Origin of the sequence: Mucilaginibacter sp. P25, from assembly GCF_050859465.1 — a bacterium.
GTDB lineage: Bacteria > Bacteroidota > Bacteroidia > Sphingobacteriales > Sphingobacteriaceae > Mucilaginibacter > Mucilaginibacter gossypii.
This window is the reverse complement of the sequence record NZ_CP193937.1, coordinates 3,678,662-3,736,332: the sequence shown is the minus strand read 5'-3', so window position 1 is coordinate 3,736,332 and position 57,671 is coordinate 3,678,662. Positions and strand designations below refer to the sequence as shown.

The 57,671-nt window shown below is 43.4% G+C and carries 53 protein-coding genes and 1 pseudogene (2 of these 54 running past the window's edge); 27 read left to right on the top strand and 27 right to left on the bottom strand.

Annotated elements, in window-relative coordinates:
- The 3 genes from ACRQ5D_RS18880 to ACRQ5D_RS18870 form a co-directional block, all read right to left on the bottom strand.
- A protein-coding gene (locus ACRQ5D_RS18880) for a PQQ-dependent sugar dehydrogenase (protein ID WP_431200186.1) crosses the window boundary here: on the bottom strand, positions 1-1,466 show its 5' portion. It extends 1,426 nt beyond the left edge of the window; 1,466 of the gene's 2,892 nt are visible here — the first part of the coding sequence; the start codon lies at positions 1,464-1,466; its stop codon lies beyond the left edge, outside the window.
- Between the two features lie 10 nt (positions 1,467-1,476).
- A complete protein-coding gene (locus tag ACRQ5D_RS18875) occupies positions 1,477-2,016 on the bottom strand; it encodes a ThuA domain-containing protein (protein WP_431200185.1) in 540 nt (179 codons plus the stop codon).
- A 378-nt stretch (positions 2,017-2,394) separates the two neighbouring features.
- Positions 2,395-3,270, bottom strand: coding sequence for an AraC family transcriptional regulator (locus ACRQ5D_RS18870; RefSeq protein ID WP_091171146.1), 876 nt, complete (start codon positions 3,268-3,270; stop codon positions 2,395-2,397).
- 219 nt (positions 3,271-3,489) lie between these two features.
- On the opposite strand from ACRQ5D_RS18870, the gene ACRQ5D_RS18865 reads away from it, so the two are divergent.
- The 15 genes from ACRQ5D_RS18865 (at position 3,490) to ACRQ5D_RS18795 (ending at position 23,191) form a co-directional block, all read left to right on the top strand.
- Positions 3,490-4,431 carry an enolase C-terminal domain-like protein gene (locus ACRQ5D_RS18865; protein ID WP_432326222.1) on the top strand — a complete coding sequence of 314 codons (942 nt, stop codon included), beginning with the start codon at positions 3,490-3,492 and terminating at the stop codon, positions 4,429-4,431.
- A 106-nt stretch (positions 4,432-4,537) separates the two neighbouring features.
- Positions 4,538-4,717: a hypothetical protein gene (locus ACRQ5D_RS18860; protein WP_431200183.1), complete on the top strand. Its 180-nt coding sequence runs from the start codon at positions 4,538-4,540 to the stop codon at positions 4,715-4,717.
- A gap of 9 nt (positions 4,718-4,726) precedes the next feature.
- Positions 4,727-5,491: an SDR family NAD(P)-dependent oxidoreductase gene (locus ACRQ5D_RS18855; RefSeq protein WP_431200182.1), complete on the top strand. Its 765-nt coding sequence runs from the start codon at positions 4,727-4,729 to the stop codon at positions 5,489-5,491.
- A gap of 15 nt (positions 5,492-5,506) precedes the next feature.
- Positions 5,507-6,805, top strand: coding sequence for an L-fucose:H+ symporter permease (gene fucP, locus ACRQ5D_RS18850; protein ID WP_091171138.1), 1,299 nt, complete (start codon positions 5,507-5,509; stop codon positions 6,803-6,805).
- Positions 6,806-7,206: 401 nt separating this feature from the next.
- Positions 7,207-8,451 (top strand): SGNH/GDSL hydrolase family protein, encoded by a 1,245-nt coding sequence (locus tag ACRQ5D_RS18845; RefSeq protein ID WP_431200181.1) that lies wholly within the window; start codon positions 7,207-7,209, stop codon positions 8,449-8,451.
- A gap of 11 nt (positions 8,452-8,462) precedes the next feature.
- The gene (locus ACRQ5D_RS18840) at positions 8,463-9,077 is read left to right on the top strand and encodes a hypothetical protein (RefSeq protein ID WP_431200180.1); all 615 of its coding nucleotides are present in this window, start codon (positions 8,463-8,465) and stop codon (positions 9,075-9,077) included.
- Positions 9,078-9,387: 310 nt separating this feature from the next.
- Entirely contained in the window at positions 9,388-12,705 is a 3,318-nt protein-coding gene (locus tag ACRQ5D_RS18835) for a SusC/RagA family TonB-linked outer membrane protein (protein ID WP_091171132.1), read from the top strand.
- 26 nt (positions 12,706-12,731) lie between these two features.
- The gene (locus tag ACRQ5D_RS18830; protein WP_431200179.1) at positions 12,732-13,859 is read left to right on the top strand and encodes a RagB/SusD family nutrient uptake outer membrane protein; all 1,128 of its coding nucleotides are present in this window, start codon (positions 12,732-12,734) and stop codon (positions 13,857-13,859) included.
- The gene (locus tag ACRQ5D_RS18825; protein WP_431200820.1) at positions 13,802-14,641 is read left to right on the top strand and encodes a RagB/SusD family nutrient uptake outer membrane protein; all 840 of its coding nucleotides are present in this window, start codon (positions 13,802-13,804) and stop codon (positions 14,639-14,641) included. Before ACRQ5D_RS18830 ends, ACRQ5D_RS18825 begins: the two co-directional genes overlap by 58 nt.
- Before the next feature lie 47 nt (positions 14,642-14,688).
- Positions 14,689-15,927 carry a DUF5000 domain-containing lipoprotein gene (locus ACRQ5D_RS18820; RefSeq protein WP_091171126.1) on the top strand — a complete coding sequence of 413 codons (1,239 nt, stop codon included), beginning with the start codon at positions 14,689-14,691 and terminating at the stop codon, positions 15,925-15,927.
- 27 nt (positions 15,928-15,954) lie between these two features.
- Positions 15,955-17,184 carry a DUF4998 domain-containing protein gene (locus ACRQ5D_RS18815; protein WP_091171098.1) on the top strand — a complete coding sequence of 410 codons (1,230 nt, stop codon included), beginning with the start codon at positions 15,955-15,957 and terminating at the stop codon, positions 17,182-17,184.
- 95 nt (positions 17,185-17,279) lie between these two features.
- Positions 17,280-18,587 (top strand): alpha-L-fucosidase, encoded by a 1,308-nt coding sequence (locus ACRQ5D_RS18810; RefSeq protein ID WP_091171095.1) that lies wholly within the window; start codon positions 17,280-17,282, stop codon positions 18,585-18,587.
- Positions 18,588-18,618: 31 nt separating this feature from the next.
- On the top strand, positions 18,619-20,958 hold the full coding sequence (locus ACRQ5D_RS18805; protein WP_091171578.1) for a glycoside hydrolase family 95 protein: 2,340 nt from the start codon (positions 18,619-18,621) through the stop codon (positions 20,956-20,958).
- A gap of 161 nt (positions 20,959-21,119) precedes the next feature.
- A complete protein-coding gene (locus tag ACRQ5D_RS18800) occupies positions 21,120-22,571 on the top strand; it encodes a hypothetical protein (RefSeq protein ID WP_432326217.1) in 1,452 nt (483 codons plus the stop codon).
- Complete coding sequence (locus ACRQ5D_RS18795) at positions 22,559-23,191, top strand: hypothetical protein (RefSeq protein WP_432326215.1); 633 nt, start codon at positions 22,559-22,561, stop codon at positions 23,189-23,191. The genes ACRQ5D_RS18800 and ACRQ5D_RS18795 overlap by 13 nt, the downstream gene beginning before the upstream one ends.
- A gap of 80 nt (positions 23,192-23,271) precedes the next feature.
- On the opposite strand, the gene ACRQ5D_RS18790 is transcribed toward ACRQ5D_RS18795, so the two are convergent.
- The 8 genes from ACRQ5D_RS18790 to ACRQ5D_RS18755 all read right to left on the bottom strand — a co-directional run bounded on the left by ACRQ5D_RS18790 (position 23,272) and on the right by ACRQ5D_RS18755 (position 29,533).
- On the bottom strand, positions 23,272-23,445 hold the full coding sequence (locus ACRQ5D_RS18790) for a hypothetical protein (protein ID WP_176844513.1): 174 nt from the start codon (positions 23,443-23,445) through the stop codon (positions 23,272-23,274).
- A 388-nt stretch (positions 23,446-23,833) separates the two neighbouring features.
- The gene (locus ACRQ5D_RS18785; RefSeq protein ID WP_091171085.1) at positions 23,834-24,700 is read right to left on the bottom strand and encodes a helix-turn-helix transcriptional regulator; all 867 of its coding nucleotides are present in this window, start codon (positions 24,698-24,700) and stop codon (positions 23,834-23,836) included.
- A gap of 12 nt (positions 24,701-24,712) precedes the next feature.
- Positions 24,713-25,078, bottom strand: a complete 366-nt coding sequence (locus tag ACRQ5D_RS18780) for a VOC family protein (RefSeq protein ID WP_091171082.1) — start codon at positions 25,076-25,078, stop codon at positions 24,713-24,715.
- 276 nt (positions 25,079-25,354) lie between these two features.
- Positions 25,355-25,981, bottom strand: a complete 627-nt coding sequence (locus tag ACRQ5D_RS18775) for a response regulator transcription factor (RefSeq protein WP_090524105.1) — start codon at positions 25,979-25,981, stop codon at positions 25,355-25,357.
- Positions 25,982-25,983: 2 nt separating this feature from the next.
- Positions 25,984-27,558, bottom strand: coding sequence for a triple tyrosine motif-containing protein (locus tag ACRQ5D_RS18770; RefSeq protein ID WP_432326212.1), 1,575 nt, complete (start codon positions 27,556-27,558; stop codon positions 25,984-25,986).
- On the bottom strand, positions 27,551-28,636 hold the full coding sequence (locus tag ACRQ5D_RS18765; protein WP_432326211.1) for a ligand-binding sensor domain-containing protein: 1,086 nt from the start codon (positions 28,634-28,636) through the stop codon (positions 27,551-27,553). The genes ACRQ5D_RS18770 and ACRQ5D_RS18765 overlap by 8 nt, the downstream gene beginning before the upstream one ends.
- Positions 28,633-28,944 (bottom strand): two-component regulator propeller domain-containing protein, encoded by a 312-nt coding sequence (locus ACRQ5D_RS18760; RefSeq protein WP_432326209.1) that lies wholly within the window; start codon positions 28,942-28,944, stop codon positions 28,633-28,635. The genes ACRQ5D_RS18765 and ACRQ5D_RS18760 overlap by 4 nt, the downstream gene beginning before the upstream one ends.
- 121 nt (positions 28,945-29,065) lie before the next feature.
- Complete coding sequence (locus tag ACRQ5D_RS18755) at positions 29,066-29,533, bottom strand: hypothetical protein (RefSeq protein ID WP_143020820.1); 468 nt, start codon at positions 29,531-29,533, stop codon at positions 29,066-29,068.
- Between the two features lie 286 nt (positions 29,534-29,819).
- Here ACRQ5D_RS18755 and ACRQ5D_RS18750 point away from each other — a divergent pair, with 286 nt between their 5' ends.
- The 5 genes from ACRQ5D_RS18750 (at position 29,820) to ACRQ5D_RS18730 (ending at position 34,730) form a co-directional block, all read left to right on the top strand.
- Positions 29,820-30,752, top strand: coding sequence for a PAS domain-containing protein (locus ACRQ5D_RS18750; RefSeq protein ID WP_432326207.1), 933 nt, complete (start codon positions 29,820-29,822; stop codon positions 30,750-30,752).
- The gene (locus ACRQ5D_RS18745; protein WP_432326205.1) at positions 30,749-31,636 is read left to right on the top strand and encodes an ATP-binding protein; all 888 of its coding nucleotides are present in this window, start codon (positions 30,749-30,751) and stop codon (positions 31,634-31,636) included. The genes ACRQ5D_RS18750 and ACRQ5D_RS18745 overlap by 4 nt, the downstream gene beginning before the upstream one ends.
- The gene (locus ACRQ5D_RS18740) at positions 31,633-32,478 is read left to right on the top strand and encodes a hypothetical protein (RefSeq protein ID WP_432326203.1); all 846 of its coding nucleotides are present in this window, start codon (positions 31,633-31,635) and stop codon (positions 32,476-32,478) included. Before ACRQ5D_RS18745 ends, ACRQ5D_RS18740 begins: the two co-directional genes overlap by 4 nt.
- A 311-nt stretch (positions 32,479-32,789) precedes the next feature.
- Positions 32,790-32,963, top strand: a complete 174-nt coding sequence (locus ACRQ5D_RS18735; RefSeq protein ID WP_176844512.1) for a hypothetical protein — start codon at positions 32,790-32,792, stop codon at positions 32,961-32,963.
- A gap of 93 nt (positions 32,964-33,056) precedes the next feature.
- Positions 33,057-34,730, top strand: a complete 1,674-nt coding sequence (locus ACRQ5D_RS18730; protein ID WP_091171069.1) for a patatin-like phospholipase family protein — start codon at positions 33,057-33,059, stop codon at positions 34,728-34,730.
- Positions 34,731-34,789: 59 nt separating this feature from the next.
- On the opposite strand, the gene fabF is transcribed toward ACRQ5D_RS18730, so the two are convergent.
- Complete coding sequence (gene fabF, locus ACRQ5D_RS18725) at positions 34,790-36,034, bottom strand: beta-ketoacyl-ACP synthase II (protein WP_091171066.1); 1,245 nt, start codon at positions 36,032-36,034, stop codon at positions 34,790-34,792.
- Between the two features lie 165 nt (positions 36,035-36,199).
- Positions 36,200-37,042: an isocitrate lyase/PEP mutase family protein gene (locus tag ACRQ5D_RS18720; protein WP_091171062.1), complete on the bottom strand. Its 843-nt coding sequence runs from the start codon at positions 37,040-37,042 to the stop codon at positions 36,200-36,202.
- A 143-nt stretch (positions 37,043-37,185) separates the two neighbouring features.
- Between ACRQ5D_RS18720 and ACRQ5D_RS18715 the strand changes: the two genes are divergently transcribed.
- Positions 37,186-37,812 (top strand): CatA-like O-acetyltransferase, encoded by a 627-nt coding sequence (locus tag ACRQ5D_RS18715; protein WP_091171060.1) that lies wholly within the window; start codon positions 37,186-37,188, stop codon positions 37,810-37,812.
- A gap of 107 nt (positions 37,813-37,919) precedes the next feature.
- Here the strand turns inward: ACRQ5D_RS18715 and ACRQ5D_RS18710 are convergent, their stop codons facing one another.
- From ACRQ5D_RS18710 to ACRQ5D_RS18660, 11 genes are all read right to left on the bottom strand, one after another.
- On the bottom strand, positions 37,920-38,921 hold the full coding sequence (locus ACRQ5D_RS18710) for a DUF885 domain-containing protein (RefSeq protein WP_432329808.1): 1,002 nt from the start codon (positions 38,919-38,921) through the stop codon (positions 37,920-37,922).
- A 44-nt stretch (positions 38,922-38,965) separates the two neighbouring features.
- Positions 38,966-39,205: a hypothetical protein gene (locus ACRQ5D_RS18705; protein ID WP_432326200.1), complete on the bottom strand. Its 240-nt coding sequence runs from the start codon at positions 39,203-39,205 to the stop codon at positions 38,966-38,968.
- Between the two features lie 120 nt (positions 39,206-39,325).
- Positions 39,326-39,514 (bottom strand): CBS domain-containing protein, encoded by a 189-nt coding sequence (locus tag ACRQ5D_RS18700; protein ID WP_432329807.1) that lies wholly within the window; start codon positions 39,512-39,514, stop codon positions 39,326-39,328.
- Complete coding sequence (locus ACRQ5D_RS18695; protein WP_432326198.1) at positions 39,492-39,761, bottom strand: CBS domain-containing protein; 270 nt, start codon at positions 39,759-39,761, stop codon at positions 39,492-39,494. Before ACRQ5D_RS18695 ends, ACRQ5D_RS18700 begins: the two co-directional genes overlap by 23 nt.
- Positions 39,762-40,298: 537 nt before the next feature.
- Complete coding sequence (locus ACRQ5D_RS18690) at positions 40,299-41,786, bottom strand: arabinan endo-1,5-alpha-L-arabinosidase (RefSeq protein ID WP_091171048.1); 1,488 nt, start codon at positions 41,784-41,786, stop codon at positions 40,299-40,301.
- A gap of 190 nt (positions 41,787-41,976) precedes the next feature.
- Entirely contained in the window at positions 41,977-43,533 is a 1,557-nt protein-coding gene (locus tag ACRQ5D_RS18685) for a RagB/SusD family nutrient uptake outer membrane protein (protein WP_091171045.1), read from the bottom strand.
- Positions 43,534-43,563: 30 nt separating this feature from the next.
- Entirely contained in the window at positions 43,564-46,695 is a 3,132-nt protein-coding gene (locus ACRQ5D_RS18680; RefSeq protein ID WP_431200169.1) for a TonB-dependent receptor, read from the bottom strand.
- 371 nt (positions 46,696-47,066) lie between these two features.
- On the bottom strand, positions 47,067-47,567 hold the full coding sequence (locus tag ACRQ5D_RS18675; RefSeq protein ID WP_432329805.1) for a FecR family protein: 501 nt from the start codon (positions 47,565-47,567) through the stop codon (positions 47,067-47,069).
- A 20-nt stretch (positions 47,568-47,587) separates the two neighbouring features.
- Positions 47,588-47,824 carry a FecR domain-containing protein gene (locus tag ACRQ5D_RS18670; RefSeq protein WP_431200167.1) on the bottom strand — a complete coding sequence of 79 codons (237 nt, stop codon included), beginning with the start codon at positions 47,822-47,824 and terminating at the stop codon, positions 47,588-47,590.
- A 31-nt stretch (positions 47,825-47,855) separates the two neighbouring features.
- Positions 47,856-48,146 carry a hypothetical protein gene (locus ACRQ5D_RS18665; RefSeq protein ID WP_431200166.1) on the bottom strand — a complete coding sequence of 97 codons (291 nt, stop codon included), beginning with the start codon at positions 48,144-48,146 and terminating at the stop codon, positions 47,856-47,858.
- A gap of 56 nt (positions 48,147-48,202) precedes the next feature.
- A complete protein-coding gene (locus ACRQ5D_RS18660) occupies positions 48,203-48,796 on the bottom strand; it encodes an RNA polymerase sigma-70 factor (RefSeq protein WP_432326195.1) in 594 nt (197 codons plus the stop codon).
- Between the two features lie 439 nt (positions 48,797-49,235).
- Here ACRQ5D_RS18660 and ACRQ5D_RS18655 point away from each other — a divergent pair, with 439 nt between their 5' ends.
- From ACRQ5D_RS18655 to ACRQ5D_RS18630, 6 genes are all read left to right on the top strand, one after another.
- Positions 49,236-49,589 (top strand): S-adenosylmethionine decarboxylase family protein, encoded by a 354-nt coding sequence (locus ACRQ5D_RS18655; RefSeq protein ID WP_091171030.1) that lies wholly within the window; start codon positions 49,236-49,238, stop codon positions 49,587-49,589.
- A gap of 1 nt (position 49,590) precedes the next feature.
- The gene (locus ACRQ5D_RS18650) at positions 49,591-50,067 is read left to right on the top strand and encodes a hypothetical protein (protein WP_432326193.1); all 477 of its coding nucleotides are present in this window, start codon (positions 49,591-49,593) and stop codon (positions 50,065-50,067) included.
- A gap of 21 nt (positions 50,068-50,088) precedes the next feature.
- Positions 50,089-51,252, top strand: a complete 1,164-nt coding sequence (locus ACRQ5D_RS18645; RefSeq protein WP_432326191.1) for a hypothetical protein — start codon at positions 50,089-50,091, stop codon at positions 51,250-51,252.
- A gap of 5 nt (positions 51,253-51,257) precedes the next feature.
- Positions 51,258-52,766: a polyamine aminopropyltransferase gene (locus ACRQ5D_RS18640; RefSeq protein ID WP_432326189.1), complete on the top strand. Its 1,509-nt coding sequence runs from the start codon at positions 51,258-51,260 to the stop codon at positions 52,764-52,766.
- A 189-nt stretch (positions 52,767-52,955) separates the two neighbouring features.
- Positions 52,956-54,428: an FAD-dependent oxidoreductase gene (locus ACRQ5D_RS18635; RefSeq protein ID WP_431200165.1), complete on the top strand. Its 1,473-nt coding sequence runs from the start codon at positions 52,956-52,958 to the stop codon at positions 54,426-54,428.
- On the top strand, positions 54,415-55,494 hold the full coding sequence (locus tag ACRQ5D_RS18630) for a hypothetical protein (RefSeq protein WP_091171012.1): 1,080 nt from the start codon (positions 54,415-54,417) through the stop codon (positions 55,492-55,494). Before ACRQ5D_RS18635 ends, ACRQ5D_RS18630 begins: the two co-directional genes overlap by 14 nt.
- A 50-nt stretch (positions 55,495-55,544) precedes the next feature.
- Here the strand turns inward: ACRQ5D_RS18630 and ACRQ5D_RS18625 are convergent, their stop codons facing one another.
- The 3 genes and pseudogenes from ACRQ5D_RS18625 to mgrA form a co-directional block, all read right to left on the bottom strand.
- Positions 55,545-56,675: an AAA family ATPase gene (locus ACRQ5D_RS18625; protein WP_256337485.1), complete on the bottom strand. Its 1,131-nt coding sequence runs from the start codon at positions 56,673-56,675 to the stop codon at positions 55,545-55,547.
- Positions 56,644-57,354 (bottom strand): RNA ligase family protein, encoded by a 711-nt coding sequence (locus ACRQ5D_RS18620; RefSeq protein ID WP_091171006.1) that lies wholly within the window; start codon positions 57,352-57,354, stop codon positions 56,644-56,646. Before ACRQ5D_RS18620 ends, ACRQ5D_RS18625 begins: the two co-directional genes overlap by 32 nt.
- A gap of 225 nt (positions 57,355-57,579) precedes the next feature.
- Positions 57,580-57,671 (bottom strand): annotated as a pseudogene (mgrA, locus tag ACRQ5D_RS18615) (L-glyceraldehyde 3-phosphate reductase); it runs 903 nt beyond the window's last position.

Below are 57,671 nucleotides of genomic sequence, written 5' to 3'. Positions count from 1 at the left end.
TCCGGGCCAAACTCCATATCAATTGGTCGGCGGAAATCGCCGTTGGCAGGCATAAAGGCTTCGTTGCGTAAATAGTTCTCATCTTTATCAAACCTCAGGTCTATCACCCAGTTGCGCATCCAGTCGGCCACAAACAAGGCGCCGTCATAATATTCAGGGAATTTGTTCGGGTTTTTAATATGCTTATCGAACTCATAAAAATCGCCGCCGATGGCGCAACGGCCTCCCATACCCAACTCCGGAAACTCGTCGGAAGCGGCGTAAGGATACCAGATCATGGCCGGGGTAGCAGGAGGTAGTATATTTAAGCCGGTGTTATTCGGCGAATTATTTACCGGTGCTTTAGGATCAAAATTTGGCCCTGGCCTGGCATTCACAAAATCCCAGTGCGAGTAAGCAAAGTTGTTGCCCACAAAATATGGCCAGCCAAAGTTTCCTGCTTTGCGCGCCTGGTTAAACTCATCGTACCCGCGTGGCCCGCGCGGTGAATCTTTACCTGCATCCGGCCCAATCTCGCCCCAGTATAAAACCGATGTTTTAGGATTTACCGCAATCCGGTATGGATTACGGCAGCCCATAACATAAATTTCGGGCTTGGTTTTAGCCATCCCTTTCGGGAAAAGGTTTCCTTCGGGGATGGTGTAAGTTCCATCAGCCTCGGGGTGGATCCGCAGGATCTTGCCTTTAAAATCGTTGGTATTGCCGGCGCTCCGCTGCGCGTCAAGGCTGTAATGTTCCGTTCCGGGGCGCTCATCCAGCGGTGCATAACCATCAGAAGGAAAGGGGCTTGAGCTATCACCCGTTGACAAGTACAGGTTTTTATTCTTATCCCAGGCCAGCGAACCACCATGGTGAGCACCGCTCACCTTTTGTACCGGTACTTTAAGCAGGATTTTCTCCGATTTAAGGTCGAGCACATCCGCCGGACTTAACTTGAAGCGCGAAAGCTGGAAGTTAAGCGGTTCAATGGTTTGCCCGGCGGGCATATAGTAGATATAAACAAATTGGTTCCTGTCAAAATCAGGGTCGAGCGTGAGGCCGATAACACCCGTGCCGCCTTCATAGGTGATCGGGAATTTATGGATTAATTTAAACTTATTGGTTTTTGTATTATAAACGGAAAAATTGCCCAATAACTGGGTGAAAAACACACGACCATCCTTTGCTGCCGACAGTTCCATAGGCGAAGCAATGTTACTTACCAGCACCGTTTTAATAAACCTGGTTTGATCGGGCGCTACTTTAGAATATGATTTACCATAATCAAGCGGTTTGCCACTGCCCATAGCGTATTTGATCCCGCCGAGCATTTGCCCCAAAAACAGGGGATCGCTGTAGCTTTCGTCGGTATGGCCGCAGCCTGTATAAAATGCCCGGCCGCCATCAAACTCATGATACCAGGTTATGGGATGATTAGCGCCGTTGGTGCCACCGTCGTAAGTATTTTCATCGAGGCTTGCCAGCACATGGATGCCACTATATATAGATTTGTAATTGTACCATCTCGTCAGTACGCTCCCACCTTGTGGGCAAGTTGGCGGTGGCCGGCTGGCTTTTATCGGTTACATCAATAGTAGCCTTCCGGATATTAGAGTTGTTAGGATGGCTTGAAAAATAAGCCCCAACCAGCTTGCCGTACCATGGCCAGTCGTACTCGGTATCAGCCGCAGAGTGTACACCCATAAAACCACCGCCTGCCTGTATATAACGTTCAAAAGCTGCCTGCTCAACCGCATTAAGCACATTGCCTGTAGTGCAGTTAAATATTACTGCCCGGTATTTCTTCAGATTATCGTCGTTAAAATTAGCAGAGTTGGTGGTGGTATCCACATCAAAGCCATTCTCGTTACCTAATTTTTGAATGGCCGCTATCCCAAACGGGATACATGAATGGTGCCAGCCTAAAGTTTTTGAAAACACCAGCACCCGCGGCTTATCAGATGGTTTTTTAAAGGAATAGAGCAGGAAAGTTAATCCTGTCAAAAAAACGAAGGTGAGTTTTGTTTTTAATGACATGTTTGAGGTTATTATTGGTTTACATTTTTAATGAATAGCCATAAAAGCAGCATTAATCCCATCGCCTTGCTAAAAGGATTTATAAACAAGGCAAAAAATATGAAATGCAGTATCGCTAAAAAGGCTGTTCAACAATTGGCTAACACAATATTACTATTTAAAAAACTCACTGTGTATTAATTACACTTTTATTTTTAGCAGGAATGGATTTGTAATTGAATTGTTACTACCATCAATACAAGATGAGATCTGCCGGATGCAGAAGTGCATAACCGAGCCTCCGCCGGCTTCATTCTGAAGGTAAGGTGAGGGACATTTTTAAGGAAGTAAGTCACCTTGCAGCGAAAGCTCACTTCGCCGGTAAGTAACTATCATATACTAAGACAAAATCTGGTTCCGGTACTGGCGCGGGCTTACCTTTTTAATCACTTTAAAAAAGCGGTTAAAGTTTGATACATTATTAAAGCCGCATTCATAGGCTATATCTGTAATACTGTAATCTTTATTACTTAGCAGTTTGCAGGCATAACCAATTCTTGTTTCATTTACAAACTGAGTAAACGACTTTTGGGTACGCGCCTTAAAAAACCGGCAAAAGGCAAAAGTGTTCATGTTAGCCACATCGGCAATGGTATTTAGTGAAATATCCTCTCTGAAATTATCAAAGATATACTTAAATACCTGGTCCATGCGCTTACTATCATGATATTGATAATAGTTGATATAGTTGATACTGGCCAGCAGGTTATGCTCCGGGTCTGCACTCATGATATTGAGGATCTCGAGCAGGGTGATGATCCTTTGCAACCCTTCCTGCTGTACTATCTGGTACATCAGTTTTATTACCATATCACGGCTTTTACCCTTTAGCTCCATCCCTCTTTGCGCCTTACTTAAAAACAACTCCACTTTGCGTATGTTACCAAATGCCGAAAGATTCATGAGCAATTTTGACGGATTGAAGTGAATAGATAGTGAATGCGCATAATGTTCAGGGTCATCCTCATTGGGTTGTTCCTGGGTATTATGCCAAACATGCGGAATATTTGAACCAAGAAAAATAAGCTCGCCGCTTTCAAAATAATCAACCAGATCGCCGATGATGCGCTTACCCGAGCCTTTTACAATGTGCACCAACTGGCATTCTTCATGAAAATGGAACTCACTTGAGAAAAAAGGAAGTTTCACCTCCCGTGCAACAAATAGGTCATCCGACTGTACCCCGTCAGACAATACGGCTAAAATTGGTTTCATTTTAACAAAACATGAAGAGAAAAGCTAAATATAAGCAAAAATACTATCGAAAGTTGCCAATTAAAGTGAAAGTAAAAAATCAAACGGCACTAATTTTACAGCACCATACCTTATCCGGAAAGGTATAATAAACCGATTTATAAACACAAGGAACAAAATTTCATTAGGGCTTTTCGACATAGAACGGCCTGAAACTATTTGCAAAATATATTTACCTACATGTATATCAATAAAATTGAAGTTACCGACAAGCGTTTTAATTTAGGCAATGGCGCCGGCTCTGATGCAGTAAACGATTCAACCCAGTATGCTTATGCCATTTGCGAACTGCATACCGATAGTAGCGTAAAAGGCATTGGCCTGGCCTTTACCCTTGGTGCCGGTAATGACCTGGTATGCAAAGCCATCCAATACCTTTCCGAAACATTACAGGGGCGAGAAATTGAGGAACTTATGGCCGATTTTGGTTCGGTTTACCGTTCGATACTGGATTCGCCCACCTACCGCTGGCTGGGTCCGCACAAAGGCGTTATGCAATTAGCCCTTGCAGCTATAGTAAATGCATGCTTCGATCTTTGGGCCAAGAGTCGCCAGGTACCGCTCTGGAAACTTTTGCTTGATTTAAGCCCGAAAGAACTGGTGGCAACGCTCGACCTCAACTACCTTGAAGATGTATTGACTGTTGAAGAAGCAGAAAATATTTTAAAGGGCAATTTTACAGGCCGCACATTACGCAACGGCGTTTTGCAAACAGGTTATAAGGCGTATGATACATCAGTGGGCTGGTTTAATTATTCGGATGAGAAGATCAAAGAGAACGTAGCACGCGCCATTGACCGGGGATTTACCGCCATGAAGTTAAAAGTTGGCTCAGATGATCCGCAACGTGATATCCGCAGGGCAAAGCTGGTTAGGGCCGAAGCCGGCAACAAAACAACCATTATGCTTGATGCCAACCAAAAATGGAACCTGCCTCAGGCTATTTCTATTTGTAAAGAATTGAGCAGCATAAACCCTTACTGGATAGAGGAACCCACGCACCCTGATGATGTTTTGGCGCATCAAACATTAGCTAAAGATATTGCGCCCCTTAAAATCGCTGCGGGCGAGCATATCCCTAATAAAATCATATTTAAAAACTTTTTCAGGCCGGCGCCATAGATTTTTGCCAGGTTGATTGCGTGCGTGTTGGCGGTGTATCCGAGTTTTTGACGATAAGCCTGCTGGCAAAAAATTCAACATACCGGTAGTTCCGCACGTTGGCGACATGGGGCAGATCCATCAACACTTAGTGCTGTTCAACCATGTGGCTATTGGACACGAAAACTTATTTTTGGAACATATACCGCATTTGGCCAAGTATTTTAAAAATCCGGCCAATATTAGCGGGGGCTATTACGCCGTACCTGCCGAAGCAGGCAACAGCAGCGACCTTGTAACCAGCTAAAAACCAAAGATGAACCAATTATTAAACAAAGTAATATTTATTACCGGAGGGGCATCGGGCATTGGTTTGGCCTGTGCCGAAGCTTATATCCGTGAGGGAGCAACCGTTTTTATAATGGATGTAAATGAGCGCGCCCTGTATAAAACCCTCGACCGTTTTGGTGGCAACCATGAAGGTATTCCTGGTGATGTATCAAAGGCGGCTGATGTAAAGGCTGCTTTCGATGCCATACGGAAACACTACGGCAGGCTTGATGCTATTCATAACAATGCCGCTATAGCCCATCCCTCAAAACCGGTTGATGAAACCGAAGAAGACGAATGGGACGCACTTATGAGCATTAACCTCAAAAGCCTGTTCTGGACAACCAAATATGGTATTGATCTGCTCAAAGTTTCAAAAGGCTGCATTTTAAACACCAGCAGTATGGCCGGGGATATAGGTCAAAGCCTGCATGCTGCTTATACAGCAGCTAAAGGCGGCATCAATGCCCTAACCAAATCAATGGCGCTTGATTATGCACAATATGGTATCAGGGTAAATGCTGTTTCGCCTGCCGGCGTATGGACACCATTGCTTAAACAATGGGCTGCCGAACAACCCGATCCAGGATCGATAGAAAAATACTTAAACGATATCCATGCATTAGGTTACTGCCCTGAGGGCGATGTAGTAGCAGATGCCGCAGTTTTCCTGCTTTCGGACGCGGCCCGGTTTGTAACCGGCTGCATTATGCCCGTAAGCGGTGGCGCCGAACTTGGATACAGACGATAAAACAAGATATTAACCATGAACAAAATCAATGGTAATGCATCAAAATATCTGGCTCCGCTGTTGATAGTAATGAGCCTGATGTTTTTCTGGAACCTGAGCCGCAATATCAATGATGTGCTTATTCCACACCTCAAGCGTGCCTGCCAGCTAACCGACCTGCAATCGTCACTAATCCAGTCGGCATTTTTTGGGGCTTATTTTTTGATGGCCTTGCCTGCAGGGCGTTTCATTGAAAACATGGGTTACAGGGCCGGGATGCTTACCGGGCTTATATTAGCTGCTATTGGAGCTGCCATATTTTATCCGGCAGCAACCACCAGGTATTATCCTGTGTTCCTGCTGGCATTGTTTACCATGGCATCGGGTTTTGCCATACTGGAGGTTACGGCTACTCCCTATATTTCAAAACTTGGCGATCCGGATCATGCGTCGAGCCGGCTAAGCTTAGCTGCGGCCGTTGGTTCAATGGGCGCCACTATAGGGCCATTCATCGGTTCTAAATTTTTATTGCACGAAAAGGATATCCCTGCAAAGCTTATCCAATCCTTTAGCCCCGAACAACTAAAGGCGTTTTTAAACAACGAGGCGCATTTGGTTATCCCACCCTATCTGACACTGGCTGCGCTATTTATTGCCCTTTGCGTGGTACTTTATTTTTTGAAATTGCCGGTTATCCATGAGGGTAACAACCGTCAAAAACTATCGGGAGTATTTAAATTCAGGCATACTATGCTGGGCGTATTAGCAGTTTTTGCCTATTTGGGTGCCGAAGTTGGCGTGGTGAGTTTTATCATTCGCTATACAAAATCATTGAATATTACTGGTATTACCGAGCAAAAATCGGCCCTGTTTATTACACTTTACATGGCGCTGGTTTTAACCGGGCGCTTGCTGGGTGCGTTTTTGCTTAAGCAGGTTAAACCCAATAAAGTGCTTACCCTATGCAGTATCGGAGCATTTACGCTGATATTGATATCGGTACTTACCGGCGGTTACTTATCCATAATTTCACTGTCAATAGTAGGACTGTTTACCTCGGTGATGTATCCTATCATTTTTACGCTTAGCATCAAAAGCATAGGGGACTATACCAAGGTAGCTTCATCACTGCTCATCATGGGAGTTGTAGGCGGAGCCATTATTCCGCCAATAATGGGCTTGATATCAGATCATTCAGGCATTAAGATGGCATTCATTGCACCACTGGTTTGCTATGTGTACGTACTATATTACGGAATTAAAGGCTATATGGTAAAAAACAAAACTTATTCGAATGAATCCGAAGAACCACAGTTGACAGCAATAGGACACTAACCTACTTATTAAGCTTACGAAGTTTTAAATACCTCGCAAGTTTCTGAGCGTTCGCTGCACCTGATGCTGCCGTGAACCATCAACAATGAACCATTAACTAAAAGTAGCCAATACCATATTGCGCAACTTTTTGCGTTTCAATATTATTTTGTTGTGAAAACTACACTTAATACAACTAAATTGTTTCAGTAAGTCATTTTTTACTCAAAATCAAAAAACCGATGTCAAAATAGTATCGAAACAAATCAATTTAAGTACAATTTATTGCCAATACCCTCCATATTTTTACCCTTGATTATAAACGCCAGCTACTAAAAGTTTACAAAACATTTTTTAATCAAAAACCAGAATCCAAAAAAAGGACGAAGTTTTTGAAGTGGAATTTTTATATCCAAAATTGAATGATTAAAACTTTACTAATTACGCTATTATTTGGGTTCACGGCCGGTATTGCCTCAGCACAAGATCATGAAAATGTAAGTGCGGGCAATACCCACGCCGTATATACTATTCAAAATGCACCTAACGATACCTGGAAGGGATTTGAACGTGTTAATATTACCATAGGCCCCCACAAAGCTTATTATGTAAAACCTAAAAAGGCGCTCGAAGGTAATCCATGGGTTTGGCGGGCTTCATTTCCGGATTGGCATACCGATATTGATAGTATCCTGTTAGCCAAAGGCTTTCATGTAGCTTTCGTAAATGTTGATGATCAATATGGCAGCCCCTATGCATTGCAGGTTTGGGATGCTTTTTATCAGTATTTAACAGCTAAACAAGCTTTCGCTGCCAAAGTTGCCCTTGAAGGCGTTAGTCGTGGCGGTTTATATGTATATGGCTGGGCCAAACGCAATCCTGATAAAATTAGTTGCATTTATAATGAAGCCCCTGTTTGCAATATTGAAAGCTGGCCGGGAGGTAAACTAAGTGCCCCGGGCGATGCCGCTCTGTGGAAACAGCTGCAACAGGTGTATCACTTTACCGAACAACAAGCGCTTGATTACAAAGACAATCCTATTGATAACCTTGACGGCCTTGCTGCTTTTAAGGTACCGGTTATGCATATCATAGGTATCAATGATAAACTGGTACCCAATGCCGAAAACACCAACATCCTTGCTCAACGTTATACCGCATTAGGCGGGCCGATGATGATATATCCGGTAACTGCCGGTCCGCAGGAATTGAACGGGCACCACTTCCCTATCGAAAATCCCGGGCACTGGGCTGATATGATCATAAGCTACTGCTATCCTGTAAAAAAAGTGCTGCCATATACCGATTACTTTATAACCCGTAACGGCTTGGCCAACAGTCTTAGTGTATTCAGTGCAGGCAAGAAAGCTACAGTAGCTTTTTTAGGCGGATCAATTACTTATAACCCCGGCTGGCGCGAAAAGATAAGCCGTTACCTTACCGAACGTTTTCCCGCAACCAGTTTTCATCTTATACAGGCCGGCATACCCTCGTTAGGTAGTGTACCGCATGCATTCCGTTTACAGCGGGATGTGCTTGATTCGGGCAAGGTTGATTTGATGTTTGTTGAAGCCGCGGTAAACGATAACGTGAACGGACTGGACAGCCTTACCGAGGTACAGGCCCTCGAAGGAATTGTAAGGCATGCAAAAAAGCCAATCCGCTGATTGACATCGTCATGATGTCATTTGTTGATCCGGATAAGATCAAAGATTACAACAATGGCAAAATCCCGATGCAAATCAAAAATCACGAATTAATTGCAGAACATTATGGCTTGCCATCCATTAACCTGGCCAAAGAGGTTACGGATAAACTTAATAACCATGAGTTTTCATGGCAATATGATTTTAAAGACTTGCACCCAGCGATTTACGGACAGGAACTTTACTTCGCCACCATAAAAAGCCTGCTCAATTCATGTTTTAACAAACAGCCGGCTGCTGCTACTAAAGCAAATCCCTTGCCCAAACCGCTTAACGCGCTTAACCTCAATAATGGCCGCTATTACAGTATTCAAAACGCAAAAAATTTGAACGGATGGGCCTTTAATCCCGATTGGGCACCCAACAATAACCTGAGCACCCGCGAAGGTTTTGTACACAAACCAATGCTTATTGCCACAAAACCGGGCTCATCATTAACATTGCCATTTACCGGCACCGCTATAGGCATGGCCATTGTATCCGGGCCTGATGCAGGAATCATCAGCTACAATATCGATGGTGGCATTGAAAAAAGATGGACCTGTACACAGAGTTCAGCTCATGGATTTATCTGCCCTGGTATGTAACCTTTAGTACCGACCTCAAAAAAGGCCCGCATACGCTCAGCCTGAAAATTGAAACCGATAGCAACAAAAACAGCAAGGGGAACACGTGCCAGGTACTCTATTTTTTAACCAATTGATTTTTTTAAAAAACAGCAATACGCTGTAAACGCAGCTCAAAACTTTTAATTGTCAACTTAACATATTTTAAAAATGATCAATCCTTTTACCATTGGAAAAACCTTTTACCATTTGCGCATTTAAACGGTGCCTGAAACCAATAAACCCATCAACCAAATCTCAAAAATAAAGAACCATTATCAAACCATTTTTTATGAAAGAATTTTACCAACGGATCAAAAACCGGCGGGAGCCTAGACAGTTTCACAGGCCTGCACCGGGTTTTTATTGCTTTGTATTATTACTACTGAGTTTTATCTGCTCAGCGCAATTTACACACGCGCAAAGTAAGGTAACCATTACCGGCCTCGTGACCGACACACTGGGCGGCAAAATTGCAGGTGCCAATATTGTGGCTGTCAACCGCAAAAACCTGGGCACTACTACCGACGTTAACGGCAAGTTTGTGATAGATGCCGAGCCCGGTACTATCCTTAAAGTATCGTACGTAACTTTTATTGATCAAACCTTCACCGTTTCGACCGGTAAGCTGGTAGTAAATATTGTGCTTAAAGAATCCAAACGCGGCCTCGATGAGGTTGTGGTATTGGCCTACGGCAAAAAAGAACGAAAAGAAGCCGTAGTAGGTTCGGTAACCACCGTTAAACCCGCCGACCTGAAAATACCCGCCAGTAACTTAACCAATGCACTTGCCGGACAGGTTGCAGGTATCATCGCCTTTCAGCCAAGCGGCCAGCCAGGGCAGGATAATTCCAGTTTCTTTATCCGCGGTGTAACCACTTTTGGTTACAAAAAAGATCCGCTTATTTTGATAGATAACGTTGAACTTTCCACAACCGACCTTGCCCGCCTGCAGGTTGATGATATCGCCAGCTTTTCGATACTGAAAGACGCAAGTGCTACTGCACTTTACGGTGCGCGTGGTGCCAACGGTGTAATTTTAGTAAGCACCAAAGAAGGTAAAATTGGCAAAGCCAAGATCAATGTACGTGTGGAAAACTCCATATCGCAATCGGCCAAAACGCTGCAGCTGGCCGATCCTATCACTTATATGAAGCTGTTTAACGAAGCTACCATAACCCGCGATCCGTTAAGCCCGCTCCCCTTCTCTCAAAATAAAATATTAAATACCGAAGCAACGCTCAGTAATGCACCCGGTAGCAATAAATATGTTTACCCTGCCGTGGACTGGCTGGATATGCTTTTCAAAAAACGCACAGCTACGCAGCGTGCAGATATGAGCGTAAGCGGTGGCGGCGACGTAGCCCGCTACTATGTGTCAGGCTCATACAATGTTGACCATGGCATTTTGAGGCAGGATATTGCCAACAATAACAACAACAACGTAAAGTTTGAAAACTACCAGCTGCGGTCAAACGTTAATATCAACTTAAGTAAAAGCACCGAGCTTATTGTAAGGCTTGCCGGTTCATTCAATGAGTATAATGGCCCTCTTACTGCCGATGCTTCATTCTCGACCGACCTTTATAACGTTGCCGTACACACCAGCCCGGTATTGTTCCCTGCTTACTTCCCCGCAGATTCGGCCAACCGCGATGTTAAGCACATCCTGTTCGGTAACGCGGCACCAGCAAACGCAGGGTCAACATCAAATGCCATCGCATATAATAACCCATATGCTGCGTTATTGCGTGGCCATAAAAATTATTCAGAATCAAGGTTATCTGCCCAGTTGGAGTTAAATCAGAAACTGGATTTTATAACCGACGGGCTTAACTTTCATGGCTTATTCCATACCAACAGGTATTCATACTTTCAGTCGCAAATGGGTTACTCTCCATTTTACTATAATGTAAATACCTACGATAAAGCCACTAATAAATATACTTTAACCTGGCTTAACCCGCAGCCAACCGGCAATAACGTAGCCACCGAGTACCTAAGCTATTACCGCGACCCAAGCACCGATAACCTAAATACCTACATCTATTTTCAGGGTGTATTGGATTATAATCACGCTTTTGGCAGCCATAACCTGAGCGCATCATTGATAGGTACGCGCCAGCAAACGGTTTATTCGGCAGCTAAAGATCCGGTACTTGACAGGCCAACCCTTCAATACTCGCTGCCTTACCGTAACCTCACCCTTGCAGGCCGCGCTACTTATTCATTTAAAAGCCGTTATTTCCTGGAATTTAACTTTGGTTATAACGGTACCGAGCGCTTTTCGTCAAGTCATAGATATGGTTTCTTCCCTACCATTGGTGGTTCATGGATCGTATCTGACGAAAAATTCTGGGGACAGGGGCTTTATGACGTTATCTCCCGCATGAAGGTGAGGGCCAGCTATGGTTTAGTAGGTAATGATGCCATCGGTTCACAACGTTTCTTCTTCCTTTCGGATGTTAATCTTAACGGCGGCAACCCTGCCTATTTTGGTACCTTTAACGGTTACAGGCGCGAGGGCGTTTACATTAACAACTACGAAAACCCTAACGTAACCTGGGAAACATCGCGCCAGCTAAATCTTGGCCTGGAGTTCACCATGTTTAAAAACCTCAATGTAGTAGCCGAGGTTTACAAATATCACCGTTATAATATTCTTCAAACACGCAGTTCGCTGCCAACAACACTGGGTCTTGAGGCACTTGACCAATATGGAAACCCAAATGTTACTGCCAATATAGGCACGGCCGATACAAAAGGTATCGACCTGCAAATGGATTATAAGGCCGCTATAAACAAAGATGTTTGGCTGCAGGGCCGCGGCAACTTTACCCTGGCCAGCAGTAAATACGGTAACTATGAAGAGCCCCAGTATAAAGAAGCTTACCGTTACCATCAAGGCCAGGAAATAAACAGGCAATACGGCTATATTGCCGAACGCTTATTCGTAGACGATAACGAAGCCAGAAACTCCCCTTCGCAGATTTTTTCAACCAACGGCATTCCTCCGGGTGGTGGCGATATTAAATACCGCGACTTAAACGGCGACGGTAAAATTGACGGCGCCGATCAAACTTTTATTGGTTATCCAACGGTGCCCGAAATTGTATATGGCTACGGCTTATCAGCCGGGATTAAAAACTTTGATATCTCCTGCTTTTTCCAGGGCCAGGCTCGTGTGTCGTTCTTTATCGATCCGAGCCGTACCAGTCCATTCATTCAAAGCCCCGATCCGTACATATATGGCAATACCCAGCTGATCAAAGCATTTGCTGATAGTCACTGGAGCGAAGAAAACCAGGATTTATATGCAACCTATCCAAGGTTAGGTGTAACCGGGAACCAGATCGAAAACAACCGTCAAAACAGTACGTGGTGGATGCGCGATGGTAGTTTCCTCAGACTTAAATCGGTGGAGATAGGTTACTCATTACCGCCATCTATTTTAAAGCGCTTAAATGTAACCAAATGCCGCATCTACTTTAACGGCCTTAACCTGTACACATGGAGCGCCTTTAAACTTTGGGACCCTGAACTTGGCGGTAATGGCTTTGCCTACCCAATACAAAAGGTGTTCAACTTAGGCATAAACGTTAACCTGTAATTTTTTACTGATCAATACTTAGTATTATGAAACAATATTATAAAATTTTATTACTGGTAGGGCTCCTGGTTTCGGGCGCATCATGTAAAAAATATCTTGATGTTACGCCAGATAATACCGGCACCCTTGAGTACGCGTTCAGGAACCGTAATGAGGCCGAAAACTACCTGTTTACCTGCTATGCAACTTTACAGCAGTTTTCAGATCCTACATCAAATATCGGCTTCACCACATCATCGGAGATCATTTATCCAAACAACCTCACCAACCACCCGCTAAATGAAAATGGCTTTAGCCTTATCCGTGGCACGCAAAACAGCGCAAGCCCCGGTGTAAATTGGTGGGATGGAGAAAATGGCGGGCAGGCGTTGTTCCGTTCTATCCGCAGGTGCAACATCATGCTTGAAAACATTGACAAGCCTGTTGATCTTTCACCATCTGAAAAAGCAAGATGGATTGCCGAGGTAAAGTTCCTTAAAGCATATTACCATTATTACCTGTGCCGCTTATACGGCCCTGTACCACTGGTAAAAACCAATATTGATATAACAGCAAGCACCGAAGAGGTTAGGGTAAAACGCTCGCCGGTTGATTCGGTATTTAACTATTGCGTGCAATTACTGGATGAGGCTATTCCAGATTTACCGCCGGTTATCACCAACCAGGCAAAAGAGCTTGGCCGCATTACCCAGCTAACCGCTTTATCAATTAAAGCCGAAATGTTAGCCACTCAGGCCAGTCCCCTTTTCAACGGCAACCCGGACTACGCCAGCATGAAAAACAAAGATGGCCAGCCTTTATTTTCAAGTACTGCCGACCCGCAAAAATGGAAACGTGCCGCCGATGCCTGTAAAGCTGCCATTGATGCCTGCGAAGCCAACGGGCTTAAACTTTACACCTTTGTCGCACCACCTACAGTTGGTTCCCTTTCAGATCAGTTGCGTAACGAGCTAACCATCCAAAACGCGGTTACCGAAAAATGGGATGTAAACCCCGAGCTGATCTGGGCATTAAACCCTACCTTCCCATGCCAGGGCTATGCAACACCAAGGTTAACGCCAAAATCAGCCGTTAATATCTTCTCAAACCCGTCAACATTCGCTGTTCCGATTTCAACGCAGGAGCTTTTTATACTGCTAACGGCGTACCGTTAACAGAGGATAAAGATTATGATTATGCCAACCGTTTCGCCCTGAAAACAGCAGGCGACGCCGATAAATACTATATAGCTCAAGGATATACAACTATCAATGAGCATTATGGCCGCGAAAGCCGCTTTTATGCTAATATCGCTTTTGATGGCAGCATCTGGTATGGTAACGGCATTTACAACCAGGACCAGGCTTACCATGTTGAAGCACGCGGTTCGGGATCACTGGCAGGCCCTAAAGACCTGAACACCCTTAACATTACCGGTTACTGGCCTAAAAAGCTGGCTAATTATCTTTCAGTTTATGATGATGGTTTTCAGCCTATTGAGTATCACCTGCCGCTAATGAGGCTCGCCGGTTTATATCTGTTATATGCCGAAACCCTGAACGAAGCAAACGGCCCAACTGCCGACGCCTACAACTATATTGATAAAGTAAGGGCAAGAGCAGGTTTAAAAGGGGTGTTGGAGTCATGGTCAACCTATTCAAAAAATCCGGGCAAGCCAACAACTAAAGAAGGACTACGGGATATCATACACCGTGAGCGACGTATCGAACTATGTTTTGAGGCACAAAGCGGATGGGACCTTCGCCGCTGGAAAGAGATTCAGGGCGTATTGAGTGTACCGCTACAGGGCTGGAATATATATGAATCCGAAGCCGGCAACTATTACAGGCTGCATACCGTGTTAACGCCGGTTTTCGGGCTAAAAAACTACTTCTGGCCTATAAAGGATAATGACCTGATCGTTAACAACAACCTGGTACAAACTACCTATTGGTAAGTGTCTCCATCAAATAAAAATGAATTAATTCAACATAGATAAGAATTATGAAACGCATTAAAAATTATTCGGTAACGGCACTGGTGCTTGCAGCAGCGTTGTTTATGGCGTGCTTAAATTCATGCAAAAAAAACGACGGGTACGTTAAAGAGGTTTCGACCGATATGAGCAAGCCTGCCGCAGTGACCAATGTTAAAGTTAAAAACTTTAACGGCGGTGCTTATATTACCTACGATTTGCCAAACTCAGATAACCTGCTATACGTGCAGGCCGAGTACCGCATCAATGATAAAACTACACGCCAAACAAAATCGAGCTATTACTCAGATACCGTTACGGTTGATGGTTTTGCCAAAAGCCAGGAATACGAGGTAACTCTTTACTCGGTGAGCCGGGCTAACGTAAAGTCAGATCCGCTTGTCGTTAAAGTACACCCTGATACGCCTTTTTACAAGCTCATCAAACCAACATTAACTATCACATCTGATTTTGGCGGCGTAAACATCAAGGCGATGAACCCTAATCAAAAAGATATAGGTGTAATTTTATTGGCCTTTGATAAATCAACGCAGGCACTGGAAGTTGTAGATCAGCATTATACCAAGGTCGATACCATTAATTACTCTATAAGAGGGTATCCGGCGGTATCCCAAAAATTCGGTGTATATGTAACGGATAAGTTTGGCAATATCTCTGATACTACCGTTGTAAATATCACACCCATATTTGAAACACTGCTGGATAAGAGCAAATTCTCAGTATATAAAACCCCTACCGACAGTCCGACCGCATACGGCTGGGAAGTACCATATCTTTGGGATAACAAAACCGACGGCTACTCAAACGGCTGGCACACTGCTCCGGGAGCACCCGCACCCATACAGGTTACCTTTAGCCTGGGTGTATCAGCACAATTAAGCCGCTTTGTATTATGGGAAAGGCCAAATCAGTATGCCTACGCGCATGGTAACCCTAAAGATTTCAGCATTTGGGGATCAAACATTAACGCACCACAGGATGTAAGATTGCCAGACTATGCCCCTGTTGGAACCGTAATTGGCGATTGGATTAATATCGGTAACTACCATTATCCAAACCCGCCGTCGGGCCTTACACCCGGCTTCACCAATGCTGCCGATGCCGACTTTGTTGCGGCAGGGGTTAACTTTAATATCCCTCCGGGTTCAACGCCTATTAAATACTTCCGCTTTATGGTGCATGACACGTGGTCAAACGGTGACTTTGCACACATGATGGAGCTTTCAATTTATGGTAACCCACAATAGGTATTAACTCATTTAGATTAAACGAACATGAAAAATATTGTCAGAATAGCTGCTTTCTATTTGCTTGGATACCTGTTGTATGGTTGCAGCAAGCAAGACACACAGTTTGAATCATACTTAAACGGTCATGAAGTTAAGTATCCGGGTACAGTTGCCAACGCACACTCGCGCCCCGGAAACCTGCGCGCAGCCCTTACCTGGAACCCAAGCTCCGATCCCAGCATAACCCGTTACGTAATATACTGGAACAACAAGGCTGATTCCATCATTTACAATTCCACCAACCACAATACGTCGGATAGTTTAACGGTTGTTATACCAAACCTGAACGAATACATTTATTCGTTCACTGTTTTCTCGTACGATGCCAAAGGCAACCGCTCTATTCCGCTTGATATCAACAATGTAAGAGTTTATGGGCCTATTTATCAATCGGGCTTATCAAACAGGGGGTATAATGTTACCAATCCATATGGAATTAGTGCCGATGGAAAGCTCACACTTAATTTCTTAAAGGTTGATACCAGTGCTCATAATGTGTTCACAAACATAAAATACACTAACAAAGCCGGGAAAGAAAGTTTCGGAAAACTTAGTGCTGATAGCATGTCGGTTACCCTTGCAGACTATAAGGCGGATACGAAGATCCAGTTCCTGTCAGCCTTTAAACCAACGGTAAATGCTCTTGACACCTTTTATGTAGCTAACTATGAGGATTTCCCAACCATTAATTCTGTTGCTGTTTGCGATAAAAAACTCTTCAAAAAAGTTTATTTAGCCAATGATGCCAAGCCTTATGAAGGAGATACTGATATCGACAGACTTTGGGATGGCAGTACAGGCCCGCAGGGTTTCCCTAACATTTTCCATAGCGATGGCAATGGTCCGCTGCCTGTAGTTATCACTTTTGATATGGGCGCACTGTACAAAGGCCTGGTAGCTATTGAAGAAACCGGCCGTAACTGCTGCCACAACCCCGATAATTTTGAAGTATGGGGCATTGCGGATATTACCAACGCTGCTACTACCCTGAAAGCTAATGATGCTGGCTGGACTGCCGAATCTATTTCCAAAGGCTGGAAACTGCTTAAAGAGATCAAAAGAACCGACGACGGCAGCGCGCCATTAAAGGTAAACTTCGATCCTAATCCTCCGGCGGTACGTTACATCCGCATCAGGATCAAACACAACTCAAACAACGAGGGTAACTACACCAATATGAGCGAGCTTACCTTCTGGAATAACGCACTACTTTAATAACACCCCAATGACCGGGCTGACTTGCGGCCTGGTCATATTTTACAAAGTATAAAGACCAAGACCTCTATAATGTTCACCCCAAAAATTCCGCAATGAAAAAACCGGCAATTATTCTCCTTTACCTGTTTTCTGTAATCAAACTCAGCTTTGCTCAGCAAACTGCATCTGTAAAAACGCCCAAAGCGGTTTTGGATGACTTCATGACCAAACGCTTCGGCATGTTTGTACACTTTGGACCGGTAACCTTACGCGGTACCGAAATTGGCTGGAGCCGCAACAAAGAAGTAGCGCAGGGTGATTATGATAACCTGTACAAGGAGTTTAACCCGGTTTTATTTAATGCCGATGCCATTGTAAAAGCTGCCAAAGATGCAGGCATGAAATACCTGGTAATCACTGCTAAACACCATGATGGCTTTGCCTTATGGCCATCGGCATTTACCGACTATAACATCAGCAAAACGCCATATAAACGCGATATGGTAGCCGAACTTGCCGCAGCCTGCAAAAAGCAGGGCATGCTTTTTTGTATCTATCATACTGTGCTCGACTGGCACGACCCTAACTATCCTATCCCAAACCCTTACGATTCGACAAAGAACGTTAAGGGCGATATGGTAGCTTTTAAAACGCAAATGAAGAATGAGTTGAAAGAACTCATCACCAAATATCATCCCTACCTGCTTTGGTTTGATGGTTACTGGGAAAAACCCTGGACCAACGCCGACGGACAGGAAATTTACAAATTCATCAAAGGTATTGACCCAAACGTTATTGTGAACAACCGCTTAGGCAAAGAAAGTGAAAAGCTGAACGATCAATCGGTAGGTGATTATCTTACCCCCGAGCAGCACATCGGTCAGCTTAATATGAATGAGCCCTGGGAAAGCTGCATTACCATCTGCCAGCAATGGGCATGGAAACCTAATGATAAAATGAAAACAGTGCAGGAATGTATCCAAACTCTGGTGAAAACTGCCGCCGGTAATGGGAACCTGTTGTTTAACGTTGGGCCAATGCCCGATGGCCGCATTGAAGCACGACAGGTTGAAACCCTGCAGCAAATGGGCTTATGGTTAAAAAAATACGGTGAAAGCATTTATGGCACCAAAGGCGGGCCCATTGCCCCTAATGATAACTATGCTGTTACACGCAAGGGAAACAAGATCTATTTGCACATATTTCAGAAAAAAGGTGATAAAATTGTGCTGCCTAACCTGCCGGGTGTTAACATAACCAATGCCTACGTGCTGGGCGGGACCAAAGTAAATTATAAACCGGATGCCACAGGCTATATCATTGACCTGCCGCAAACCTTACCCGATGCTAACAGCAATGTGATTGTGTTGGAATTGAATAAAAACGCCGAAGAAATCCCTGTAATTGCCGCAGGTAAATAAAATAAAAACAGAAAACCTAATTAACATAAACATGCTAAAAAGAACGCCCCTGCTAATAACTGTAATAATAACAGGTATTACAACGTTTACTCACGCACAAACAAAACAATTAAAACTTTGGTATAAACAGCCTGCACAGCGCTGGGAAGAAACCGTTGCACTTGGCAATGGAAGGTTAGGAATGATGCCCGATGGCAATGTTACTGCCGAAAAAGTAGTGTTGAATGATATCACCATGTGGTCAGGATCGTCGCAGGATGCCAATAACTACGAAGCTTATAAAAAACTGCCCGAAATAAGAAGCTTGCTTGCCGCCGGAAAAAATGTGGAAGCGCAAGCCATTATCGATAAATCATTTGTATGCACGGGTAAAGGATCGGGCGGAGTGCCTTTCGGTTGCTTCCAGATGCTGGGCGACTTGAACCTGAACTACCAATACAATGGCATTGAGGGCAATGACGTAAAATACGAAAACTATGAACGTGAGCTTTCATTAAACAACGCGCTGGCCAAAACCACTTACCAGGTAAAAGGCGTTACTTACAAACGTGAGTACTTTACCAGTTTTGGCGATGATGTAGACGTGATTAAACTAAGCGCTGATAAACCGGGAATGCTTAACCTGAACATTAATATCAGTCGCCCGGAACGTGGGGCTACCAGTACAGCAGGTAACGAGCTTGATCTTACCGGTCAGTTGGATAATGGTACCGACGGCAAAGGCGTAGCTTACAAAGCAAGGGTAAAGGCGCAACTAACCGGCGGTTCATTAAGCAGCACCCCTACTTCGCTGGTTATTAAAGACGCAACCGAGGTGATCATTTATATATCGGCGGGTACAGATTTTAAGAATCCGCAATATCTCAGCAAAATGGACGGCGCACTAAAGACCGCTATGAAAAAGCCTTATGCTTTGGAAAAACAGCAGCATATCGCCAACTTCCAGAAACTCTTTAACCGCGTAAAAGTTGATCTTGGCGCTTCAGAAGCAGATAAACTAACCACCGATCAAAGGCTTCTCGCTTTCCATACTAATCCAGATGCGGATAAAGGGCTTCCTGTTTTATTCTACCAGTTTGGCCGCTACCTCAGCATCTGCAGCACCCGTGTAGGCCTGTTGCCACCCAACCTGCAAGGTTTATGGGCTAACGAAGTGCACACCCCGTGGAACGGCGATTATCACCTGGATATTAACATTGAAATGAACCAATGGCCGGTTGAAGTTTCTAACCTGTCAGAACTTAACCTGCCCCTTGCCGACCTGGTTAAAGGCATGGTACCACATGGCGAAAAAACAGCTAAAGCCTACTATAACGCCGATGGTTGGGTAGCCCACGTAATTACTAACCCCTGGGGCTTTACCGAGCCTGGCGAAAGCGCATCATGGGGCATTTGTAAGGTAGGTTCGGGCTGGCTTTGCGATAACCTGTGGCAACATTATGATTTTACAGGCGATAAAAATTACCTGAAACAAATTTATCCGATACTGAAAGGTGCCGCCCAATTTTACAACAGTATGCTGATCAGTGATGCCAAAACAGGTTGGTTGGTCACCTCACCTTCATCATCGCCCGAAAACAGTTTTTATCTGCCCGATGGCACACATGCCAGCATCTGCGTAGGTCCAACTATCGATAACCAGATCATCCGCCAGTTGTTCAACAATGTGATCACCGCAAGTAAAGTGCTGGGTAAGGACGAGGCATTCAGCAAAACACTGGCTGCTAAAGTGAAAAAGCTCCCGCCCCCGGGTGTTATATCTAAGGATGGGCGCATCCAGGAATGGCTGGAGGATTATAAAGAAACCGAACCGCAACACCGCCACGTATCCCACTTGTATGGTTTATTCCCTGCATCTGAAATAACTCCGGAAGCTACTCCCGCCCTTGCCGAAGCCGCTAAGAAAACATTGGAAGTACGTGGCGACGACGGCCCAAGCTGGTCTATCGCTTACAAAATACTATGGTGGGCACGTTTGCATGACGGAAACCGCACTTACAAACTATTTAAAGAGTTGATGAAGCCAACCATCAAAACCGATATTAACTACGGTGCAGGCGGCGGCGTATACCCTAACTTGTTATCCGCAGGCCCTCCGTTTCAGATCGACGGTAACTTTGGAGCAACAGCAGGTATTGCTGAAATGCTGATCCAGAGCCATGCAGGGTTTATTGATTTTATTCCTTCTATCCCTGATGCATGGAAAGCACAGGGCGAGGTTAAAGGCCTTAAAGCCCGCGGCAATTTTACCGTCGATATGAAATGGAAAGATGGTAAAATAACCTCTTACAAAGTAACCTCACCCACTCCGCGCACAGTTAAAGTAAAAATTAACGGACAGATCAAGAGCATAATGGCCGTTAAAGCTTAATAAGCTCTTACAAACAAATAAGGCATCCTAAAAGGACGCCTTATTTACAACAAGTTTTTCTTTATTAAATCCACACGGTGTAACGAATCCGCTAAAATTCCAATAGCATATTTGTACATAATTAATAAAATGTAACTTAGACATTTAATAACCTAAAATTCATGCGAAAATTTCTTAATTGTTTTATAATTGCTGTGCAATTGTCCGGTTTGCTTTGCGTTTGGCAGCCGGCAATTGCTTCAGCATCAGCTAAAACCAGCACTAATCAACCCTCCCAACAAGGCGGCATATCATTTTCATATAGCCCGGCCGGCAACATCAGCTATGACCAAAAAACCGGCACTTTTTCTGTTATCGAAAACGGCAAAACTGTACTTAGCAATTGCTATAGCAAGGCAAGCGTCAACGGAAAATTTATTACTTCAACAGCATACAAAAGCATTGCTTATGCCAAAACCTTAATAACCGATGGCTTTGGCAAAGGTGTAAAACACACTTTCACTTTAACAGGCAATAATTTGCCAAACATGATGCAGGTGTTTTATACTTACCCATCGCATAAAGGTTACTTTTTTGTGGAGCTTTATGTTGAAGGCAAAAACCTGAAAACAAATTACATGGAGCCAATAGCCGGTAATATGGCAGCAATACCCGGCGATACCCGTTCGGTATTTGTGCCTTTTGATAATGATACCTTCATTAGCTATGATTCAAAAGCATTTAAAGCACCGCTCACCAATACCAGTGCCGAAGTAGGGACTGTTTTTGATAACAGTAGTCGCAAAGGCCTGGTGTTTGGATCCGTTGAGCATGAAACCTGGAAAACTGGTGTGCGTACCATCGCCAAAAAAGATAGTGCCAACACCTTTGAAGTATGGGGAGGCTACACCGAGGAAGCTGTAAACCGCGATAAAATTGCCCATGGCTATATCAGCGGCAATACAGTTAAATCGCCTAAAGTATTTGTAGGCTGGTTTGCCGACTGGCGCAAAGGCATGGAAGAGTTTGGTAAAGCCAACCGCATTGCCGAACCACCTTACATTTTTAACTGGACAAAACCCACTCCTGTTGGCTGGAACAGCTGGGGCGTTATGCAGGAAAAACTCAACTACGATAAAGCTATCAAAGTAGCGGATTTTTTTGCCGATAGCATCCCTGCATTCCGCAACGGCAATACGGCGTTTATTGATCTCGATTCGTTTTGGGATAATATGATCAGCGGTGGCTGGGAAGGTGATTTTGGTAAGCTGAAATCATTTGCGGATTATTGTAAAAGCAAAGGCCTGCAACCCGGCGTGTATTGGGCCCCCTTTACCGACTGGGGCTGGAAAGGCGGCCCCGACCGCAAAGTTTTAGGCAGCAACTACACCTACGGCGAAACATGGACAAAAGTTGGCGACACCTATCATGATATTGACGGTGCGCGTGCAACCGATCCAACCCATCCGGGTACCCTTCAACATATTGACTATGTAATTGGTAAATTAAAAGCCTGTGGTTTTAAAATGATCAAGATCGACTTTCTGGGTCATGCGGCTGCCGAATCAAGCCATTTTTATGACCCGAAAATCACCACCGGTATGCAGGCGTATAAAAGGGGATGGAACACCTGATTGATCAGTTGGGTGATCAGATGCTGGTTTACGCTGCCATTTCTCCCAGCCTGGCAACCGGGCGTTACGCGCATATGAGGCGCATTGCATGCGATGCTTTTAAAACTGTAAAAGATACCCGCTATACCCTCAACAGCGTAAATTACGGCTGGTGGCAAACTTACTTATATAATTACATTGATGCCGACCATGTTGTACTTTCAACCGAAAGTGAGGGCGCAAACAGGGCAAGGATGCTCTCGGCAGTTGTTACCGGCACGTTCATAACCGGTGATGAATTTTCGACACATGGGCAATGGACTGGCAGAGCAAAAGCTATGTACCAGAATCCTGAGATTTTGAAAATTGTGCAAAATGGAAAAGCCTTCAGGCCAGTTGAAGGTAACACCAAAACAGGTACAACCGAGCAGTTTACGCAAAAAATTGGCAACAGCTTTTACCTGGCCCTGTTTAATTATGGTGAAACTGATAAAGTTTATACTATCGACCCGAAAAGGATTGGTATGGAGGCCGGAAAAGCAGCAAATGCGAAATCGTTACTGCAAGGCACTAATGTAAACACAAAAAGCGTTTTGCTAAAAGCAGGAGATGCTGAATTATTAAAATTTGAACTGAACTAATAAACACTGCAAAGGCGCCGGCAACAGATTCCCCTTTAATCGCCGGACGCCTTTTGAGGGGATGAAACCCTGTATCGTTTTTAACTGTTCAATTTAGCCGATTTTGCCCGTTTGCATGCAAGCGGGCATTTTGATTTTTTGGCGTCCATGCAGCATTTGTTTTTGTGTTTAATGCCCGCAATGTTAGTCTTTTCTATCTGGAGCGAAGTAAAAAACAATCCGCCGGTAACGGCCAGTATGGTAAAAAATTTCATAGCAGTAGGTTTTAACTTAAAAGACGATGTTTTTTTGCGAATGTTACAGCAAGGAAGGCAAATGTTGATTTTCGCATATTTTTTTGACAGGACCATCATTCAATGTCATTGCGAGGAGGAACGACAGAAGCAATCGCATACCGTACAGGGCGGTCATGCTTCCGTGCGATTGCCGCGCTACGCTCGCAATGACATCATTTGTATGTTCTCCTCATCCTCCTACCCTCAAAAACAAAAAGTCAGTGACCTCGCGTTACTGACTTTTTCATTAACTATTAACTGACCAAATATCCTTAACAAAAAACTATCTGGTACTGCAAACATAGTGTGTTAAGTACGTGCTACATGTGTGAAAAGCACCATCTTGGCACACAAAAAAATTTTCGTATCATGCTGATTGCCTGTATTTTAACGGTGTTATTTTATAATGCGTACGGAACAGCCTGATAAATGAACTTGGGCATTCAAAACCCACCATGCCAACTACCTCATTTACAGGAAACCGGGTGTCCTTCAGCAACATTAATGAGCGTCTTAAACGCAGCTGGATCAAAAACTGATGCGGTGTTAAACCAAAAGCCTGCTTAAAAGTGCGCAGCAAGTGATTAACCGAAAGGCAGGCATGTTCGGCAAGGTCTTCAAGGCTAATATTCTGATTATAATTGCTGTACAGGTACTCCTTAGCCAGGTTAAGACGGCGCAGGATCTCAACCCGGGTACCCTGGTTCAAAAAGTCGAGTTTTTCTGCTTTTTTACAGATCTCATCATTATAAATATGAAAATAATTAATGAGCGTATGGTGCAGGTATTCGTTGATCAGCATTTCATCCTGCATCCCATTATCCAGGTGTTGTTTCAGGTGACATACATTGTACTTGATATCGCCCGCAAACGGATATATAGTTTCATTAAACTCGGGCTGTATTTTGCCGTTATCATAGCCTTTAGTTAACAAAGTGTCATTGTCAAAGGTCCAGCAATCTTTAAAATCCTGCAAAAACTGCTGATCAAAATTGATGGCAAATGATTGTACCTGCTGCCCCAGATCGGTATCGGTTGAATATTGTGTACCCCTGTTCAGGATCAGGAACGAATCGGGATATATGGACAAATGCCTGCGGCCAATATCATAACGTTCATTACCGCTTAATACAAAGCGAAGGCTTAAATCTGAAGTATACTGCGGCCCCTGCCTCTGGCCGCCGGTGCGGCTTACAATCTTGTTGTTGTTGCGTAATACTTTTGAATAGTCCATTGTGATATGATTTTATTGTTCGTTATAATTTCTTTCTTCCAGTAACATAAATTTGTTCCCCGCCGGGTCTAAAAATTCGGCTGCCAGTCCGGCCGGTAAATACGCAGGCGATTTGCAAAAAAATACGCCAGCCGTACGGAGCACATGATAATCGTTCAAACAGTCGGCAGTGTTAATGATAATATTACTCTTATCACTGTTGCTGTCATTATTAGTTACAAGCAACGCCACATTTAATTTATCCGACTGGATCACCGTGCTTTCCCTGCCTTCGTAAAATGTCATTGTACCTGTTATTTTGAAACCTAATTTTTGAGTATAAAAATCAATTTGCCCCTCAAAGTCGGCTGTATACACAGGTATATATTTCAATTTCATTTTACAGTAGCTAACGGAAACCAGATTTTAATGATGGAAACCAACCTGTTAGCCAGGGGCAGCAAACAGGATAATTTTTGAAGCGGGTTTACAGTAGCCGGTCAGTTAAAACTACTTAACATATCAAAGGTACTTTACCCGCGGGGGATAGTATCCCCCTATTTGGGGGATTTGTGAATTAGTGAAATCAGTTCACAATAGGCAATCTGTGGGGACAGAATCGGGGATATGATTATCTAACGAGGCGACCGTGCCCAAACACTGGAGCATCGTTAACTATATCAACTTATTTTGCCTGGCCAGTTTAATGGCATCAGCACGGGAGTTTACATCAAGCTTAAGGTAGATATTTTTGATATGGCTGCGTACTGTTTCAAGGTCAATGAACAATTCATTGGCAATCTGACCACGGCTTTTGCCTTCGCCTATCAACTCCAGGATCTGGGTTTCCCGCTTGGATAAGGGCGATTCCTGGTTTTTTTGAAATGAGCGGATCACCAGGCGTGCAATGTTGATACTCATAGGGCCGCCGCCTTCACGTACTTCTTTTATCGATTCGATGATCTTGGTTGATGGGGTGTTTTTTGTAAGATAGCCCGATGCCCCGTTGGCCAGCGCGTTAAAAATCTGCTTTTCAGATTCATAAACAGTAAGGATCAAGATATAACAATTGGGCAACAGCTTTTTTAATTTGGGTATAGCATCAATGCCGTTAACTCCGGGCAGCTCTATATCCAGCAGGATTACATCGGGTTTATCCGCAGCTATTTTTTTAGCAGCCTCGTCATATGAACAATAGGTACTTATCACATCATAGCCCTCGGTAGCACCAATTAAAAAGGCATAGCCATCGCGCAGGGTTTCATCATCCTCAATAATACTTACCTTAATGTTACGGGCCATGCTTAATTGCTTAACTGATTTTTACTAAACTTTAATGTTACTGATGTGCCTTTACCTGTTTCCGAATTAATGAGCAATGATGCATTGATCCGTTTTGCGCGGGCATTAATGTTATTGATCCCCCGGCCGCGATGGGCGGCGCTGCTATCAAACCCCTTACCATCATCGGTAACCCGGAGTGCTATCGCGTTTTTATCGCTCTGATCAAGCTCAAAAACTACCTGTCCGGCATCGGCATGTTTAAGGATGTTATTTAACAGTTCCTTAAATATCATGGTGATGTTACGGCTGTATTCCATAGGCAGTTTTACCAGCTGTATATCTTCATCAACGGCAGCAAACTCAAAATCAACCGATACATCATGAAAAACCTCTATCCCTATTTCGCGGATATGGTTCAGGGTTTCATATAAGTTATCACTTTTAGGGTCGAGCGCCCACAGGATATCCTTTGTACCGTTGTATAGTGATGCCGCGTTTTGCTTTATTTGATCCACAATTCCGCGCTGATCCGCTTGCTCTTTATCTATTTTGGCATTCAGTATTTCTGATAAGACGGTGATCCGGGTTAATTTGTTACCCAGATCGTCATGAAAATCTTCGGCTGTTTGCTGGCGGATCTTTAATTTCTCTTCACGCTTCATGGCTTCAATTGCCTTTTGACGTTTTATTTTACGTTGATGAACTAAATTTTGTACCCCGAAACCCAGCAGAACTAAAAATATAATGGCTAATAACCTGAAGGTAAAAGTTTGATAAAAAGGCGGAATGATCACAAAACTGAAACTGGCCATCTTGGGCGATACCTGCCCGTCGGGGCTTATGGCTTTTACCTTGAAAGTATATGTACCCGGCGGCAGCGAAGGATAATTGACCACATTATTGCGCATGGGCGAACTAAAAGCACTATCCAGCCCAACCAGCTTATACTGGTAAGATACCGCGTCAGGATTTTTGAGGTAAACACCAAGAAAAGATATCGATAAATGATTTTGATTATGTTTAAGCTCGGCCCAGTCATTAAGGTCAATTGAAGAGCGTTTTTCGCCATCCTCCTTCATCAACTGTACCGATTTGATGAACACATGCGGTGGCGGCGCGGGAACCATTTTTGTCATGGTATTATACACCATAACAGCCTTGGTGGTACTTATCCAAACCTCGTGCCCACGGTGCATAATAGCGTTTTGGTTGGCCTCTACCACTGGCTCCTTTGAGCCTATGTTATCAATTACCCAAAAAGTTTTCTTTGCAGGGTCATATTGCATCCGGTTAATTCCCTTACCGGTACCCATCCAAAGGCGGCCGCGTTCATCAGCAACAAGACTGTAAATGCTATTCGCTTTGAGTCCGTCATCAACATTATAGATATTTACCGCCCCGGTTGTCATATCCCAGGTGTATAACCCGCTATCATCTGTACCAACCAGCAGCAGGTCGCGATATCGGATCATGCTGTAAACAGCCGTTGCCGGGAAAGATTTAAGTTTAAACCCCGAAACTATCTTTTTATTTACAGCAAGCATAACACCGTTTTGGGTGCCTATCAAAATAGAATCGCGCCCCAGGCTAAGCATTGCAGACAGAATAAGGGGGAATACCCTCCAATTGTTTCAGCCCGCCGTTTTGGTAATAGAAGCAGCCCATTGACGTGCCCAGCCATATAGTACCGTTATCATCGGCAGTAATAAAATTGCAGGCAAAAGATGAACTATTTTTTACCTGTCTGAAACCCTTTTTATCATACTGCCATAAACCGGTTTGCCCGGTACCAATCCAAACAGTGCCGTTTTTATCCGTATATAAACTCTGCACCCCCTTTAAATATGGCGAACCAATTGGTACAGGTACCTCGCTGGTTTTTTTCCCGTCATATCGCAAAAGACCGGCTCCATCTATCCCCATTAAAACATTTTTGTTCCAGTCTTCAGTCACCGACATTACTATTTTTGATTCGGGGATACCCTGTGTACGATCAAAAACGGTATATCTGTCGCCTTCGCAGCGGTAAAGGCCATTGCCAAGGCTGCCCAGCCACAAGTTTTTATCTGCATCAAAATAAATATCAGGGACAGAGTTATCGGTAAGTCCGTTTGATGAGTTATAGTGGATCACACCATCACTCATAATACAATAGGCTCCATTATCGGTACCTAGCCAAATATTGGCATCAGCGTCCTGTTCAATGCACAATAACTGACCTTTTATTTTTCCGGTAATATTTTTTTCATCCAGTGGTTTAGCCATACCATTCCTGGCGCATAACAAACCCGAGCGGGTTAGAAGATAAGTTTTGTTTTTATCAAAACGGTCGAAAAAAATCCTTTTGATAATTTGCTCACTAAATTGGGAATCAATATCAATTACATGTTCCCATTTTTGCCCTTTAAGGCGATATATACCCTTTTTGTAAACAGACACATATAACGAACCTGTGCTATTAACAGCCAAACTGGTGATAAAAATATCAGGATCATCATTAATAGGGACATGCTGCATCTTATCATTCTTCACCCTGAACAACATCCCTGCAGCTGTAACCCAGATAGTCCCCTCTCCATCCTGGGTTATGTTACCTACAAAAGAGCGTTTAACCGGTATATCCGGTTTATACTTTATAATCCGCCCATTATAAAGCCTTGCAAGCCCGTTCATGGTACCAAACCAGGTACAGCCCCCTTATCCGAAAAAACGGTTGCAACGTAATTATCAGGTAAACCTGTTAAGCGGGTATAAGCAGTAAAATCCTTTCCATCAAAACGGCAGGCGCCACCAAATGTACCTATCCACAAACGATGATCGGTATCCATGGATAGCTTGTTTATTTGCGACTGGATGAGCCCATCCTCAATATCATAGTGCGCAAAAATGTATTTCTGTGCATGGGCCCGGCCTGTAAACAATAGCATACCTGCCAGGAAACACAAAACCAGAAAAACGGGGAAACGCGATAGCTTATTCAATTAAAAACGTAAATTAAATTACCTGTATGGGGGTGCAATTAAAAAGTTAAATTAAAGCTAATTAAAATAAAAAAATCACCCCAATAGGGTGATTAATTATTGTCGGTTAAGGAAGTAAAATTTAGTTTTTGGCTACCACAGAATTGTCGCTATTTAAAGGTGTTTTTATGTCCTCAAACATTTTGCAAACCTGGGTAATTTTCCAGTCCTGCCGCTCATTTTTCTCGATGATCAGGTAATCATGCTGTGTGCAGTTTTCATAATTAAAATCAACCCGTGCAATTACCATGGCATCGCTTTTGGCAAGCACTTCGTAACCCGACTGGCAATTTTGCTGGGTACCGGCATCCTTTTTCATCATGCTTACCAGGTCGTCTTTTTCCTGTACAAGTACCTTTTCGCCGCGGGGTAACTTCAATACAGAATTGTCACTCATTATTGATTTTAATTTTTTAAAGTTGGAGGTCATGTGGCTGTCAATGAAATCGCGGATCACGCCGGCGTATCCTGTTTCGGCGGCCGTACGGCCATACATGGTGCTGGCAGATAATAACCCTACTATACATGCCAATAAAAATTTATTTTTCATTTGTGATATTTTTTTGATCAAATGTGGGTAGGCTTTGATCAAAAAAATATGCCTATCACACCTAAGCAATGCAACCGTACCCGGCCATACAGCAAGCTGGTGTCTTTCGCCTATAAAGATCATTTTTTGCACTTTTTGAGCAGATCTGCAATTAATCTGAAAATCTGTGCGGATAATTCTTTAATTATCAATAAACCATAACAGAACCTGCCCTGCATATTTAAATCTGTACGAAAATATTTTTATTTTTGGGAGCATCTTTTACCGAATAAAACCACGCCATAACTTGGAACCTACAGAAAACTTTTTCCGAAGCATTATTGAGGCCTCGCCTTTTCCGGTGTATATGTGTATGGGCCCGGATAAGCTCATTGCCATAGCCAATGATGCTACCTTAAAGGCATGGGGGAAAGATAAGTCGATAATTGGAAAACCTTTTGACGAGGCGCTACCCGACCTTCAGGGCCAGCCGTTCAGCAGCCTCATAAGCGAAGTATACCGTACCGGCGAAACTTATCACGGCAACAATGCACCTGCCGAATTTATAATTAACGGCAAACGGCAAATTAATTATTACAAGTTTACCTATCAGGCTGTACGTAACTCGCGCGGTAAAATAGTTGGCGTTATTTGTTTCTCGACAGATGTTACCGAAATTGAACATGCCAGACAGGCTATGGAAGAGAGCAGGCATACCTTGTATAACATGGTGAGGCAAGCACCCGTGGGCATTTGCATTATAAACAGCGATAATCTGGTAATTGAAGTAGTGAATGACTCGTATCTTGAGCTGGTAGGCCGTAAACGTGTAGAAATGGAAAACCGGGGCGTTTGGGAAGCCATCCCTGAAACGGCCGAATTGTATGCCCCCGTAATGGATAATGTTATTGAAACAGGGCAACCGATTACCGCCAAGGAGCATAAACTGCTGCTTGTACGCAATGGCGTACCCGAAATGGTATTTATTGATTTTGTTTATGAACCTGTTAAAGGTTTTGACGGCGAGATAAGCGCCATTATGGTAATTGCCATTGATGTAACTGAAAAAGTTTTTGCACGCCGCAAAATTGAGGAAGCTGAAGAAAGGGCCAGGCTGGCCGTTGAAGCTGCTGAAATAGGCACCTTTGATCTTGACCTGGTTACCGAAGAGATACTTACATCCGAAAGGTTTAACATTATTTTTGGAGTTGGCCGAGATGCCCCCGCGATTTATTTTTGAAAGCACTGCATCCCGATGACCTTGAACTACGTAATAATGCTCATAAAACCGCGCTTACTACCGGAAAACTTTTTTATGAGGCAAGAATTATCTGGCCAAATGGCTCTTTACGCTGGATCAGGGCGCAAGGCAAAGTTTATTATGGTTCAATAAACAAACCGTTGCGTATTCTGGGCACCTTGCTTGATATAACCGAATTTAAACACCTGCAACAACAAAAAGATGATTTTATAAGCGTTGCCAGTCATGAGCTAAAAACACCGATGACATCGATCAAGGCGTCCATGCAATTGCTCGACAGATTGATCAAGGTTGATCCCTCATCTGATAAGATCCCTCAGTTTATTAACCGCGGCAACAGCAGCCTGAATAAAATGCAGCAGCTGGTTGATAGCTTACTTAACGTTTCAAAAATTACCGCCGGGCAGCTTGCACTTCATAAAACACATTTTTTGGCAGCCCAAATGATCAATGAATGCTGCGACCACGTGAGGCTTGCAGGTACGCATGAACTTGAGCTTACAGGCGACACCGATCTGGAACTATACGCAGACAGGCAACGGATAGACCAGGTTGTTGTTAATTTTGTAAACAATGCGGTTAAATATGCGCCCGACAGCAACCGGATTGTCATCAATATCAGTAAACAGGACAACATGGCCAAAATATCGGTACAGGATTTCGGCAGGGGAATCCCGCCGGAAAACATCCCGCATTTATTTGAACGCTACTACCGGGTTGATACTTCGGGTATTCAATATTCAGGGCTTGGACTTGGCTTATATATCAGCGCCGAGATCATTGAGCTTCACGGCGGCGAAATGGGGGTTGAAAGCGAAGTGGACAAAGGCAGTACTTTTTGGTTTACGATACCGCTAAATTGAAATTTAAATCCCGATTGAAAATAGTAAAACCCATAATCATCGTTTTATTGTTTTGCCTGCTCACTGTTTTTACACAAATTGGTGGGCTGGTTTATCTCATTTCAATTAGCCTGCACAAACTAATCAACAAAACCTTAAATAATAAATATTACCGCCAAATCACCAAGGCTGTAGTTTTTATGGTGTTATATTGCCTTACCACTTTTTTAATTGTACCTCCGCTTGCCAGACTTTCGGGCAGGGTGCCGCTCCCCTTCTCCCAAATCAATCATTTAAAGCCGCTAAACCGGCTAACCTGCCTGTTCAATCGTAATTATGTTCGCCCACAACTTAAGCAGGCTGCATTTGCCGTAGCTGCCGAAATGAACCATAAATATCCGGGAAGTGCCCTGAATTATCTTGACGCGAGCTTTCCGTTCATTAATGGGTTTCCGCTTATGCCCCACCTGAGTCATAACGATGGTAAAAAACTCGATCTTGCATTTTTTTATATTGATAACAAAACAGGCTTAGAAACCGATAAAACACCTTCGCCAATCGGATACGGAATTAGTGAAGAGCCGCGCGCCGGTGAAATCAACACAACACAGGCCTGCCTGATAAAGGGTTATTGGCAGTACAGCTTTTTGACTAAAATGGTTCCCCAGAGCAATAAAGTTAATTTTACTTTTGATAGTTTACGAACAAAGGCACTTGTAACCCTCTTTGCATCGCAATATGTCATCAATAAAATATTTATCGAACCTCATTTAAAAAATCGTCTGGGCATCCAAACACCCAAGCTACGATTTCACGGATGCCGTGCGGTAAGGCATGACGACCATATTCATGTCCAACTATAGGTTTAAAGCATTCATCATTTTTCAACATACGAATTATAACAGATTTCCCAGGAATTGCCTTCAGGATGGGCAATAAAACCGGCATAACCGCCCCAGAAAGGTTCAGCCGGATGCTTCAGGATTTGTACTTCTGCCAGCCTCAAAGATCTTTAACTGCAAGAGTAATGCGGCTACATGGGCCTGCATAGTGTATTTTTTTATTAGATCCTATCCAATCATGAATCAGGGTTTGTGGCTGATTTTATTTCATGCTTAAATTTAATTGTCAGTTAATACAGCCGGGGTAAATTTAGCTAACCAAATATATAAACATGCAAATCAATTATTTTACAGTAGGCATTGTAATAACCTTGTTAATAACATTAATAGTATGGATAGTAAAAACCGACCGCAAAGACGAGAAAAGCTTTGAACAACAAATTATTGACCGGGAACTTAAACCAAGGGAACATCCCAAACCGCAAAAAGCCGATAAAGCCATGTGATCGGGTAAAACCCGCTATCAACTCACGTAGTTTCACGTATCATTTTGTGCAGTCATTTTTTTAAATTTAGCAACCCAACCTAATATCTATCTCATGGAAGCAGATAAAACTTCAGATCAGCAAGTATTTTATGTAGGACTTTGTATGGCCGGAGCCGTGTCTGCCGGGGCTTACACAGCAGGCGTTATTGATTACCTGCTCCAGGCATTAGCCGAATGGGACAAGCACCGCAGTGAGCCAGGCGTACCATCGCACAAAGTGCAGATCCCGGTAATGGGCGGTGCGTCGGCAGGCGGTATGACCAGTATAATGGCCGCATCCTCCCTTAACAACCCGATAACCCATATCGACAAGCCATCAGGAGATCTTTTAGCCGAGCATCCCGAAAACAAGCTCTACCACTCCTGGGTCGACCTTATTCAGGCTGATATGTTCACAAAAATGCTGGATACCAGCGACATTAAAAGCTCGGGTGTAATATCGGCACTGAATTCTGATTTTATTAATGATGTTGCCAAACGGGTAGTTACCGCCGATCCAAAACAATGGCAACCGCTGCCCACTTATATTAAACCCGGTTTAAAGATCTTTACCACGCTTACAAACCTGCAGGGCTACGCCTACAATGTTCCGTTCAATTCGTCATCTTCACAGCGTACCAAATATAATATGCGCATCCATAATGATTACGCATGCTTTGAGCTTACCGAAAACGCCATTGCCGGGCATAATAACGGATGGATGCCGCTTGACCTGAAAAATAATATTAACACGGATATAGCCGCCGACGCTGCAATGGCTACCGGCGCCTTTCCGGTTGGGTTGCAATCAAGGATAGTTAAACGCGACGCCCAGTATGTTAACAATAACCCATGGTTAAGCAATTACTTAACCAATGCTCCAATTGATGCAGGCGGTTATCAAACCCTGAACGTCGACGGTGGTATGATCAACAACGAGCCGTTTGATAAAGTACGCAGTGTTTTAGACGACCTTACAGCCCAACCGAGCGTTGATTATAACAACTTTAACAAATTTGTTTCAACCGTACTGATGATTGAACCTTTTCCTACCCAACCGCCAAAACCAATTTCGCAATCACGGGCTATATTAAATGTGATAGGTTTAACGCTATCATCCATGCTATCGCAAATGCGCTCAAAAGCGGTTAATATTAAAGACGCAATGGATGATGATTGCGCAGGTCAGTACCTGATCACGCCATCGCGCCGTGTAGATACGCCCGATGGCAAATCGACAGACCTAACCGGCGAACAAGCCATTGCCTGTGGTGCGTTGAGCGGTTTTAGCGGATTTTTAAATAAAGAATTCAGGGTACATGATTTCTTTTTAGGCCGGCACAATTGTAAGATCTTTTTGCGTGATTACTTTACCATACCAGCCAAAGCACTTACCACTAACCCCATTTTTAAAGATGGCTATGCTAATGCAGATCTGGCCAGATTTAAATCGACACAAAACGATAGCTACCAAATCATCCCGGTATTTGAACAAGATATCAAATTCCCCGATATTAAATTCAGTTCGGGTACCAACTGGCCCACGCTTAAAGAAAAAGATATCGACAGGTTTAGCAGCGGCTTGAAAGATCGTATCCAAACCATTATGCTTAATGTGGCAGACCTTGGCTGGCTCACCAAAAGCTTATTATGGATAGGCGCTAAAGTGATCCTGAACCGTATGGTAACCAACAAAATAATGGTAGTGATCAAAGAAGAACTTAAAACATGGAAACTGCTGCCGTAGCGGTCTAAAAAATTCAGCCTTACGAAGTTTCTTAAAACTTCGTAAGGCTTCAATGGCTTTTATACTGCTTTAAATACCACTATTCCGTTATGCCCGCCAAAGCCAAAAGTATTGCTCATGGCTACTTTTACTTTATGGTCGATGGCATCTTTCAATACAAACTTCAAATTATCCGGAATAGCGGGGTCTAAAGTTGTGGTATTGATTGTTGGTGGTATTATTTGATTTTCAATTGATTTTATGGCTGCGATAGCTTCAATAGCTCCGGCGGCCCCCAGCAGGTGGCCAGTCATGGATTTGGTTGAACCTATAATAGTATCTGTTGCTTTGCCTTTTGTAACCGCAAGCAGGGCGTTGATCTCTGAAAGATCACCAACCGGAGTTGAGGTAGCATGCATGTTCAGGTAGTCGACGTCTTCAATACTTAAACCCGATTCGGTAAGGGCCTGCTGCATGGCACGGGCAGCACCTAATCCTTCCGGGTGAGTGGCTGTCATGTGGTATGCATCAGCAGTCATAGATGCTCCGGTAACTTCAGCATAAATATGGGCACCACGACTCACTGCATGTTCATAATCTTCAAGCACCAAAGCGCCTGCGCCTTCGCCCATAACAAAACCATCACGATCAATATCAAATGGCCTTGAAGCGTGTTGCGGATCATTATTACGGGCAGACATAGCTTTCATCGAACTAAAACCCCCAATTGAAGCCGGGGTTATAGGCGCTTCAGAACCACCAGTAACTATGATCTTAGCCTTACCCAAACGGATATAATTAAAAGCATCCATAATAGCTGTATTTGATGTTGCACAGGCCGAAACCGTTGTGTAGTTAATCCCCATAAAACCGTTACGGATAGAGATCATTCCCGAAGCCATATTAGAAATGAACTTAGGTACAAAGAACGGGCTAAACCTGGGCTGTCCGTTACCCCTGGCATACTCAGTTACCTGCTCCTCAAAAGTTTCCATACCGCCTTGTCCGCTGCCCCAGATAATACCAACATCAAAGGGATCCATTTTGCTCAGATCAAAACCCGAATCTTTGATAGCTTCATCGGCTGCAACAAGCGCATACTGGGTGAAGGTATCGGTACGTTTTAATTCGGCTTTATCCAGGTGATCTGTGATATTGAAATCTTTCAGTTCGCAGGCAAATTGCGTACGGAATAATGATGCATCAAAACGGGTGATGGTTGCAGCGCCGCTTTTACCGGCAATTAAGTTTTGCCAATAAGTTTTTACATTATTTCCAAGCGGTGTCAAAGCGCCCAGACCTGTTATAACTACTCTGTTTAACATGATGGTTTTATTAAAATCGGCGCAAAGATATAACAATATACCAAATGGTATTTTGACAATTCAACATGTATCGGTTTTACACGCTGAAAATTACCAGGTTATGGCATGACCAAAAGTTAAAATAGTTCAAAAACCATCATGGTTAAATCAAGGAAACAGATTCGATTATTTTCCAAAAATCTTATTTAATTCCGAATAAGGAACAGCATCATTTACAAAACCATAACTTCCCTGTGAAAGTTCAACAGCGGCCCGCTGAAAAGCGCCCAAAGCAGCCCTTGCCAATGCCGAACCAAGACTTACCCTTTTTACACCCAGGCCGGCAAGTTCATTGAAGCTAATATCAAAACCTGCTGCGCCAAGTACAATATTTACTGATTTGGGGGCTACGGCCTTCACTACTTCGTTTATTTGCTCCCTCGTTTTGAGGCCTGGCGCAAAAAGAACATCAGCACCTGCATCGGCAAAAGCAACAAGGCGTTTTATGGTGTCCTGCAGGTCTATTTTCCCGTGGATCATATTTTCGGCCCTGGCGGTTAGCATAAAATGAAAAGGTAAACTCCGCGCCGCTTCAACAGCAGCCTTTACCCGTGCAACCGAAAGCTCAAAATTGTAAATGGGATCACGGTCGTTACCTGTGGCATCCTCTATCGAGCCGCCAACCAGTCCCACTCCCGCTGCGGCTAAGATAGTTTGGGCACAAATCTCCGGCGTATCGCCAAAACCATTCTCCAAATCGGCAGCTACCGGTAAATGTGTGGCATTGATAATAGCCAATGCATTATCAAGCGTTTCCTCCCGACCGATCATCGCATGCCCGTCCGGTCGGCCGAGCGCATAGGCCAATCCGGCGCTTGTAGTAGTAAAAGCTTCAAAACCTAACCCTGTTAAAATCTTAGCCGAACCGGCATCCCAGGGATTAGGGATAACAAACAGGCCATCACGTTCATGCAGGGCTTTAAAAACTTCGGCTTTTTGATATTGGGAATCGTTTATTGCAGATGACATTTGAAAGCAGATTAGTGTTTATCGAAATTAAGCAAAAGTTAACCTGCAATCATGAGTCTTAAGCCACAAATTTGCTTTTTGACTTAAGACTTACGACTTCTAACTTCCGACTTAATATCCCTATTATTGCAACAGCAATAGTTATGAAACAAAAAATAGATATTGAAAATTGGACCAGGAAAGAGCATTACAACTTTTTTAAACAGTTTGAGGAGCCCTATTATGGCGTAAACGTAAACGTTGATGTAACAGCCGCCTATAAGTTTGTGAAGGATAACGGGATCTCATTTTTCCTTTATACCATGTATCAGTCTTTAGCTGCCTCGCAAATTATTGAGCCTTTCAAATATCGTATGGAGGGCAATGATGTTTTTATTTACGACCAGATTGATGCCAGCTCAACAGTTCCGCGGGCTAATGGCACGTTTGGCTTTGGTGAATGGCCCTTTCATCCCTTGTTCGAAGATTTTGCCCGCGACGCCAACAAGGAAATTGAACGGGTACAAAGTAACAACCTGCTTGAACGCAAGGCTTTAAACAATGTAATCCGTTTTTCTTCGCTACCCTGGATCAATTTCACCTCACTGTCACATGCACGCATGTTTTCATTTATGGATAGCTGCCCTAAGGTTTCGTTTGGTAAAATGACAGAACATCATGGTAAGCGCACCATGCCGGTATCCGTGCATGTAAATCACGCGTTGATTGATGGCATCCACGTGGGCCAGTATATAGATTGTTACCAGGAGCTGCTGAACAAAGGATTTTAGGCTACCGTAAAACGCGCAGAAGTTGCGTACCTCAGGCACGCTAAAACCCTTTAATAATTATTCTACAACCCTTTAGCACCTCTGGTGCTATCTTTCCATCTATTGATTTACAAGATAAAAAGTTTAACTTTTTTAAACACATTCTCCTTAACCATAAACAATGGCAGCGAGCCATGATCAAGCACGCGTGAATGAAAATCCCTGATGTTAAATTGGGCACCCTGCTTTTGCTGCAATTCCTCTTTCCAGTGCAGTATTTGTAATGCGCCATACTTGTAGGTAACTACCTGTGCCGGCCAGCGGCGCATGCGGGCAATTTCGCGCATGGCAATATCATCCTGCCCCCGGATATTCTTTCTCCAAAATGCCAGCGCCTGTTCATCTGTCCAGCCGTAATAATTAAGCGCTACATCCAAGGGTACGCGTACCGACCGTACAATATCCCACTCCCATTTACCCAGCTCATCATAAGGCATTTTGTATACGCCAAGTTGTTTGCCTAACTCTTCGGTATATGCCGCCCAACCCTCAGCAAAGCCCATATAATAAAACAACTGCTGCACTGCCGACGTTTTGGTTTGCGCCTCCGTACCCGCCTGGTAATGGTGGCCGGGAACTCCCTCGTGCATAAAAAGCCAGTCGACCTGCCGCTTATTGTATGGCTTATCAAAAAGGTTATAGTAAAACGCATTATTATCGTAATAGCCGGGCGTTTGTGCCAGTTGCCTGTTTTCGCCTTTTACAATTTTTAGCGGGGCTATGTTGGTATTACTAAAAAGTTTGGGCATGTTGGCATAAATAACCTCTTTGGTATTTTCGAAGGCTTGCTGAACTAACTTCGGGTCGATGATAAAAAAGGAAGGATCATTGAGGTGCTTATAAAAATCATCTTCGTTTAACCCGGTTTGCTGGCGGATAGCTTCGATGTGCTTTTGAACGCGGGCCACTTCGCTAAGGCCAAACTGGTAGATCTCATCAGGAGTGGCGCTGGCACTGGTCCAGCGTTTTAGCAGGTAGGCATACCAGGCTTTGCCGTTGGGGATAGTGATAATGCCGCCTGTGGGGATTACAGCAGGTTTATTTTTTAACCAATCCTGCTCAAGTTTAATCCGCTCTAAATTAAGGGCGGTTTCATAGCTGATCAGCTGATAATCTACGTTTTCCGGTTCGCTGAGCTGACCTGCTTTGAAGGCTGATAAATCAGTCTTAACTTTTTTAAAAAAGCTAACTGTTTTTGCACATCAGCAGCGGTGCCGATATGTTCTAATCCGTTTGTGTAGCTTAGTTCAAGTTGGGGCAAATGCAATTTAGTGTAGCCGGCTACAAAATCATTGCAAAAAGCATCAAACGTTTGCTGACCAAAAGCAAAAGAAGAAGTTAAAATAAAAAACAAAAAAACAAGAGGTCGCCTCATAACAACGGAGTGGTTAACAAACCTAAATATTTGCTTTGATTAATTTATGCAAAAACAAAACTCCTGTTAACCATTATCAGCAATCCAAAAGCATTTTGCTTAAGTTGACTGGATGTAGCTGTGCAATTGCTCAATGGTTTCCCGTTGCGAATGGATAGTTTCGTACACCACATCACTCATTGAAATAATACCGCATAGCTGATCGGCCACATCAAACACCGGTAAATACCTGATATTATTTTCGCTCATGATCAGCATGCATTCATCAACTGATGATTCGGGGGTGATCCTCGGGAAATTGGTACTTATGATCTCGCCAGCGGTGGTTCTCGTCGGAGTGTTTACCCATTAAAATGATTTTACGGGAGTAATCCCTCTCTGTCATCAGGCCCATATACCTGCCATTTTCAGTTACCACTACCGAGCCGATGTTTTTTTCGGCCATCAGTTTCAACACGTTAAACACGGTGGTATCAGCAGGTACTGCAGTAACATTGTTTCCCTTACGGGCCAGGATATGCTTTACACTTTTCATAAATACTCAGGTTAATTTGGTAAATTCAAGATACGAATAAGTAACAGAAAAACAATGGATTGTGGAAAACAAAATCTATTCAGGCTAAAAAAACCGTTCGGCCATGCAGTTAAACCAATCCTTATATTGTAACAAAACGGGTGTCCCAATTTTTTGATTCCCGAAAAAAATTAAAAAAATGCCGGCTGTCTTTTTTGCAGAAAAACAAATGTTCCATTTTTTGAGTCTGAAACGCGGGACAGCATAAAAATAAAACAAATTGATAATCAGCTAATTAGTATATTCGATGAAACATACATAACTAATTAAAAATCAGATAATAAAACTGATAAGAGTAAAAACAGCGGAGGTTTTACAGAAGATTTGACGCCATATTTATTCAACCTCTTTTTTTGTTTTTATCGTAACTTTTTGAATAAGTTACTCTAATAATAAAAGGCGCTGACAAAATAGCTTCACCAACAATCTCGGTTTCTTTGATTAAAAAAGCCCCCCGGTAATTAAACCGAAGGGCTACCAACCTATATAAAAACAAACCTATTGTTTTCTCTTTCCCCAAATGGCAGTGCCATGGTTATCTAACCCGGTAAATATCAGGGTTGATGTTATTTTGTTTTCCCAGTCGCGCTCGCGTTCAACTTTTAGCTTGTAATTATCGCCGTTGCTGTATTTAAGCTCAAGCCATGGAGCGGTAAATGTCCATTTATCAGCAGCGTTACCATCAATAGTACCGGCAACGTCCAGTTTAAAGGTTGTTGAAACCTGGAAATCCGGATTGGTTTGCTCGGTACCATAACCCGGTACAACATGATAATTCAGCGTGATTTTTTCATAGGTCCCTGCCACATCGGTCGCAGCTATAGTTGTTTGAGCAACATTGGCATAGCGCTCAGGCGATACTATTGGCCAGCCGTCGGTTGTCCATGATATTTTACGAACGTGCAGGTCCATAAAGTACGAGTTAATACCCGGCCTGCCCTGGTGCGCCATGTAATATTGCCCGCTACCGTTGTCAAACACTGCGCAATGCCCTGTGCCCTGCCAGCCGCTTTGGTTGCTGAACTGGTATGGCGCAAGGATCATAGGGCCATGATCTTCATTGGTATTGATGTCATGCCCGTTATAATCATAAAACGGACCGGTCGGGCTATCGCCCCGCCCAACCCTAACATTATACTTGGTTTGCAGCCAGTCATAACTGATAAACAGGAAATACTTTTTCAGATCGGGGTTGTAGATCACTTCCGCGCCTTCAATGTTACCATTGTATTTGCCGCCGGTAAAACCGCGGTTAGCTATGCGCTTGCCCTTATCGCCCGAACTGGCCGCCAGGCCGGTTGAAGGATCAAGTTTAAGGATATAGATCCCGTCCCAGGCCGAGCCATAGTACATATACTGCTCGCCGGTGGTTGTAGTTATTACGGTTGGGTCGATAGCGTTGGTTTGGATACTGGCATCATTGGTTGATGTTACAACGAGGCCTTTCTCCGTCCAGGGGCCGTCAGGCGATGAAGCCGTCGCCATACCGATAACACTCAGGCGTGCTACAGGCGATGAAAGCGAATAATACAATCTGTACTCCGAACCCACCTTCATTACGTAAGGTGCCCATAAGGCGTTGTAAGGCGTACCGCCTTTACCCGTAATATAGGCAGATCCCTGCGCCGGCAATGACGAAAATACCCAACCCACATACTCCCACTGCACCAAATCCTTCGACCTGCGGATTTGCAGGCCCGGCCTTACATCAGTACCAAAAGCCACATCAGTACTATAGCAATAATAATAATCACCAAACTTTTTAATGGATGGGTCATGCACGTTATACACTGTCCACTTAGGATAATAGGTAAATGCCGCAATATCCGCATAAGTATCACTGATACTGTTGATATCAAACGCTGTTGTTACCGGTGGAGTCGTGGTAGTATCCGTTTTAGTTGGCGCAGGTGTCTCCTTTTTTGAGCAGGAAAACAGCACTGTTGTCAATGCGGTTATTAAATATAGATTTTTCGCTGTATTCATCGTCGTGTTCGTCTCGTTCTTATCTAAAAACTCATGTCATTTCGAGTGATAGCGAGAAATCTTATACTACATACTTTGTGGACTTGCTTATCCGCTTTGTGTATCGTACAAGATTTCTCTCTCGCCCCCTCGCTCGTCCCCCCCTTGCTCTATCGAAATGACAAGGGTTGTTAACTAAGGTTGGATGGGGCTAATACCCCGTATTTTGTACCAAACCAACATTGGTTTGCACTTCGCTAAGCGGTATCGGCAAATACTCCTTACCTGCGGTATAGGTATTAAATTCCGGGTCGCGGGACTTTAGCCAGGCCAGTTTAGTTGCATCCTGTAACCAGCCCCAGCGACGGATATCATCAAAACGGTGACCTTCCAACGAAAACTCCAGGAAACGTTCGTGACCTATCTGATCGCGCATCTCAGCCTGGCTCATGCCCGGTTTTACCGTAGCTAAGTTTGGCAAACCAACACGGCTGCGTACCCGCTGGATGTATTGATAAGCATCGTTTGTCTGGCCCAATTCGTTCAAACACTCAGCGTACATCAGCAGTACATCAGCATAACGCATCAATCTTTCGTTGATACCTGATCTCCAGTCATACTCATCGGCCTGGCCGCTGTCGCCATTTTCATACTTATGGCAAAACAGGGCATTTAATGAGGAGCTGCCGGCGTAGCGGGCGGCAAAATCCTGGTTATATAATTTTTCGCCGGGTTTGTTGTAATACATGGTTACATCCAAACGTGGGTCGACACCGCCGCTGGTTGTTTTCTCCTGCAGATATTCATTGTATAATGCAGGCGTTGGCTGCACATCTGTAAAACCAAAGCTCGCCGCGCCAAAGGTGATGGCACGGGCAGATGTACGGCCCCATCCTGATGACGGATCGCCTCCCCAGCCCAGATCAGTACCTCCGGCATCCCTTGAAAACTGAACCTCAAAAATTGATTCGGAGTTATTTTCATTATTGGCAAAAAAGTTATCGTAGTAATTAGGCACAAGGCTATAAGTACCCATATCAATAACTGATTTGAACTCGGCAGCAGCTTCGGCGTATTTTTTTGTAAACAGGTAGGTTTTCCCCAGAAACGCCGCTGCTGCTCCCCTGGTAGCGCGACCTATCTGTCCATCGGGCGATAAGCCACTGTAAGTTGTTGGCAGCATACCTTCGGCAGCTTTAAAATCGCTGATCACTTGCGCCCAAACTACATCCTGGGGCTGTTGTTTTTGAAAATAATCGGCACTTGAGCCGGCAGGAACCAACGGCATAGGCACGTTTTTATAAAAATCGGCCAGGTGAAAATAGTACAGGCCTCGCAGAAAATAAGCCTGGCCTAATACACGTTTCTTCAGTTCGGCATCCATATTAATGGCGGGTACATATTTCAGCACTTCGTTTGCGCGTAAAATACCCTGGTAGTAGGCTGTCCATGAAAACAGCACACCGGCACCGGTGCTTTGCATATTAAACTTACCCATGTTATAGATCTGGTCCCAGGGGCTATAGCTTGTCGCATCATCGCCCCTTGTGTTTTCCACTATCGGCGAAAAGCGCATGTATGAACCATCAATGATTAAACTGCCGTATACCGCATTGATTCCCTTTACGGCATCACTGGCATTTTGCCAAAACGTTTGGGTGGTTTGTGCGTTAGGGTTTACTGTGGTTAAATCACTCTTTTTGCATCCCATGGCAAATGCAGCTACCAACAATAGCGTTAATAATGCCTTTGTATATATCGTTTTCATTATAAATAATGTTAAATCGTTAATCAGTTTTTATAATCCTAATTGTAAGCCTACCAGTAAAGTGCGCGGATTAGGGAACGAACCGTAATCAAAACCGCGGTTAATGGTACCATCGTTAATAAAATCCGGGTCGAAGCCCTTGTATTTAGTGATGGTGTACAGATTTTGTCCAGACAGGTAAACCCGCAAGCTCCTGATCACATGTGTACGGTTCAGCAAACTTGTTGGGAGCGTATAACCCAATTGCGCGGTTTGCAGGCGGGCGTAAGAGCCGCTCTGAATAAACCTGTCCGAATTGCGGTTATTGGCATTAGGATCACCTATGATAGGGCGGGGCACGTTGGTGTTGGTATTAGTTGGTGTCCAGTAATTTAATTCATCAGTGCTGGCGTTGGTATATTGGCCTGTCATTAAAGACTGGTACACCCCATTGGCTATTTTACTGCCATAGTTACCTTGTATAAATACTGATGCATCAAAGCTTTTATAATTAGCACTGAAGTTAAAGCCATAGTAAAGTTTTGGTATAGCGGAGCCTAAGTAAACACGGTCGTTATCGTTGATGATGCCGTTATGATCAGTATCAACAAACTTAACATCGCCCGGGGCTGCCCCTGTTTGGGTGGCATGAGCCGCTACATCTGCTGCATCTTTGAAAATACCTTCAGTTTTAAATGCATACAGCTCGCCTACCTCACCGCCAACAGCTGTTTTGCTGTATGCACCGTAAATTGGGTTACCACCATTGCCTAAGGATAATACTTTATTTTTAACCGTTGAAGCGTTTGCGCTGATGGTGTAATTGAACGGACCGTTATCCCTGCTGCGATAAGTGACCGTAAACTCAATACCTTTATTGGTAAAAGAAGCAGCATTAACCAGTGGAGTGTTAATAGCGCCTACGGAAACCGGGATTGGCACAGGTAAAAGAATGCCTATAATTTTGTTAACATAATACTCCGACGAAAAGCTTAACCGATCCTGAAAAAGGCTCAAATCCAAACCAACGTTGCTGGTACGTTTTTGCTCCCATTTGTTAGTTTGGTCAAATACCTGTGTTTGGGTTGCGCCAGGCGCCAATGTATTACCAAATACATAACTGGCATTGGCATTTACAACGGCCTGGTATGGGTAAAATGCAAGCGCGTTTACGTTACCCAATGTACCGTATCCCGCCTTTAATTTTAATTGGGTAATAGCTTCGGGCAGGTGCAGGAATTTTTCTTTATTGATATTCCAGCCAACAGATACGCCGGCAAAATTACCAAAGCGGTTATACGCTGGCAACTGCGATGTACCATCACGCCTGTAATTGGCGGTTAGCAGGTAACGATCATCATAGTTGTAGTTTACGCGGCCAAATATTGGCGAGTAAAATTTACGCTCGTTGCTGTTGCCAAATACTGTTTTATCGGTAGTGTTACTCACATTATCAAACGCAAACAGGTATGGCTGCGGCAGATTATAGGCTATACCGGTAAGGTTATCATTCTTATCTTTTTGATAAGCCGTACCTGCCAGTAATTCTACATTATGCTTTTTGATATTGAATTTGTAGCTCAGCGTATTTTCAACAAGGGCGGTATAGTAATTACCACGGGCATCGCTGTAGTAAGCCGTTGTGTTGGGATAAAACCAGCCCAGGTCATAAATAGGGTCGAAATAAGTGTTCTTGAAATCGTTACGGTCATAGCTTGCGTTAAGACGATATTTCAGGTTTTTGATAAACTCAATCTCCATCCATGCCGATGCCAGCATACGATTGCGTTGCCCCGTGCTGTTTAACAAATTATTTACACCAATAATATTCAAAGAGATGGCCCTTTGGGTATTTTGATCAACACCGCCATAACCACCAACACGGTTAGGATCGTAAATAGGCATGGTAGGGATAGCTGTAACAAGATCAACTATCTGGTTACCTGTACCATGTAAATGTGGATATGCCAGATTGTTATAATCGCCTTCGGTATAGGCAAACTTAGTACCGAAAGACACGATGCCTTTTTTACCCTGGATATTACCACTCAGGTTATAGCGCGTATATGAAGGGCCAGACACGGTTGTGCCGGTTTGGTTAAAATAATCAAAGGCGACGTTATAGCTCATGTTTTCGTTACCGCCGGATAAGCCAAGGTCATGGCTTTGGGTGTAGCCTGTTCTGAAGCCCGATTTTTGCCAGTCGGTATTTACGTTGCTGATAAATTTGCTTGATGACGGATCATTGCCCGGAGCCAATGATAAGCCAGCATTGGTTTCGGCAGCATTGGCAATTTTTTGGTACCCTACCCTGTCAGTAACAGACAGTGTTTTTGGATTTTTCTGGAAGCCTGCATAACCATTGTAGTTGATCTTCATGGCGCCGTTGCGGCCTTTTTTAGTAGTGATGATAACCACACCATTGGCACCGCGGAAACCATAAATGGCACCTGCCGACGCATCTTTAATTACCTGCATGCTTTCGATATCAGTTGTAGGGAAATCGAAAGGTTCCATAGTTGGTACACCATCAATGATATATAGCGGGTTGTTGTTGATCAGCGAGCTCACACCACGAATCCGGATAGAAACGCCTTCGCCCGGTACACCTGAACCATTTACCTGTACGCCCGCAACCTGCCCCTGCAAGGCCCTTGCAACATCGGGAGTTACACGTTTATTGGCGTCCTTTACGTTCACCACAGCAACCGAACCTGTAAGATTTTCCTTTTTCTGTGTGCCGTATCCAACCACAATTACCTCGTTTAAAGAATTGGATGCTGCTTTCAACTGTATATTGATGAGCGAATTGCCACTTATTGTCACCTCCTGTGAAGTGTAGCCAACAAATGAAAATACAAGCACCACACCTTCCGTGTTAACATCGGGTATTTTTATATTATAACGGCCCTGCACGTCGGTTTGTGCACTTACGTTCGTCCCTTTTACTTTTACAGTAACGCCAGGCAAAGGCAGGCCTTCATCATCGGTTACCTTACCACTCACAGTACCGGGGGCCATTGCCTTGCCCTTTTCTGTAAGTATAACCAGGTTATTATCACCCAGCGTATAACTCAGGTTGGTATTGCTAAGTACAATTTTCATCACCTCTTCAAGCGATGCATCTTTTGTATTTAAACTGGCGGGCATATCGTTTTTCAACAACATATCGTCGTTATACAAAAAGCGATAGTCAGACTTTTTTCGATTTCCTTTAACGCCTTTTTCAGGGGCATGTTTTGAAAATTAACGTTGATGCGGGTCTGACCATATCCCTTTGAAAACGCCTGCAACGAGGAGGCGAGTACCAGGATACAGATAAATTTAAACATAAGAAGTACTTTCAAAAATTGGTTCAGCCGCAATGGGTTAATGCGGTGTGCATTTTTTTCATAATTTAGCATTAAGGTTATTTTAACTATTTGGTTTATAGAAGGACTGGTAGTTAACTTGTACCACATTATAATGGGGGGATGCGGGAACATCTTCCCATTTTTTATGGTTTCAGATTTGATACTTATTTACGCATAGGCTCTTTCATAAAGGTTTATTAATTAATAAATTACAATTTGGTTAGTGTCAATTTTATAACGAAACGCCGCCGTTTTCTGCAGGCTCAATAAAGCCTTATTAATCGATTCTTTTTGAAATTTCCCCGTAAAGCGCAGCTTTTTTACATCTTCATTTTCAAAAACGATGTTCACATTATATCTGCGCTCCATTTTTTGGGCGATGTTTTCAAAATCTTCAGCGTCAAAGGCCAGTTTATTTTCAAGCCATAAGGCTTCTGACGGCAAGGTATCCTTTTTGGCCTGGTGAATGCGGCTCAGTGCTATAAGCGGAGTTTCTTCGGCTATCTTATATGTTGGGGTATTACTTTTAAGTTGCAGTTCCTGGTTGTTGATCACCGTAATTTTTTCTGATGGGTTAAGGATGATCTTTTTTTCGGGATTTTTTAAAACGGTAAGTTCAATTTTACCGCGAATGAGTGCGGCTTCGGATGTTTTATCATTATTATATGAACGCACATTGAATTTAGTACCTAACACCCTGATACTGATAGTTGTGGTAGTAACTACAAAAGGGTGCTGCGGATCTTTAACAACATCAAAAAAGCCTCACCCACCAGGGATACTTTTCTTTCCTCGGTGCCAAAATCATTATTATAAGTAAGCTTGCTGCCCATATTAAGCCAAACACGACTGCCATCGGGCAATTGAATTTTGCTGATGCCGTTTTTAGGAGCAGTTATTTCATTGGGTTTCCCGGTAGTGATAGTTTCTTTGCGGGTAAACCAAAATATGCCCAGCATCAAACATGCGGCAGCTAATAACGATCCCAGTTTAATGATCCCGTTTTTTTCTTTTGCTTTGGATTGAGATAATTTGAGCGGCTTGTTCAGCCTCTTTTTCTTCAATGACATCAAGTTCGGTTTCAAAAGCATCCCATTTGCTTAACAGCTTTTCATCCTGGCTTGCTTGCTGATCATTTTTCCAGATCGCTTCCAGTCCATCCATTGGGTACATACCGGCGGCTTCCTGTTGCTGCAACAGTTGTTCAAGTTCAAGTAACTCTTCGGGCGAAGCTTCACCATTTAACTTTTTACCAATAAGTATCCAGATGTTGTTGATCATTATTTACAGCTCTATATATAAAGACTGTAAATAATCAGGATACCCCAGTGGGCAGATCAAATATTTTTTGAAATTTTTTCGGGGCTGGCAGGCATCGCCGCTTTTTCGGTGTCTTTTAACCCTTGCGCAAGGGTTTTCAACGCGTTGCCCATATGGTATTCAACCGTTTTTATAGAGATATCGAGCAGGTCGGCTACTTCGCGATATTTCAAGCCGTCCTCTTTTATCAGCTTAAAAACCAGGCGGCATTGTTCGGAAAGTTTGTTTAAAGTAGTATTGATGAGTTTGGTAAGATCTTCATAAACCAGCTTGTCTTCACCTGTAGCGCCCGAATCGGCAACGTCTACGTTTATATCATCAATATTTACGCTTTTAAGCTGATTTTTGGATAGGCAGGTAAGCGACTTATTTTTAACCGATGTATAGCAGTAATAAGTAAGGTTATTGATCTCCGCAATAGAAGCCCGGCGCCCCCAAAGGTTCATGAAAACATCGTTGGTGATTTCTTCGGCCAGTTCATCCTGCTTTACCAGTGATTTTGCCAGGTTAAATAATTTACCATAATAAGCCAGGTACAGCCTTTTAAAGGAAGCCCTGCTGCTGTTTAAAGCAATATCATTAAGTAAGTACCTAATCTCGGTGTCCAGCATCTCCTTATCGGTTGTATTTACTTTGATCAAAAACCGTGAAACAGTTCTTGTATAGTTAAATTAATATAATTGGCTATTGGTCTTCATTAAAGCAAAGTCATTGCCCTAATTAAAATCTAAGATATGACATTTTATTTTAATTGTTCAAAAAACAATTAAAATATTTTTTTGCCTTTACAAAATACGGTATGCTAAATTGTTTTATCCAACTAAAACATACAACAGCTAAAAAACGCCTTCAAATAGCATAAAATCCAACTGCCTGACTTTTACCTGTACTTAATATTAATTTTAATTGTCAAATAAACAATAATAAAACAACGCATTTTTTGATTTAAATTAATGTTTCCCATCCCAATTAACCGCTTCAGGGGAATAAAATCAAAAAACAGGTACAATAAATATTTTCATATATTTAGTTCCGAATTTATTTACACTAATGCCCTACAAACCTGGACTTCACATTTTATCTGAATTTACATCTGCTAAACATAGCCAACTGTTATCCAGTGCAGATTGTCATCAATTATTCGATGAGCTTATTACCCACTTCCAGCTAAATAAGGTTGGTGAGGTTTATCATGATTTTGAGGGTGGCGGCTTTACTGCGGTTATTTGCCTTACAGAGTCGCACATGTCTATCCATACCTGGCCCGAATATGGCACAGCTACCTTTGATGTGTTCCTTTCTAATTACCAGCGCGAAAATGATGACAAGACCCGTGCTTTATACAGCAGCGTGCTTGAATTTTTTGAAGGGGTTGAACTACAGAAAAACGAAATAAAGAGATAGCATGGCCACATTAAACCCTAAAGCATTTCCTTTTTCGGATTCGATTACCTGCCCTAATTGCCACAAGCCCATCACACTATATGATCATATTGCTTGTGAGGCAGCGGCTTGCCCTTCATGCTACTCCTATCTGTTATTTGGCACTGATGGCAAATCTTACGTTAAAGACCGCCTTGTTTCAATTCAAAACAAACCTGTTTTGCCCATAGGTACCGAAGGTCTGCTCCGCGATGTGGAGTATAAAGTGATAGCCTATATCGAAAAGAAGGAAGCAGCCTACAACCAATACCAATGGCGCGAATACATGCTTTACAATTACGCCAAAGGCTACGCTTTTTTGGCCGAATTTGATGGGCACTGGTCGCTAATTGCAGGCAAAAGCTTTTTTCCAGATCTTGAAAAATCAAAAAGAGCCTCGAAAATACAGCCTTATACCAGGGGCTTGAGTTTAACCTTTTTAACTCTTACCGCCCCGTAATTCACTCGCTCATCGGAGAATTTGACTGGGATATCCGCGACAGAAAGGATCAAAGCGCGTGAATACATCAGGCCACCATTTTTACTAACATGGGAGCAAAATCAGCGTACCCAACAAGAGGACTGGTATCTTGGCGAATACATTGAAGAGCGAGAGATCGCAGCTGCTTTTAAAATTCCATTGGGTAACTTTCCTTCAAAAGTTGGTATTGGGGCAAACCAGGCGTCCAAACACAGGGCACGCTGGAATGGCGCCTTGATGATAAGCGGCATTGCCATTATCGCTTTTTTATTGATACAGCTTTGGGTTGGATACTTGCGGCCCGAAACAGTTTTACTTGAACATAGCTATTCGCTTGATTTACGGCCCCGGCCTGCAGATACTGCAAAAAGAAAAAGTGTTATGGTTACGGGAGATCATAAAACAACCGATAGTACAGCTACCGCTATAGGTAACATATTACAGGACAGCGCCAAAGCCATTGACTCATTTGCCCGGGACACTGCCGGTGCAAATGTAAAGCCTGACAGCGCAGGCAACTTTGAATTTAAATCATTCAAAACGCCAACATTTAAAATAGAAGATGGCCCGGTGCCTTTGGAAATAGAACTATCATCGCAAGTTGATAATAACTGGCTTTCCACAACTATTGAACTGGTAAGCGAAAAAGACAATCAAACCTGGAGCCTTACCAAAGACATTGAATACTATCACGGTGTTGAGGACGGCGAAAGCTGGTCCGAAGGCGGCTTACATGAAACGGTTTTGCTTTCAGAGATCCCGCCGGGCAAATACCATGTAAACATGTATCCCTATTCGGGTTCAAGTTTGGTCAATTCGCTTGATGTAAAGGTTACCGAAAGCGTGACTTTATGGAGAAATATTCTGATCACATTTTTAATACTGTGCCTTTATCCGCTGTATTGCTGGTACCGCGCACGCAGATTTGAAGTTAACCGCTGGATGAACAGCGACTTTTCACCTTATCAAAAAGACGACGACAGAATGAAACTCATCAAATCAAACATAGCATATATAGTTATAGCATCATTGATAGTAGTGTATTTTACTTTCGATGCATTTAATGGCATAGCCTTTTGGCAAAGTAATGATGTAGAACGTAATGCAGGATATCATGGTACGGTAGCGCACTCTGGGTATGGGGTTAGGTTTTATCACAAATAATGGATATGAATAAAAAACTCCCCGTATTATTACTCGTTTCGGTTTTTATAATTGCCACCTGCGGCCTTATTTATGAGTTGATAGCAGGTACACTGGCCAACTATCTTCTTGGTGATTCGGTTACCCAATTTTCAACCATTATTGGTGTTTATTTGTTCTCGATGGGTTTGGGCTCATGGATATCCAAATATTTTGATAAAAACCTGTTAGGCTGGTTTATCCGCATTGAAATATTGGTAGGCCTTGTAGGCGGTACGAGCTCGTCAATCCTTTTCCTGGTATTTGAAAGTGTAAGTTCATTCCGCATCATCCTGTATGGCCTTATCTCCATCACCGGGATATTGGTTGGCCTGGAAATCCCTCTGTTAATGCGGATTTTGAAAGACAGGTTTGAATTTAAGGACCTCGTATCAAAGGTTTTCACTTTCGATTATATTGGCGCGCTGATAGCATCACTGGTGTTCCCGTTGCTGCTTATCCCCTACCTGGGTATTGTCCGTACCGCCTATTTATTTGGCATGTTGAATGTACTGGTAGCGCTGATTACCTGCATCAACTTTAAACATGAAATTAAAGGGGCTAAATACCTGCAAAGCGCATCTATCATTAGCCTTGTGGCGTTATTAACCGGCTTTATATACGCCAACACCATCACTAATTTTTCCGAAAGTTTAACGTACAGCGACACCATTATATTTTCAAAAAGCACGCCATATCAGCGCATTATCATCACCAAAAAAGGGCGCGATCTGCGGCTATTTCTCAACGGCAACCTGCAATTCAGTTCGGTTGATGAATACCGGTATCATGAAGCATTGATCCACCCGGTATTGCAGGCATTGCCTGATGCTAAAAACGTGCTGGTAATGGGCGGAGGCGACGGACTGGCGGTACGCGAGATCCTGAAATATCCACAAATTCAAACCGTTACCCTTGTTGATTTGGATAAGGAAATGACCAAACTGTTCCGCACCAACGAAATGTTGTTGAAACTGAACAACCGCTCATTTCTTTCACCCAAGGTTACGGTTATTAATGCTGATGCTTTTTCATGGGCCCGCGAGCAACGTAAAGTTTATGATGCCATTATTATCGACTTTCCGGATCCATCAAATTACTCGGTAGGCAAGCTGTACACCAATACTTTTTATGCTATTGTTAAACACCTGCTTAAACCCGATGGCATTATGGTGGTGCAGTCTACATCACCATATATAGCTCCAAAATCATACTACACGGTTGAAAAAACACTGCAATCTGTTGGTTTGCATACAGTACCATACCACAACTATGTACCATCTTTTGGCGAATGGGGCTATATCATGGCCATGAGCAAACCTGTTTATAAGGTACCAGATCATTACCTGCCGGGCTTGCGCTTTATGTCGAAACAATGTCTTGAGCAAATGCTTTACTTCCCCAAGGATATGGCCCGGGTACCGGCGCAGGTAAACAAGCTAAACAACCAGATCTTAGTAAAATACTTTGAAGATGAGTGGTCGACTGTTTTATAACCGCTCATCTGGCGTAAAACCTTTAAGCCGCCGGTCATTCCTGTTGCAGGCTGGCCTGGTAACAGGCGCTATTTTTTTAACGGGTGCATCCGAAAAATAGGTGGTGGTAAACCGGCTTATGCACACATAAAAGGTAAACTTTCGGGGCCGAACGCAAAAGCGGGTCATGCACTGCGCGATAAGTTGCCTATGCCAATTCCATCCTCGCAGCAATCAGTTAAAACACTGATCATCGGCAGCGGCATCTCCGGGCTATCGGCCGCAAGATGGCTGCAGAAACAGGGAGAAACAGATTTTAAATTACTGGAACTGGAAGATCACACTGGTGGCAACGCATTCTTTGGCACAAATAGTGTTTCCTCTTACCCCTTAGGAGCTCATTACATTCCTATTGTAAATAATTACGATAAACCACTGGTAGACTTTTTACAGGAGAACGGCGTAATAACCCACTTCGACGAAAAAGGGCAGCCTTATTACAACGAGTTTTACCTCTGTTTCGACCCTGAAGAACGCCTGCTCATCAACGGCCACTGGCAGGAAGGCATAGTACCCGATTTTGGTGTTACCGATAATGACCGCAAACAGGTCATTCGCTTTTTCAACCTGATAACCCAACTCAAAAACGCCCGGGGCAACGATAGCAAATACGTTTTTGATATCCCGTTGGATAACAGCTCGGCCGATGATACTTACCGTAAGCTCGACAGGATAAGTTTTCATGATTACTTACAACAAAACGGCTTTAATTCTCCTTATTTATTGTGGTACCTAAACTATTGCTGCAAGGATGATTATGGTACACCGGCCTTGAATGTTAGTGCATGGGCCGGCCTTCATTATTTTTCGGCCAGGAAAGGAACAGCTGCCAATGCCGATCCCAATGCAGTAATTACCTGGCCCGAGGGTAATGGCTGGCTAATGAAAAGACTAAGGGAAACTGTTAAAGATCACGTGCAAACATCGCATTTAGCCTATGATATTCAACTGGATAAAAACGGTAAAGTAGCAGTAAAAGTCCTTGATCTGAAACAAAATACATCTGCTATTTTCCATGCAGATAAAGTGATCATGGCCTCGCCTCAATTTGTTAATCAAAAACTTCTTAAAAACATAGCACGACCTGGCTTTGATGCAAGTATGCTGCATTATTCGCCATGGCTCATCGCCAACCTTACCGTTAACGAAATCCCAACGGCTGCTAAAGGCATGGTGCTTTGCTGGGATAATGTGGCTTACAACACGGCATCAGTAGGTTATGTAAATGCCAACCAGCAGGACACAAAACTGGTTGAAGCAAAAAAGGTCATTACCTACTACCTACCGCTTTGCGATAAAGAGCCCAGATTAGCCCGTCTTGCAGCCTATACCCGTACGTATGAACAATGGCTGGATATAGTAATAAGTGAAATGGAACAGATGCACCCCGGTATAACGGAGCATATTGAACAGGCCGATATGTGGCTTTGGGGCCATGGCATGATAGCACCGTCGGTAAATTATATCTGGGGCAGTAACCGCCAACAAGCAAAGCAGGCTATCAATAATCAAATCTTTTTTGCGCATACCGATCTAAGCGGGATTTCCATTTTTGAAGAGGCCTTTCACCAGGGCATCCGGGCAGCACAGCAAGTTATTGAACATAACAATGGAGCAGCTTAAAACAGGTACCCAACCATGGGTAAAGAATAGCCTTACCGATGGGGTCTTCATCCTGTCGCCTCCATTTATTGCGCTGCTTACCGTAGCGCTTTTTCCGGCACAATTTAAAAACTCAGCGCTTATGCCGGTGCAGTATTGGGTTGTGCTGATTGTAATGATTGATGTAGCCCATGTTTACAGCACCCTTTACAGAACTTATTTTAATCCGCCCGAATTTAAAAAGCAGCCGCATATACTGATAGCTGTTCCCTTGTTTTGTTATATAGGTGGTGTGATGCTTTACCTGGCCGGCGGTATATTTTTTTGGCGGCTATTAGCTTACCTTGCCGTCTATCACTTTATCAGGCAACAGTATGGTTTTCTGCGCATTTACTCGCGCCGGGAAAATCAAACATCATTATTAAAGTATATTGACAATACAGCTATTTATATAGCTACCATATATCCCTTGCTATACTGGCATTTTGCAGGCTACAAAAAAAACTTCAACTGGTTTGTTAACGGGGATTTTGTTTTATTCCATTTTGATGGTTTACTTATAGCCGCCAAAGTCATCTACCTCCTTAGCATAGCGCTGTTTATCATTAAGGAAGTATGGCTTTACATTAAAAAACAACAGTTTAATTTACCCAAAAACATGGTGGTGCTTGGCACGTTCCTGTCGTGGTATTTCGGGATTGTATATTATAATGGCGATATGGCTTTCACCACGCTCAACGTGGTATCGCATGGCATTCCGTACATGGCATTAGTGTGGTTTTATGAGCAGAAAAAATTTACCGGTCAAAAAAACTACCAGACAGGGTTCATGAAACTTACTTTTAGCAAATACGGGGTACTTTCATTTATCGGCCTGCTTATTTTGTTTGCTTATGTAGAAGAAGGTCTTTGGGATGGCCTGATCTGGAAAGAGCACGTTTCGGTATTCAGGATCTTTGCAGGGTTACCATCCATTAACAGCGATATGATCCTCGCCTTAACCGTTCCGCTTTTAGCCTTGCCACAGTCAACCCATTATGTACTTGATGGTTTTATATGGCGTATGCGAAAGCAACAAGAAGCATAGCACCAACTGGGATTGGTAAAAGCGCCGCCAGCATTGGCGGCGCTTAATTTTCAAACTGTATCATTCACCTGGTAAACCACTGTATGAGCCTCCCACAATGCCGGAGTTTCCAACTTATCAATCAACCTTTCAAGTACCGCATCTGGTATGGCTGCTTCGCGGTTCCTGTTCTGCTTTAGTAATCCGACGTAGGGTACTTCCACATAAATAATCTTTACCGCGGCTTTGTAAGTGGCAAATAGTTCGATCAATTGTAAACGCATTTGCCGGGTAATATTGGTAGCATTCCAGATAAAGCCTTTTTGTTTCCTCAAAAACACACGGGCCTGTTCTTTGGCTTCCTGTATTACTATACCATTACCGCTTTTATCCGTAGGCGAAATACCTTTTGCTGCACGGATATCGTCGAGTGATATTACCGGCATATCAGGATAATTCTTTTGGATATAAGTATTTTTACCTGCTCCGGGCAAGCCACTCATCAATATCACTTCGTTAACGGGCTGTTCAAAAGGTACATAATCTGCATATCCATCTTCGTGCTGCATATAATATATCTTCGCTTCATCACTTGTAAATGCCCGGGCAACACCCCAGCAATTTTGCTCCCGACAAAAAGCTTCAAAGCAATCCACTTTGTACAACATTTCATCCTTGTCCTCACAGGTTCGGCCCAACATATCAGCACGGGCAAGCAAAGCAAGCCATTGCGTGTTAACCTCCATGCTTGCCATAATCAGGGACTTTACCGGGTCGCTTTTTTCGAATATCCAAAGTGGCAAACCATGATAACGCACCAACCCGGCTACCTGTTCACGTATAGCAAAAGGCGTTGGTATTTCCCTGTACAATATCTGCCGGGCTGTCATAGCTCCTTTACGGGCATGTCCGTTTGAAGTAATCCGTCCATCCGGCTCAATTACTGTCGTGCTATATTTTTCAACATCGTGCAGCAAAGCAGCTGCCCAAAGTATTTCCTGTTCCTGGGCTAACAGTTCCTTATAAATTTGCTCAGCAGTTAGTGCTTCAAGTACCATTTGGGTGTGGATGGCAACATTGCCTTCGGCATGGTATATGGCATCCTGCGGTACATCCTTCATCCGTTGTACCCAATCAAAACGGGTTTCGAGATATGTCCAGTCTTTATTTTTAGTAATGGCCCACATAGTTACCTCCTTCATTTTTTAATGGTGCACGTTTCCAGCTTCGTGTCCAGTGCTGGCTGGTTTTAACGTGCCCTTTCCTTACATATTTAAATACATTATACGCAAAATCATCTGCTGCATATCCATCCGCATTGCGGGATACTATGCCTTCGATAGTTGCAGGTTTTCCGTCCAACACATCATAAGGCTCAAAAGTCCCCCTGCTTTTGGTAAGAGCCAAAACATCATGCTCAAACTTTAACTGCTCAACAGGCAAATGAACAACGCCCAGTTCGGGAACGGTTGGCAAACCGATCATTGCGGCATAAAACTTTGTCTCCTCCCAGCTTAACCAACGGTTATGCTCGCGGATCCCGAACACATAAAAATGATGTTCGAGGTTCCGGTATTCGATAGAATGGACAGCGTAGAGATTTTCAAGGAAGATCTCCATATCACCCAGATCATTTTTGATCAACTGCCAAAACCTACGGATGCTCTCCGTCCAGGCAGAGACCGTTGGTGCTGCATGAGACCGTGCAAAAACGCCGTGCCGCGATAAGCAGTTATTCTCGCCATCCAGCTTTTCAGTATGGATAAGCGCGGGTATTTTTTGTATGTGTTGCCAATAGTCGTGCTGTATCCTGTCATCGCTGGTTGTACCCGGCGAAAACGGATAATGATACGTACGACCATATTTTTGTGATATAGCCATGTTGTAAAATTTTAATTAAAAGAAATAGAAATTCACCTCCTCCCCTGGGATGGGGAAGCTCATTAAACGTTTATGCTAATGAGATTACATGGCTCAAATTTTTGAGAGTTTTTGTTGTTACTGGTGCAAAGGTAAAAAACTACCTTATAATTAAAAACAAAAAAGCCTCCGGTTTACACCGAAGGCTAACAATAGTCGATTGTAATATATCAGAATTGGTTAGTCTTACGCCAGTATATTGTTGATCAGCTTTAACTCCTCATCACTAAATGATGTATTGGCTAAACAACCGATAGAATCTGTAACCTGCTCCGGCT

Bases quoted from the DNA above. Each gene is read 5' to 3' on its own strand.
- ACRQ5D_RS18875 (WP_431200185.1), bottom strand. From the start codon at position 2,016: ATGTCATTAAAAACAAAACTCACCTTCGTTTTTTTGACAGGATTAACT.
- ACRQ5D_RS18870 (WP_091171146.1), bottom strand. From the start codon at position 3,270: ATGAAACCAATTTTAGCCGTATTGTCTGACGGGGTACAGTCGGATGAC.
- ACRQ5D_RS18865 (WP_432326222.1), top strand. From the start codon at position 3,490: ATGTATATCAATAAAATTGAAGTTACCGACAAGCGTTTTAATTTAGGC.
- ACRQ5D_RS18860 (WP_431200183.1), top strand. From the start codon at position 4,538: ATGGGGCAGATCCATCAACACTTAGTGCTGTTCAACCATGTGGCTATT.
- ACRQ5D_RS18855 (WP_431200182.1), top strand. From the start codon at position 4,727: ATGAACCAATTATTAAACAAAGTAATATTTATTACCGGAGGGGCATCG.
- fucP (WP_091171138.1), top strand. From the start codon at position 5,507: ATGAACAAAATCAATGGTAATGCATCAAAATATCTGGCTCCGCTGTTG.
- ACRQ5D_RS18845 (WP_431200181.1), top strand. From the start codon at position 7,207: ATGATTAAAACTTTACTAATTACGCTATTATTTGGGTTCACGGCCGGT.
- ACRQ5D_RS18840 (WP_431200180.1), top strand. From the start codon at position 8,463: ATGATGTCATTTGTTGATCCGGATAAGATCAAAGATTACAACAATGGC.
- ACRQ5D_RS18835 (WP_091171132.1), top strand. From the start codon at position 9,388: ATGAAAGAATTTTACCAACGGATCAAAAACCGGCGGGAGCCTAGACAG.
- ACRQ5D_RS18830 (WP_431200179.1), top strand. From the start codon at position 12,732: ATGAAACAATATTATAAAATTTTATTACTGGTAGGGCTCCTGGTTTCG.
- ACRQ5D_RS18820 (WP_091171126.1), top strand. From the start codon at position 14,689: ATGAAACGCATTAAAAATTATTCGGTAACGGCACTGGTGCTTGCAGCA.
- ACRQ5D_RS18815 (WP_091171098.1), top strand. From the start codon at position 15,955: ATGAAAAATATTGTCAGAATAGCTGCTTTCTATTTGCTTGGATACCTG.
- ACRQ5D_RS18810 (WP_091171095.1), top strand. From the start codon at position 17,280: ATGAAAAAACCGGCAATTATTCTCCTTTACCTGTTTTCTGTAATCAAA.
- ACRQ5D_RS18805 (WP_091171578.1), top strand. From the start codon at position 18,619: ATGCTAAAAAGAACGCCCCTGCTAATAACTGTAATAATAACAGGTATT.
- ACRQ5D_RS18800 (WP_432326217.1), top strand. From the start codon at position 21,120: ATGCGAAAATTTCTTAATTGTTTTATAATTGCTGTGCAATTGTCCGGT.
- ACRQ5D_RS18795 (WP_432326215.1), top strand. From the start codon at position 22,559: ATGGAACACCTGATTGATCAGTTGGGTGATCAGATGCTGGTTTACGCT.
- ACRQ5D_RS18790 (WP_176844513.1), bottom strand. From the start codon at position 23,445: ATGAAATTTTTTACCATACTGGCCGTTACCGGCGGATTGTTTTTTACT.
- ACRQ5D_RS18785 (WP_091171085.1), bottom strand. From the start codon at position 24,700: ATGGACTATTCAAAAGTATTACGCAACAACAACAAGATTGTAAGCCGC.
- ACRQ5D_RS18780 (WP_091171082.1), bottom strand. From the start codon at position 25,078: ATGAAATTGAAATATATACCTGTGTATACAGCCGACTTTGAGGGGCAA.
- ACRQ5D_RS18775 (WP_090524105.1), bottom strand. From the start codon at position 25,981: ATGGCCCGTAACATTAAGGTAAGTATTATTGAGGATGATGAAACCCTG.
- ACRQ5D_RS18770 (WP_432326212.1), bottom strand. From the start codon at position 27,558: ATGCTTAGCCTGGGGCGCGATTCTATTTTGATAGGCACCCAAAACGGT.
- ACRQ5D_RS18765 (WP_432326211.1), bottom strand. From the start codon at position 28,636: ATGAACGGGCTTGCAAGGCTTTATAATGGGCGGATTATAAAGTATAAA.
- ACRQ5D_RS18755 (WP_143020820.1), bottom strand. From the start codon at position 29,533: ATGAAAAATAAATTTTTATTGGCATGTATAGTAGGGTTATTATCTGCC.
- ACRQ5D_RS18735 (WP_176844512.1), top strand. From the start codon at position 32,790: ATGCAAATCAATTATTTTACAGTAGGCATTGTAATAACCTTGTTAATA.
- ACRQ5D_RS18730 (WP_091171069.1), top strand. From the start codon at position 33,057: ATGGAAGCAGATAAAACTTCAGATCAGCAAGTATTTTATGTAGGACTT.
- fabF (WP_091171066.1), bottom strand. From the start codon at position 36,034: ATGTTAAACAGAGTAGTTATAACAGGTCTGGGCGCTTTGACACCGCTT.
- ACRQ5D_RS18720 (WP_091171062.1), bottom strand. From the start codon at position 37,042: ATGTCATCTGCAATAAACGATTCCCAATATCAAAAAGCCGAAGTTTTT.
- ACRQ5D_RS18715 (WP_091171060.1), top strand. From the start codon at position 37,186: ATGAAACAAAAAATAGATATTGAAAATTGGACCAGGAAAGAGCATTAC.
- ACRQ5D_RS18695 (WP_432326198.1), bottom strand. From the start codon at position 39,761: ATGAAAAGTGTAAAGCATATCCTGGCCCGTAAGGGAAACAATGTTACT.
- ACRQ5D_RS18690 (WP_091171048.1), bottom strand. From the start codon at position 41,786: ATGAATACAGCGAAAAATCTATATTTAATAACCGCATTGACAACAGTG.
- ACRQ5D_RS18685 (WP_091171045.1), bottom strand. From the start codon at position 43,533: ATGAAAACGATATATACAAAGGCATTATTAACGCTATTGTTGGTAGCT.
- ACRQ5D_RS18670 (WP_431200167.1), bottom strand. From the start codon at position 47,824: ATGCTGGGCATATTTTGGTTTACCCGCAAAGAAACTATCACTACCGGG.
- ACRQ5D_RS18665 (WP_431200166.1), bottom strand. From the start codon at position 48,146: ATGATCAACAACATCTGGATACTTATTGGTAAAAAGTTAAATGGTGAA.
- ACRQ5D_RS18660 (WP_432326195.1), bottom strand. From the start codon at position 48,796: ATGCTGGACACCGAGATTAGGTACTTACTTAATGATATTGCTTTAAAC.
- ACRQ5D_RS18655 (WP_091171030.1), top strand. From the start codon at position 49,236: ATGCCCTACAAACCTGGACTTCACATTTTATCTGAATTTACATCTGCT.
- ACRQ5D_RS18650 (WP_432326193.1), top strand. From the start codon at position 49,591: ATGGCCACATTAAACCCTAAAGCATTTCCTTTTTCGGATTCGATTACC.
- ACRQ5D_RS18640 (WP_432326189.1), top strand. From the start codon at position 51,258: ATGAATAAAAAACTCCCCGTATTATTACTCGTTTCGGTTTTTATAATT.
- ACRQ5D_RS18635 (WP_431200165.1), top strand. From the start codon at position 52,956: ATGCCAATTCCATCCTCGCAGCAATCAGTTAAAACACTGATCATCGGC.
- ACRQ5D_RS18630 (WP_091171012.1), top strand. From the start codon at position 54,415: ATGGAGCAGCTTAAAACAGGTACCCAACCATGGGTAAAGAATAGCCTT.
- ACRQ5D_RS18625 (WP_256337485.1), bottom strand. From the start codon at position 56,675: ATGAAGGAGGTAACTATGTGGGCCATTACTAAAAATAAAGACTGGACA.
- ACRQ5D_RS18620 (WP_091171006.1), bottom strand. From the start codon at position 57,354: ATGGCTATATCACAAAAATATGGTCGTACGTATCATTATCCGTTTTCG.